The following is a 56667-nucleotide window of genomic DNA, read 5'->3' as shown; positions in this document are numbered from 1 at the left end:
CTTCCCCTGCCAGGCACCCGGCCAGGCGGCGATGGCACCCTGACGGATCGACAGCTCGGGCTCGGGCACGAGGAGTTCCTCGCTCGTGTCGTGGAGGAGGCCGAGACCGTGACACGAAGGGCATGCGCCCGCCGCCGTGTTGGGGGAGAAGGCGTCGGAGTCGAGTCGCTCCGCGCCCTCCGGATAGCGGCCCGCCCGGGAGAACAGCATGCGGAGGGAGTTGGAGAGGGTGGTGACCGTACCGACGGAGGAGCGGGCGTTCGGGGAGGACCGGCGCTGCTCCAGGGAGACCGCCGGCGGGAGCCCCGTGATCTCACCGACCGCGGGCGCCCCCACCTGATGGATCAGCCGCCGCGCGTACGGCGCCACCGACTCGAAGTAGCGCCGCTGGGCCTCCGCGTAGATCGTGCCGAAGGCCAGGGACGACTTGCCGGATCCGGAGACACCGGTGAAGACGACGAGCGCGTCGCGGGGGATGTCGACGTCGACTCCGGCGAGGTTGTGCTCACGGGCGCCGCGGACACGGACGTACGGATCATGGTGGCTTTCGGGCATAACGTGATTTTATCCCTGGGGCCGCTTCCGGCCTGGTCAGGGTGTCGGGCAGCAGCGCGGCGACGTCGGACGGAGCCGCCGCACGGAGCCGCCGCACGGAGCTGCCGGGCGGCGGCGCCCCACGGAGCTGCCCGGGCGGCGGCGCCCCGCGGAGGCGCCGCGAGCGCCGGGGACGTCAGACCGCGAGCGACCGCTGCGCCCCCGGGGCGAGGCCGACCGCCTTCGCGAGCCTCCGGTACGACTCGCTCAGCGCCGCCCTGTCGTACGTGCTCGTGGTGACCAGGACCTCCTGCGCCCCGGTCTCCTTCACCGCCGCCTCCAGCGCCTCGGCCACCTGCTCCTCCGTGCCGTGCACATGGCCACTCAGACCCGACTCGTAGAAACCGCGCTGCTTCTCCGTCATCGTGAGCGCCTCGATCGCCTCGGGCGCGACGAGCGGCGGGAACACGCCCCGCGTCCGGGAGTGGGCGAGCGACCAGGCCTCCGGCATCAGCAGCCGGCGGGCCTCCGCCTCCGTCCCCGCCACCGCGACCGTCCCGGCGACCACCACGTACGGCTCGGCGGACCACGAGGAGGGACGGAACGCGGAGCGGTACGTCTCGACGGCGGCGAGCAGCCGGTCCCGGCCCCGGAGGTCGCCGATGACCAGCGGCAGTCCGGCCGCGGCCGCGATCGACGCGCCCTCGCCGGTCGCCAGGACGAAGGGCGGCACCCGCAGCCCCTCGGCGGGCCGGGCGTGCACCTGCGGGTGGGCGGTCTGCTCGCCGGTGAACCAGCCGAGCAGCTCGCCGAGCTGCTCCCCGAAGCGGTCGGCGTCGTCCTTGTCCCGCCCGAGCGCTCGGCGGATGCCGTCGGTGAAGCCGACCGAGCGGCCGACACCCATGTCGATCCGGCCGGGGAAGAGGGCCTCCAGGACGCCGAACTGCTCGGCCACGACCAGGGGTTGGTGGTTGGGGAGCATCACCCCGCCCGTACCGACCCGGATGCCCGTCGTGGCGGCGGCCACGGCGGCCGCGAGGATCGTGGGCGCGGAACCGGCGACCCCGGGCACGCTGTGGTGCTCCGACACCCAGAAGCGGTGGTAGCCGAGGGCCTCCACCTCCCGGGCGAGGCGCACGGTGTCGCGCAGCGCCTGGGGGGCGTCCTCGCCCTCCCGGGTGCGGGAGCGGTCGAGGACGGAGAAGCGGATGTCGCCGGGAAAGGTGCTCACAAGGGGTTCAACGTTCGGGACGGGGAGGGATTCCCGTATCGCGCCCTTGATCCACAGCGGCGGGGTGCCGCCCGCGTCCACCTTCTAGGCTGGGCCGCGTGACAGCCGACAACCACCGGCCCCTGGCCGTCTTCGACCTGGACAACACGCTCGCCGCGACCGCCCACCGTCAGCGCTTCCTGGAGCGGCGCCCCAAGGACTGGGACGCCTTCTTCGCGGCGGCGCCCGACGATCCGCCGCTGGACGAGGGGATCGCGCTGTGCCGCGAGGCGGCCGAGGAGTGCGACGTCGTCTACCTGACCGGACGCCCGGAGCGCTGCCGCAGGGACACCCTGGCCTGGCTGGCCGCGCAGGGGCTCCCGGAGGGGCCGATCCACATGCGCCGCAACCGGGACTTCCGCCCGGCCCGGGTGACCAAGGTGGAGATCCTGCGGCGGCTGGGCGCCGGCCGCACGATCAGGATGCTCGTCGACGACGACATGCTGGTCTGCGACGCGGCCGAGGAGGCCGGCTTCCCCGTCGTACGCGCCCGGTGGGCGACCCCGTCGGAGGAACTGAGGGACGCACAGGAGAAGGAGGGCCGGACCTGATGGGCGCGGAGCGGTTCACCGCGGCACCGGCGGTGGCGCGGCTGGAGGCCTACGACCGGTCCGAGATCCTCGGGGACGCCGCTGACCCGTTCGGGGTGGATGCGTGGGGTCTGGTCTGGCTGCCCAAGGAGCACCACTTCGGGATCAGGGCGGACGGCCGGCTCCTCGCCCACGCGGGGCTCCTCGTGCTGCCCCTGTCGGTCGGCGGGAGCCGGATGGACGTGGTGGGCCTCGGCGGGGTCGCCGTCGCCCCGGACCAGCGGGGCCGCGGGCTCGCCGCGCAGGTGGTGGGCGGAGCCCTTGAGCATGCGCGAACGCTGGGGCCCGAGTTCGCGCTGCTGTTCTGCCGACCGGACGTCTCCGGCCTCTACGTGCGGCTCGGCTGGAACGAGGTGGCCGGCGAGGTGGAGGTGGAGCAGCCCGACGGCCCGGCGACGATGCCCCTGCGGACGATGTGGTTCCCGCTCCGGAAGGGAAGCCGGTGGCCCGAGGGGCCGGTCCGGCTGCATTCCCGGCCGATGTGACGCGGATGTGACGCCGCTGCGACGCGGGAGCGTGGTCCGGCTCGACTCGCGGCCGTCTCCGGTTCCGTGCAGTGTGGATGGAGTCGGAACGCGAAGGAGAGGCCGCCATGGGAGATCACGTCTACCGCGTCACGGAGATCGTCGGGTCGTCCTCGGAGGGCGTCGACACCGCCATCCGGAACGGGATCACCCGCGCCTGCGAAACGCTGCGCTCGGTCGACTGGTTCGAGGTCACCGAGATCCGCGGTCACGTCGAGGACGGGCAGGTCGCCCACTTCCAGGTGGGCATGAAGGTCGGCTTCCGCCTGGACGAGCCCACCTAGGGCCTGCCCTTCGCCGCGGTCGAACCCCCGGTCCGAAGCTCCCGACGATGCCTCAGTGGCGTCGCTCGGGGGCTTTGTCGTGCTTCTTCTCCGGCGCACAGCGGATCAAAGGCCACTGATGGGGAGTTACCTGAGGTAACGGAACGCATGGTGCGCTCGCGGTGCGGAACGGGATGGTCAAGGACTTGACCATCCCGTTGGTCCAGACCAGAATCCAGGCCACATACCCGCGCGAACACCCCGTTCGGTCCCCCCATGTCGGGTCAGCCCCCCATGCCGCACGACCCTGTGCTGAACCGCAGAAGGTGACCTACGTGAAGAACCGCCATTTGGCCTGCCCCCTGGCAGCCGCCACAGCGCTCGCCCTCGCCGGCTGCGGGATGCTCCCGGGCGGCGGCGGGACGAAGACCGTCAACATCTGGCTCATGCGGGAAAGCGTCAGCGAGGACTTCCTCAACCGCTTCACCGAGGCGTACGAGGAGGAGCACGACGGCGTCGAACTCCAGGTCACCATCCAGGACTGGACCGGCATCGGGAAGAAGGTCACCGAGGCCATCCAAGGCCCCGGCGGACCCGACGTCATCGAGGTCGGCAACACCCAGGTCGCCCAGTACGCCGACACCGAGAAGCTCTTCGACCTCACCCTGGAGTCGGTCCGCGACCTCGGCAGCGAGGACTGGCTGCCCGGTCTCGCCGAGCCCGGCAGCATCGGCGGATCCCAGTACGGCATCCCCTGGTACGCGGCGAACCGCATCGTCATCTACAACAAGGACCTGTTCGCCGACGCCGGCATCGACAAGCCGCCGGCCAACCGCGCCCAGTGGCTCGCCGACACCGAGAAGCTCAACAGCAAGGGCTCCCAGGGCATCTACCTCGCCGGCCAGGACTGGTACACCCTCGCCGGATTCATCTGGGACGAGGGCGGCGAACTCGCCACCGACAGGGGCGGCGAGTGGACCGGCGCCCTCGAGAGCGCGGCGGCCCGGCGCGGCATGGCCTACTACAAGGAACTCCAGTCCCTCGGCTCCGGCCCCAAGGACGCGGACGAGCAGAACCCGCCGCAGGCCGACGTCTTCGCCAAGGGGGACGTGGCCCAGCTCATCGCCGCGCCCAGCGCCGTCGCCGCGATCCTCAAGGCCAACCCGGCCCTCAAGGACAAGCTCGGCTACTTCCCGATACCCGGCGCCAAGGAGGGCCAGCCCTGCGCGGTCTTCACCGGCGGATCCGACCTCATCATCCCGGAGAACGCACCCCAGCGCGGCGCCGCCCTCGACGTCGTCAAGGCGCTCGCCGGCGAGAAGTGGCAGACCGACCTCGCCCGCACCATGGGCTACGTGCCCAACAAGAAGGGCCTCGCCTCCGTCGTCGCCGGCCAGGAGGCCACCGCCGTCATGGCCAGGGGCGCCGCGCGCGGCCGCGCCACCCCCAACTCCGCGCAGTGGGCCAACGTCGAGGCCGACAACCCCATCAAGCCCTACATGACGGCCGTCCTCCAGGGCGAGGACCCGCTGAAGGCCGCCAAGCTGGCCTCGGCCGAGATCACGGACACCCTCGCCGAATAGCATTCAGCGCCTCCACACCCGCGGGCCTCCGGACGGTCATGTCGAATCCAGCCGGTCACGGAAGAAGTAAGGAGCCGGGCCACCGCTCACACGGTCCGGCGCCGCCCCTTCCCCTTCCGTACGCCGGAGGAGCCCGACATGGCCGCACCGACCCCCACGCTCGCCGTCCCCGCCCAGCCGCTCGGCGTCCCCGCCCAGCCCCAGCCGCTCGTCGGGCAGCCCGAACCCCGGGCCCTCGTCGAGCAGGCGGCGCCGCCGACCCCGGCCGAGGAGCCCACCCCCCGCTACCTCGTCGGACTCGCCCGCGACCAGGAGGACGTCCGCGCCGCCCAGCGGCTGCGCCACCAGGTCTTCGCCGGCGAACTCGGCGCCCAGCTCGACGGGCCGGAGCCCGGCCTCGACATCGACGCCTTCGACGCGTACTGCGACCACCTCCTCGTACGGGAGGAGACCACCGGCGAGATCGTCGGCACCTACCGCATCCTGCCGCCCGACCGGGCCGCCGTCGCCGGGCGCCTCTACTCCGAGAGCGAGTTCGACCTCACCCGGCTCGCCCCGATCCGGCACGACCTGGTCGAGGTCGGGCGCTCCTGCGTCCACCCCGCCCACCGCAACGGCGCCGTCATCGCCCTCATCTGGGCCGGGCTCGCCCGCTACATGACGAACACCGGCCACAACTGGCTCGCCGGCTGCTGCTCCCTCCCCCTCGCCGACGGCGGCACCCTCGCCGCCGCCACCTGGGACACGGTCAAGGCCAAGCACCTCGCCCAGGAGGAGTACTGGGTCACCCCGCACAAGCTCTGGAGCCCCGAGGGCATCACCCGACCCGAGGGCCGCACCGAGCTGCCGCCGCTGCTCCGGGGCTACCTCCGGCTCGGCGCCTGGGTCTGCGGCGCCCCCGCGCACGACCCCGACTTCGGCGTCGCCGACCTCTACGTCCTGCTCTCGCTGCGCCGGACCAACCCGCGCTACCTCAACCACTTCCTCTCGCTCGCCCCGGCACGGTGAACGGGACCACGGCCCTCTCGCCGTGGCTCCCCACGGCGCCCTGCACCCCGGGCCACTGCGCCGCCCATCCCGAGTCCGCCCACCGTCGGAGCGGCGCCGACGCGGACCCGGCCGGGGTCGTCCGGGCCGTGGTCCGGCTGATCGCCGGACTCGGCACCGTCCTCCTCGGCCTCCTCCTCGCCCCGCCGGCCGGCCTCCTGCCGGCCGCCACCCGGCTCGCCCTCGTGCGGTACTGGATGCGGGTGGTGGTCCGCGCCTTCGGCGTCCACGTCCGGTACGAGGGACCGGCCGCCCCGGCCGGCGGCCCGCTCCTCGTCGTCGCCAACCACGTCTCCTGGCTCGACATACCGCTGATCGCCGCCGTCCTGCCCGGCCGCACGGTCGCCAAGTCGGAGGTGCGACGCTGGCCCGTCCTCGGCACGCTCGCCGCGCTCGGCGGCACCCTCTTCATCGACCGGGAAGGGATCATGGCCCTGCCCGGCACGGTACGGACCATGTCCGGCGTGCTCGCGGGCGGCGGCCGTGTGGTCGTCTTCCCCGAGGGCTCGACCTGGTGCGGACGGGAACGCGGCCGGTTCCGCCCGGCCGCGTTCCAGGCCGCCCTCGACGCCGGTTGCGCCGTGCAGCCGATACGGCTCGACTACCGGCCCACGGACGCCGCCGCGTACGTCGGGGCCGACCCGCTCGGCTCCTCACTGTGGCGGGTCGTCTCCGCACGCCGGCTCACCGCCGTCGTCCGGCTCCGGGAGCCCCTCCCCGGAGCCCTGTACCCGGACCGCCGTGCCCTGGCGGCCGCCGCTCAGCGGGCCGTCGCCAGCGACAGCGCGAACCTGCCCTCGCTGTCGGTCCACCAGCGGTCGAGCTCGAGGTCCGCCTCCGCGAGCTCGGCCCGGACGCCCGCCTGACGGAACTTCGCGGACACCTCCGTCCGCATCTCCTCGCCCGCCGCGAACGGCACCACGAGATCCAGTTCCGGGATCTTCACGGTCAGCGCGCGGCGGGCCCGCAGCCGCATCTCGATCCACTCCCGCTCGTGGTCCCACACCGCCACGTGGTCGAAGGCGTCCGGGTCGAAGTCCGCGCTCAGCTCCCGGTCGATCACCACGAGCACGTTCTTGTTGAAGGCGGCCGTCACCCCGGCCGAGTCGTCGTACGCGGCGACGAGCGTCGACTCGTCCTTCACCAGGTCCGTGCCGAGCAGCAGCGCGTCGCCCGGCGTGAGCATCGCCCGTACGGAGCGGAGGAAGGTCCGCCGCTCGCCGGGCAGCAGATTGCCGATGGTGCCGCCGAGGAAGGCCACCAGGCGCGGCCCCGGCGTCCCGGGCAGCGCGAGCCCCCGGGTGAAGTCGGCGACCAGGGCGTGCACGTGCAGCCCCGGCCGCTCGGCGAGCAGCGATTCCGCGGCCCCGGTCAGCGCCGACTCGCTCACGTCCACCGGCACATAGCCGTCCAGGCCGGGCAGCAGCGCGTCGATCAGGAACCGGGTCTTCTCCGAGGAGCCGGAGCCCAGCTCCACCAGGGTCCTGGCCCCGGTCGCGGCGGCGATCTCCGGCGCCCGCGCCTTCAGGATCTCCCGCTCGGCCCGGGTCGGGTAGTACTCGGGCAGCCGGGTGATCTCCTCGAAGAGCTCGCTGCCCCGGGCGTCGTAGAACCACTTGGGCGGCAGCTCCTTGGGGGAGCGGTTGAGCCCGTGGAGGACGTCGGCGCGCAGATCGGCGCCGGCGGCGTCCGGGGCGAGGGTACGGGTCAGCTGGAACGGGCTCACGCGGAGGGCTCCTTGAGCGGGGTGAGGGTGACGTCGGCGCGGGTGGCGGTCACGAGCGTGTGCCCGGGGACCTCCCGCCAGCGCGGATCGTCGTCGTACGGTTCGGAGGCCACGACCACCCGGTCGGGACCCGTCAGATAGCAGAGGCTGTTCTCCCAGGCGGTCGCGGCGATCAGCGACCCGTCGGTGAGCAGCAGGGTGAGACCGGAGCCGGGGGCCGCCTCGGCGACCTCCCGCACCGTGTCGGCCAGGGCGGGGCCCGGCGCGTCGCCGGACCGCAGCCGGTGCAGGACGAGTGCCCAGAGCAGCGCCGAGTCGGTCCGCGCCTCGAGCCCGAGCAGCTCGCCGGCCGGGAGGGTCGCGGCGAGCGGCGCGAGCGAGCCCGGCCAGCCCCGGACGGCGCCGTTGTGGCTGAACAGCCAGGGCCCGGCGGCGAACGGCGCCGCGGCGGCCTCCCCGTCGGCGCCCGGCAGGGTCGCCCCGCGGACCGCGGCGAGCAGCGCACGGGAGCGCACCACCCGGGCCAGGTCCGCGAAGGAGAGGTCGCCCCAGATGGGGCCGGAGCGCCGGTACCGGGCCGGCACCGGATCGCCTTCGGCGTACCAGCCCACCCCGAACCCGTCGGCGTTCACCACACCGCTGGTCTGTGTACGGGGCTCCCAGGACTGGCGCAGCAGGGCGTGTTCCGGCCGGACGAGCAGCTCTCCCAGCGCCACCGGCTCGCCCACGTAGGCGATGTGACGGCACATCAGTCGAGCTCCGCGCTGCGGGCCGTACGGAAGCCGGAGAAGATCTGGCGGCGCACCGGCAGGTCCCAGTTGCGGAAGGTGCCCCGGCAGGCGACCGGGTCGACGGCGAAGGAGCCGCCGCGCAGCACCTTGTGGTCGGGGCCGAAGAACACCTCCGAGTACTCCTTGTACGGGAACACGGTGAAGCCCGGGTACGGCAGGAAGTCGCTCGCCGTCCACTCCCACACGTCACCGATCAACTGCCGTACGCCGAGCGGCGACGCGCCCTCCGGATAGCTGCCCGCGGCGGCCGGCCGCAGGTGCCGCTGCCCGAGGTTGGCGTGCTCGGGACCCGGATCGGCGTCACCCCACGGATAGCGGCGCGAGCGCCCGGAGTCCGGGTCGTACCGGGCCGCCTTCTCCCACTCGGCCTCGGTCGGCAGTCGCCGGCCCGCCCAGCGCGCGTAGGCGTCCGCCTCGTACCAGCTCACGTGCAGGACCGGCTCGTCCTCCGGCACCGGCTCGGTCACCCCGAACCGGCGGCGCAGCCACTGGGCACCGTCCCGGCGCCAGAACAGCGGGGCCGCGATGCCGTGCTCCCTGATCTGCGCCCAGCCCTCGGGCCGCCACCAGCGCTGGTCCGTGTACCCGCCGTCGGCCATGAAGGCCAGATAGGCGCCGTTGGTGACCGGCACGGTGTCGATGTGGAAGGCGGGCACGACCCGGATGTGCGCCGGACGCTCGTTGTCCAGCGCCCACGGCTCCTCCGAGGTCCCCATGGTGAACGGACCACCGGGGACGAGGACTTCGGTGGGAAGCGGGCCGCTCCGCAGGGGCGGCGGCGGGGGAGCGGTCAGCGCCGCGGGGCCCTTCCGCAGCTGATGGGTGATCAGCATCGTCTCGTCGTGCTGCTGTTCGTGCTGGGCGACGAGACCGAAGGCGAAGGCGGCGCGGAGCAGCGGACGCTCGTCGAACTCGGCGCGCTCCAGCACGTCGAGGACGCGCAGCCGTACGTCCGCCGCGTAGCTCCGGGCCTCGCCCGGCGCGAGCAGCGGCAGCGAGGGGCGGGCGGACCTCGGGTGCTCGAAGGCGTCGTAGAGCGAGTCGATCTCGGGCCGCAGCGCCTCCTGCCCGCCGACGGCCCGCCACAGCCACAACTCCTCCTGGTTGCCGATGTGTGCCAGGTCCCAGACCAGCGGAGACATCAAGGGGGAGTGCTGGGCGGTGAGTTCACCGTCCTCGACACAGGAGGTGAGCAGCTCCGAACGGGCCCGCGCGGCGGTCAGGGCGTCCAGGGCGTGCCGGCGCAGGGCATCGGGGCCCAGCTCGGTCCGGGTCTCCGTCATGACGTCAGCACCTCCAGGTCGTCGGCCGGGCAGCTCCCGGGGATCACGTACCGCTCGTGGAAGGCGGCGACGGCCTGCCGCACCTCCTTGCTCGCCCCGATCCGGGGCAGCGCATCGAGGGCCGCGGCGAACACGGCGAGGGCGGTGGCGTGCAGCTCGGGGTCGGTCAGGCCGTCACGGGCCGCCGCCAGCCAGAGCGGGTTGCGCGGGGCGGGGGCGTAGCCGGCCCGCTCCGCGAGGGGCTTCACCGCCCGGTACACGGTCTCCGCCGCCGCCGGGTCGTCGAACACCGCCGTCGTCACGGCCACCGGCACCATCCACCCGTCCGGGCCCGGCTGCGCGTCGACCATCCGCAGCTCCAGATGGCCGCGCGGCCGCACCGGCGGGAAGAGCGTCGTCATGTGGTATCGCAGGTCGTCGGCGTCGGCCGGCCGGGGCAGGCCCGAGCGCAGCCAGTCGCGGAAGGTCATCCCCTCCGGCACGGCCCACGGCCCCTCGTCGGCCCGTACGCACATCACCGGGGTGTCCAGGACGTGGGCCGCGTACTCGGCGCGCGGCTCCCCGTCCGGCAGGGGGGCGAGGGTCCGCCGGGGGTCGAGGTCCGCCCACAGCGCCTGCCGCGTCGAGCGCCAGCCGGTGCGACGTCCCTCGTGCAGCGGGGAGTTGGCGAAGGCCGCCACCAGTACCGCACCGAGGAGATGGGCGAGCTGCCAGCGCCGGTGGTAGCCGAGCGGCCCCGGCTCCTCAAGGCCCGCGTCCAGGCAGATCTGCACCGACGCCGAGTCGCACATCATCGCCCGGCCGGCGGGGCCGGTGCGGTCCAGCGCGGCCTCCATGGCGTCGTACCGCGGCTCGTGGAGCACCCGGCCGCGCGGCGAGTGCCAGGGGTCCACCCCGTAGCCGCTGAGGGTGAGGCCGAGCGGTCCGAGCGCCGACCGTACCGCCCGGAGATCGGCGGCGAGGGAGTCGAGACATTCCATGAGCGAACCGGCCGGACGCGAGCTGAGCTCCAGCTGCCCGCCGGGTTCGAAGGTCAGGGACGACACCAGCGGCAGGGACCGTACGGTGTCGAGGGCCGCCGCGAGCCTCGGCGGGCGGACGGGGAGCCGGGGGTCACGCAGCTCGTGCACGAGCCATTCCAGCTCCACCCCCACGGTGCGGGGCGGGCCGGTCTTGAAGCAGATACATCGAAGCAGTTCCTCCGCCTCCGCCTCGGCGAGAGGGGGTTCGCCGCTCCGTATGCCGCTGGACGACATCCGTACACCTCCTGGTCGTCAGGCCGGTCGTCGGGACCGGCCCCGGGAAGTTCTGCTTCCACCTAAAGCCACCACCGAGCGGCGTGCAAGAGCGCCCCGAACCCGCCGAACGCGCCTCCTGCGCCCCCACCCGGCCGGAAACCGCCGGGGACAGGTCCTGTCGGGACCCGGCCGGATCCTGGGAAATTCCGTTGTCCCGGCCGGGACGAAACGATCATCCTGAGGCCATGAGTGCACGACTGCGCGCGATCGCGCGGCAGACCGAGGAGATCGTTGCCGCGGGCCACTACCAGGCCCCCGACGGCCGCACCGTCTCCGTCGCCGAGGACCTCGCCGCCGCCCTGGCCGGAACGCGACTCCACGGCCCCGAGCCCGTCACCGTCACCCCCGACACCGACCGGACGCCCACCCTCGACGTCACCGGCGAGAGCAGCCTGGCCGCCGCCCGGCGGATGACCGCCGCCGACGCGACCCGCCCCGTGGCCGTCCTGAACTTCGCCTCCGCCCGCAACCCCGGCGGCGGCTACCTCAACGGCGCCCAGGCCCAGGAGGAGGCGCTCTGCCGCTCCTCCGCCCTCCACGCCACCCTGCTCCGCGCCCCCGACTACTACGCTCACCATCGCGAGGACCGCGACGTCCTCTACACCGACCGGGTCATCCACTCGCCCCGCGTACCGGTCTTCCGCGACGACCGCGGCGCCCTCCTCGCCGAGCCCTTCACCGTCGGCTTCCTCACCTCGCCCGCGCCCAACGCCGGCGTCGTCCGCCGCCGCACCCCCGACCTCGTCGACCGCCTGCCGGGCGCCCTCGCGTCCCGCGCCGAGCGGGTCCTGGAGACGGCCGCCGCGGCCGGCTACCGGCGGCTCGTGCTCGGCGCCTGGGGCTGCGGCGTCTTCCAGAACGACCCCGAACAGGTCGCCGGCGCCTTCACGGCGCTGCTCACCGGGGGCGGCCGCTTCGCCGGCCACTTCGAGGAGATCGTCTTCGCCGTCCTGGACCGCGCCCCGGGCACACCGACCCTGGCCGCCTTCGCCCGGGTCGTCGGGGCCGCCGCCTGACATGCGGGGCCCGCACCCCCGTGCGAGGCTGAGGGGATACGGACCACCGTCCGACACCCGTCACGGGAGGCACGATCGTGGGCAAGAAACAGACCCGGACGAACCGGGGAGCCCGTACCGGCGGCCATGAGCACCGCACCGAGGCGACCACGAAGGAACAGACCTCGGCGGCTCCCAAGAGCGAGACGTCGATGCCCCTGGTGGAGCACGCCTCGCACCGCAAGGAACGGAAGTTCGGCCACAACTGAGGGTGGCCACCAGCGAGTTCGGCCCCGCATGAGTTCGGCCGCGACCGAGCCGAGCCGGTCGGGCCGAACGGGCCGAGCGAGCACGGAGCGAGGCGGGGAGCCGACGGGGGTACGAGGCCGGGGCCCGGCGCCGTCACGGCACCGGGCCCCGGCCCGTGTCCCTCCTGCCCGATGTCGGCTACTCCCCGTCGCCGACCCTGATCTCGACGCTCTCCTCCGGCGCCCGCGGCGCCGGAGCCACTCCCACGCCCAGCCGTTCCTGGGCGGCCGGGTTCATCGTGGAGAGCAGCTGCCGGGCCAGACCCAGACCGGTCCCGCCCATGGTCAGCGCCTTGGCGAACACGTCCGCCATGCCGTCGGCGCCGTTGAGCAGCACCATCTGGTCCACGTTCCCGAACGCCGAGGCGCCCGCGGAGACGATCTCCGGCCACTTCTCGGCCAGCTGCTGCGCGACCACGGCCTCCTGGTTCTCCGCGAGCGCCGCCGCACGGGCCTTGATCGACTCGGCCTCCGCCAGGCCCTTCGCCCTGGTCGCCTCCGCGATCGCGAGCCCCTTGGCGTGCTGCGCCGCCGCCTCCGCCTCACCGGTGAGCCGGGTCGCCGTCGCCTTGGCCGCGCTCGCCAGCTCGGTCTCCTTCGCATCGGCCTCGGCCGCCGAGATCCGGGCGTCACGCTCGGCCGCGGCCAGCGTCCGGGTCTCGTACGCCATCGCGTCGGCCGGCTTGCGGACCTCCGCCTGGAGCTGCTGCTCCTTACGGTGTCCCTCCAGCTCCGCGACCCGGGTCTCCTGGACGACGACCTCCTGGCGCGAGGCCGCCTCCGCCAGCGGACCGGCCTGCCGGGCCGTCGCGGACGCCTGGTCCCGCTCGGCCTGGTAGCCCGCCTGGAGGATCTCGCTGTCGCGGGTCGCCTCCGACATCCGTGCCGCGGCCTGCTGCTCGGCCTCGGTCGCCCGCCGGTTGGCCTCCGCCTGCGCGATCCGCGCGTCCCGCTGGACGGCGGCCGCGTGTGGGGCGGCCAGGTTCTTGATGTATCCGGTCGGGTCCTCGATCTCGTGGATCTGCAGGGAGTCGACGATCAGACCGAGCTTCTCCATCTCCGTGCCACAGGCCGAACGCGCCTGCCCGGTCAGCTTCTCCCGGTCACGGATCATGTCCTCCACGGTCAACCCGCCGACGATGGCGCGGAGATGACCGGCGAAGACGATGTGCACCCGCTCGCTCATCAGCTTCTGCTGGTCGAGGAAGCGGCGTGCGGCGTTGGCGATCGACACGAAGTCGTCACCGACCTTGAAGATCACCACACCCTGGACCTTCAGCGGAATGCCCTGGTGGGTGACGCACTCGACGGACAGCTGGGTCTCGTTGAGGTCGAGCGAGAGCTTGCGCACCGCCTGCACACCCGGCAGGACGAGCGTGCCGCGCCCGGTGACGATGCGGAACCCCATACCCGCGCCGAGGCCCTCGTTCTTGTGGTTGGAACCGGAGATGATCAGCGCCTCGTTGGGTTCCGCGACGCGCCACATCATCTTGAAGACGATGACGAGAACGGCGAAGGCGCCGACGACGGCGCCCGCGAGAATGCCGATGCCCATGGACATGGTCCCCCTTCACCGGAGCCGGTGCGGATCCGGTGAAGGGAGTGTGCGCCTGTGACCGGCGCCGCTCAACGGTTGCGTCAACTGTCGTACGCGGCTGTGACATAGACGGTGCGTGGAGGGAGATGTTCCATGACCATCACCACCGTTCCGACGTCGATCCGTTCCTTCGGGGAGGCCGGATGGGCGAGGAAGTGCTCGGCACCGCCCCGGATCCGGACGATCACCTCACCGACGAGACCGGGCCCGACGGTGCCGGTCACCCGGCCGAGCAGTCCCACCATCGAGGAGTCCATCGACGCGTCGTCCATGGCTGAACGGTACGTCAGATCCAGTCGTCCAGCGCGGACATGAACCCGTCGAAGTCGTCCCGGTGGATCGTGTGACCCGCCTTCTCCACCGTACGGACGGTGAATCCCCGGTCCGTCAGCATCCGGGCGTGCTCCGGCCGCACCAACGCGCTCGGATCGGCGAGGGTGACGAGGGAGGGCACCACGGGCCGGACCGGCCACATGTCGGCGCCCACGAACGCCGTGAGGCCGTGCGCCGTCCGCTCGTCCCAGTCCCGCACCGACGCCATCTCCACGTCGACGTCCTCGTCCGGCCAGTGCGGGTTGAACCCCTTGATCTGCTCCCGGGTCATCGACCTGCCCCGGACGAAGAGCTCGGCCCGGTAGCCGCAGGGGCCGGCCGCCAGGTGCCAGGCCGGGTCGGAGTACACCGCCCGGGCCGGCGCCAGGCGCTCCACCGCCCGGCCGAGCACGAGCCCGCCGAGCGAGTGGCCGATCGCCAACTCCGCCCCGGAGGGCAGGGATTCGACCAGGTCGTCGGCGTGGTCCACCGGACGGTACGCCTCCGGGCCCGCGGCCCGCCCGCTCGCCCCGTGCCCCCGCAGGTCCACCGCGATCACCCGGTAGCCGCGCTCCGCGAGCGCCGGGCCGACCCGCCGCCAGGTCCGGTGGTCGGCCATGAGGCCATGGACGAGCAGGGCGATCCGGTCGCCCGAACCCCAAGTGGTGGTGTGCAGACGCACGGTGCGGCCTCTCTGACGGTGCCGGGCGGGCGCCGACCGGGGTCAGCGCACGCTGCGGATGGGGCGCACGGCGAGCGCGCCGAGTACCGACAGTACGGCGGCGATCAAGAACAGCGCCGTGTACCCGCCACTGAGCGAGACGACGAGCGAGGCCACGAAGGGGGCGACGATCTGCGGCCCCGCGTTGGCGACGTTGAGGACACCCATGTCACGGGCGGCGTCCTCGGCCTTCGGCAGCACCATGGTCACCAGTGCGGTGTCGACGGCCATGTAGCAGCCGAAGCCGAGGCCGTTGACCGCGGAGAACGCCAGCATGGCGGTCCAGCTCGTCGAGACGGCCGGGATGAGCAGGGCGACGGCGGCCAGCGCGGCGGAGGCGCCCACGAAGAGCTTGCGCCGGTCGAAGCGGTCCGACAGCCAGCCGCCCAGCACGGTGGAGACCACCATCGCGACCGCGTTGAGCGGCATGAGGATCGCCACCGCCTCCTCGGGGCTCAGCCCGGCGGGCAGCTCGGTGTGGTCCTTGAGGATGTACAGCTGGAACCCGGCCACCGCGAAATAGCCCAGGACCAGCAGGGCGCGGCCGATGAAGGCCCAGCGGAAGTCATGGTCCTTGAGCGCGCTGCCGAAGGCCGCGAGCTGCTCCTTCACCGGCAGCGGGGCCTTCGCGGGCATGCGCTGCTCCCGCGCGCAGCTCGTGAACAGCACGGAGGTGGCCGCGACGATCGCCCCGAAGACGAGATAGCCGGTGCGGTAGTCCTCGGAGAAGGCGGCGCCGACCAGGGCGCCGATCGTCGAGCCGACGGGGAGGCCGAGGCCGACGGCCGCCGAGGCCTTGCCCCGGGCGGCCATGGGGATCCGGTCGGGCACCACGGAGGTCAGGGCCGCCTGGTAGATGTTCATGACGGCCTGGCCGAGACACCAGGCGATGGTCACGAGCAGGATCGTGTGGACGCTGCCGAGGAGCAGCATCACGGGCAGCACGAGCAGACCGCCGGCGAGGATCCACGGGTTGCGGCGGCCCGAGCGGTCCGACAGCGCGCCCGCCACCGGATTGAAGACGGTGGCGAAGATCGCGGATATGCCGGAGACGAGACCGAAGTTGGCCACCTTGTCGGCCGGGTCGATCTCCTCGATCTGGAGCGCGAGGAGCAGCCCGGGGACGCCGATGTACAGGGCGTACATCGCGGTGTTCCCGGCGAGGAGCAGGGTCAGCAGCCCGCGGGTCGGCCGGCCGGCCGCGGCGGAGCCGGGACCCGGATCGCCGGTGCCCGAGGTGGTGGAGCCGGGGGAGGAAAGGGCCACGGTGCCCTCCTGGGGAGATCGCCCGACGAGGGGCGAGAAGCGGATCGAACGAGTTAGTTACACGTGTCAGTGACACGTGTGAGCATTGTGTAGCACCCGTTTCCGGCCATCCGCCAGACCCTGGGCCGGATTGTTCTGGAAAGATGCCGAAGCGATGAGTCAGCCAACCGAACACACCCCCGAACGCCCCACCGGGCGCGCGGTCCCGACCAGCGCCGATGTCGCCCGTCTCGCGGGCGTCTCCCGGGCCACCGTCTCGTACGTCCTGAACAACACCTCCGCGGTCCGCATCAGCGAGCCCACCCGCCGCCGGGTGCGCGAAGCGGCCGAGGAACTGGGGTACGTGCCGCACGCGGCCGCCCGCAGCCTGCGGGCCGGCCACAGCCGGATGGTGCTGCTGCCGACCTCCCACGTGCCGGTCGGACCGCTGTACAGCCAGTTCTTCAACGAGTTCCAGTGGGCCCTGCGGCGCCTCGACTACACGGTGGTCCAGTACGGCAGCGTCGGCCTGGAGGCCGAGGAGGCCGCCCGCGCCTGGGCCGAGCTCCGGCCGGTGGCCGTGGTCTCGCTCGGCGAGGTCCAGCTGACCGGGCAGGGCGTCGAGATCCTCAAGAGGTCCGGGGCACGGGCCGTGATCACCCTCGGCACCCAGGGCGTCGAGGGCACCCACGCCCTCGTCATGGACCAGGGACGGGTGGGCGAGGTGGCCACCGCCCACCTCGTGGAGAGCGGCCGCCGCCGGATCGGCGTCGTCATCCCCGAGGAGCCGGGCCTCGCCATGTTCTCGGGCCCCCGCCTCGACGGCGCGCGGCGCGCGGTCCACGGCACCGACGCCACCGTCGTACCCCTGCCGCTGCGGTACGACGAGGAGTCGGCGAACGAGCTCGCGGCGCGCTGGCGGGAGCTCGGCCTCGACGCCGTCTTCGCCTACAACGACGAGTACGCGATGCTCCTGATGCGGGCGCTCCAGGACGCCGGCCTGGCCGTGCCGGAGGAGGTAGCCGTCGTCGGCGCGGACGATCTGCTGCTCGGCCGGCTCCTGCGGCCCCGGCTCAGCACCGTGCGGATCGACATGGTGCTCGGACGCGAACTCGCGGAGCTGGTCGACCGGGCCGTCCGGGAACCGAAGGTCCCGCCCCGCACCCGCGCGCTCCTCGCCTCACAGGTCGTCCGGCGCGAGTCCAGCTGACCGGCCGCCCGGCGGGCGGGCGGCCGAGCGCTTAGCGTCGATTCATGAGCACAGTTCCGCAGCGTTTCGAGATCCTGCTGGTGCCCGCGCACGTCGAGGACCGGGGTGGCGCCGCCGTGACGGACAGCGCCGTGCGCACCGCCGTCGTGGAGGCCACCGGGCGGCACGGCGAGTCGGGTTATCCGATCTACGAGGGCCATGGCATCAGGGCCGACATCGACCCCGAGACGCGCACCGTGGAGGCGCTGCTCGTCGACGGACGCGAGCTCGACTACGGCCTCACGGCCCTCGCCCGCCCGGCGGGACGCGACTGACCTGGGGCGTCCTGTCCCGAAGGGGCCCGTTGACAGGGCGCCCCGACGGGCAGAGACTCTGCGCGCGCCACGACGTGAGTGTTCAGGGCGAAAGTCCTGTCACCAGGCGAACAGAGTCGTTCCGAAGGTCACGTGGGAGAGAACCGATGAGCATCCGCGACGTCTACATCGTCGACGCCGTCCGCACCCCGATCGGGAAGTTCGGGGGCGCCCTCGCCCCGGTACGTCCCGACGACCTCGCCGGGCATGTCGTCCGGGCCCTTGTGGACCGTACTCCCGCGCTCGACCCGGCGCGCGTCGACGACGTCTACTTCGGCGACGCGAACGGCGCCGGCGAGGACAACCGCGACGTCGCGCGGATGGCCGTGCTGCTCGCCGGGCTGCCCGTCTCCGTGCCCGGCGTCACCGTCAACCGCCTCTGCGGCTCCGGTCTCGAGGCCGTCATCCAGGCGGCCCGCGCCATCGCCCTCGGCGACGCCTCCGTGGCGATCGCCGGCGGTGTCGAGTCGATGTCCCGCGCCCCCTGGGTCCTGCAGAAGCCCGAGCGGGCCTTCCCGGCGGGCCACCAGCAGCTGCACTCCACCACCCTCGGCTGGCGCATGACGAACCCGCGCATGCCCGCCGAGTGGACGGTCCCGCTCGGCGAGGGCGCGGAGCTGATCGCCGACAAGCACGGCATCACGCGCGAGCAGCAGGACGCCTTCGCGCTCGCCAGCCACCGCAAGGCGGCCGAGGCCTGGGCGAAGGGTCTGTACGACGACGAGGTGGTCCCCTACCCGGGGGTGGAGCTCGCCCGCGACGAGTGCATCCGCGACTCCACGTCCATGGCGGCCCTCGCCAAGCTGAAGCCCTCCTTCCGCCCCGAGGGGGGCACGGTCACGGCGGGCAACTCCTCCCCGCTCAACGACGGCGCCGCCGCGCTGCTGCTCGTCGACGAGGACGGGCTGCGCGAGACCGGCCGGGAGCCGCTCGCCCGGATCCGTACGTCCGCGGTCACCGGCATCGAGCCCCAGCTCTTCGGTCTCGGCCCGGTCGAGGCGGTCCGGCGGGCCCTGGAGAAGTCGGGTCGATCCTTCTCCGACCTGCGGACCTTCGAGCTGAACGAGGCCTTCGCGGCCCAGTCGCTCGGCTGCCTCGCGGAATGGCCGGAACTCGACCCCGAGATCGTGAACCCTCGCGGTGGAGCCGTCGCCATCGGTCACCCGCTGGGTGCCTCGGGCGCCCGCCTCGCCGGATCGGTCGCCCACCAGCTGGCGGCGGCCGGCTCGGGCACCGGCCTCGCCGCCCTCTGCATCGGCGTCGGCCAGGGCCTCGCCCTGGTCCTGGAGCGCTGAGCGCCCGGACAGCACGCGAGAGGGGTACGGGAGCGACTCCCGTACCCCCCTCGCGGTGGATCACTTCTGCTTGGCGTCCTCGACGGACTTGCGGACCTCGTCCATGTCCAGCTTCCGTGCCTGGCCGATGACGTCCTCGAGCGCGGCTTCCGGCAGGGCACCGGGCTGCGCGAAGATCGCCACGTTGTCGCGGACGATCATCAGCGTCGGGATCGAGCGGATCTCGAACGCCGCCGCCAGCTCCGGCTGCGCCTCGGTGTCCACCTTGGCGAACACCAGGTCCTCGTGGCGCTTGGAGGCCGCGTCGTAGACCGGGGCGAACTGACGGCAGGGACCGCACCAGGAAGCCCAGAAGTCGATCAGGACGAAATCGTTCCCACTCACGACCTCGTCGAAGTTGTCCTTGGTGAGCTCCACGGTGCTCATTGTTCCTACCTTTCGGGGATCTCCTGGCGGTGTCCTCACGGTCCCCTGGGGACTCGCCCGGCACAACGGCGTATCGAGCCGCGCTATTCCGCGCCGCTGAGCCAGACTGTCAGCCATGACACGAACGGTGGACAGCGAGCACGAGCACGAGTACGACGTGGTGGTCCTGGGGGCCGGCCCCGTGGGCGAGAACGTCGTCGACCGGGTGCGGGCCGCCGGCCTCAGTGCCGCGATCGTCGAGAGCGAGCTGATCGGCGGCGAGTGCTCGTACTGGGCCTGTATGCCCAGCAAGGCCCTCCTGCGTCCGGTGATCGCCCGCTCCGACGCCCGGAAGGTGGCGGGCCTGCGCGAGTCGGTCTACGGCCCGCTCGACGCCCTTGAGGTCTTCGCCCACCGGGACGAGGTCGTCGGCGACTGGACGGACGACGGCCAGGTGGACTGGCTCGACTCGATCGGCGTACGGATCTTCCGGGGCCACGGCCGTCTCCTCGGGCCCCGCCGGGTCGAGGTCGCGGGCCCCGAGGGCGAGCGTCACGTCCTCACCGCCCGCCACGCGGTCGCCGTCTGCACCGGCAGCCGCGCCGTCCTCCCCGATCTGCCCGGCCTGTCCGGGGCGCGCCCCTGGACCAGCCGCGAGGCGACCAGCTCCGACCGGGTGCCGGGACGGCTCATCGTGGTCGGCGGGGGAGTCGTCGGCGTTGAGATGGCGACCGCCTGGCACGCCTTCGGGTCGAAGGTGACGATGCTCGTACGGGGCGGGGGACTGCTGCCCAGGATGGAGCCCTTCGTCGGCGAGCACGTGGCCGCGGCCCTCACCGCGCGCGGCGCGGACATCCGTACCGGCGTCTCGGTCACCGCGGTCGTACGCGACGGCGGCACGGGACCGGTCACCGTGGTCCTGGAGGGCGGCGACCACGTCGAGGGCGACCAGGTGCTGTTCGCGACCGGCCGGGCCCCGCGCACCGAGCACATCGGCCTGGAGCACGTCGGCCTGAAGCCGGGCTCCTGGCTCGACGTCGACGACAGCCTCAAGGTCACCGGCACCGACTGGCTGTACGCCGTCGGGGACGTCAACCACCGCGCGCTCCTGACCCACCAGGGCAAGTACCAGGCCCGGATCGCCGGCGCCGCGATCGCAGCCCGCGCGAAGGGCACGGAAGCCCTGGACGAGTCGAGTTGGGGCGCGCACGCGGCCACCGCCGACCACGCCGCCGTACCGCAGGTGGTGTTCAGCGACCCCGAGGCGGCCGCCGTCGGGCTCTCGCTCGCCGAGGCGGAGCGGGCCGGCCACCGGGTCCGGGCCGTGGACCTCGACATGAGCCACGTCGCCGGGGCCGGGCTCTACGCCCAGGGCTACCAGGGGCACGCCCGGATGGTCGTCGACCTCGACCGCGAGGTGATCCTCGGCGCGTCCTTCGTCGGCCCGGGCATCGGCGAGCTCGTCCACTCGGCGACGGTCGCGGTCGTCGGCGAGGTCCCGATCGCCCGCCTGTGGCACGCCGTACCGTCGTACCCGACGCTGAGCGAGGCGTGGCTGCGCCTCCTTGAGGCCTACCGGGGCTGACGAGCCGTCAAGACGTGGCACCGCCCGGGACGTTGCCGGTGACGTTCGGTTCGCTGTCGGTACCGTCCGGGACGTCGCCGGTGCCGGAGGGATACGGGGTGATCAGCGCGCGTACCGCCGACCGGGCCACCTCCAGGGCGGGCCGCGGATCACGGCCGGACTCCTGGCTCAGGACGACCCGGGTGCTCAACCCGTCGAGCAGGGCCAGGAGTTCGGAGGCGCGCGCCCCGGCGTCGAGCGGGGCGAAGCGACGCCGCGCGACGCCCGCCGCCAGGAGCGCCTCCAGGTCCTCGTGCCACCCCCGGTCCAGCTCTTCCTGGGCCTCGCCGAGCGCGCTGTTGCCGGGGGTGCGGGCCCACAGTTCGATCCACAGGGTCCAGCGCGGATCGCGCGGCCCGCGCGGCAGATAGAGCCGCAGGAACCGGTCGAGCTTGCGCTCGGCCGTGATCCGCCGGGAGAGCAGCGCGCGGCGCTCCTCGGCCAGCGCGGCCTCGCTCCATCGGAGGGCCGCGAGCAGCAGCAGGTCCTTGCTGCCGAAGTAGTACAGGATGTGGCCGCCGCTCGTGCCGAGCCGCTCCGCGAGCGCCGACATCGTGAGCGAGGAGAGGCCGTCCTCGGCGATCGCCGTCATGGCCTCCTCCAGCATCCGTTCCTGGGTGACGTGCCCGTCCCGCCGTCGTGCCGCCCCTGCCACCGCCGCTGTCCCCGTTCCGTCGATCCACCGGTGCCTCTGCTGGATCGACCTTAATCGCAACCTCGAAGGTCTTGACGCGGCCGGAACCCATCGCACATCTTGAATGCCATTCAATAACTTAGAACGTCATTCAAGGCAGCGTTCGAGACGGCGTTCAGTCAGCGTTCACGGCAGCGTCCAGGACGACGCTCAGGATCAGGAGGTGCGGTGTGCTCGGACACGAGACGGCGCCCGGAACCACGGCGACCACGGCCCGCGACGAGGTGTTCCAGGTCGAGGAGCACGGGATCGACCCCATCCCCGACGCCGAACGGCACGGCAGCGCCAAGGACGTCTTCTGGCTCTGGTTCGGCTCGAACCTCACCTTCACCTACGTCATCAACGGCGCCCTCGCCGTCGCCTTCGGGCTCTCCTTCTGGCAGGCCACCGCCGTCGTCGTGATCGGCGGCCTCTCCTTCCTCGCCATCGGCGCCGCCGGCCTCAGCGGCGTCCGCACCGGCACCGCCACCCTCGTCATCTCCCGCGCCGCCTTCGGCCTGCGCGGCAACTGGCCGGCCGGTCTGCTCAACTGGATCGTCAGCATCGGCTACACCATCGTGAACACCGTGGTGGGCACCCTCGCCCTCGAAGCCTTCTTCGCCGACCTCGGCTGGAGCGGCGGCTCCACCACCCGCGCCCTCGCCCTCGGCGTCACCCTCGCGCTGACCTTCGCCGTCGCCCTCTGGGGCCACGCCACCGTCCAGTTCGCCGAACGCTGGATGGCGTACGTCCTCGCCGTCGGGTTCGCCGCCCTGCTCGTCCTCGTCCTGCCGGGCGCCGACACCTCCGCCCCCTCCGCCGCACCCGGCGCCGCCGGCTGGAGCCTCGCCTTCGTCGTGATGCTCGCCGGCCCCTTCTCGTACCTCCCCATGCCCGCCGACTACACCCGCTACCTGCCCCGCACGACCTCCCTCAAGGCCGTGACCTGGAGCGGAGCCCTCGGCGGCTTCGTCTCCTCCGTCGCCCTGGGGGTGGCCGGGGTGGCCGCCGCGACCCAGGTGGACATGACCGACGCCGTCGCCGGGACCGAGAGCCTGCTTCCCGGCTGGTTCCAGCCGCTCTTCCTCGCCCTGGTCCTCGGCGGGTCCGTCACCAACTCGATCATCACGCTCTACTCGTCGAGCCTGAACCTCCAGGTCCTCGGCATCCCCTGGACCCGGGCCCGCGCCATCGTCATCAGCGCCGCCGTGACGGCCGCCGGCTCCCTCGGCGCCCTCTTCCTCACCGACTTCACCACCTCGCTCCTCTCCTTCCTCTCCCTCCTGATCATCGTCTTCGCCCCCTGGGGCGGGGTCTTCCTCGCCGACATGGTGCTCCGCCGCTGCACGTACGACTCCGCCGGACTGCACGCGAGCACCGGCGGCGCCTACTGGTACCGCTCCGGCTGGCACCCGCCCGGCCTGATCGCGCTCCTCGCGGGCCTGCTCTTCTCGGCGCTGACCTGCGACTCCGAGCTGTGGACCGGCCCGCTCGTCGCCCCCCTCGGCGGCGCGAACCTCACGCTGCTCGGCGCGGGAGTCTCGGCGCTCGTGTACGTGCTCCTCGCGCGCCGGACGGTCGCACCGGTACATCCCTGAGCCCGGGCGCCCCGGAACCGACTGAACACCCCTCGTACGTACGTCACGGAGTCACCCCGCATGAACGGCACCACCACCCCGTCCTCCGCCCCCGCTCCGACCGCCGCCTCTTCCCCCGGCCTCTTCCCCGCCGACCTCCTCCTCACCGGCGCGCGGATCCACACCGTGGACCCCGCGCTCCCCGAGGCCGAGGCCCTCGCCGTCCGTGACGGCAGGATCGTCTGGATCGGCTCCGACGCGGAGGCCCGCGCCTGGGCCGGGCCCGGCACCCGGGTTCTCGACGCCGGCGGACGGCTCGTCCTGCCCGGCTTCGTCGACGCCCACAACCATGTCCGCCTCGGCTCCGACGACGCCTGCGTCCAGCTCGCCGGCGCCCGCACCCTCGACGCGATCCACGACCGCATCCGCGCCTGGCACGCCGCGCACCCCGGCGCAGAGTGGATCGAGGCCGAGGCCTTCGACTACTCCGCCGTCCCCGACGGGCGCATGCCCACCGCCGCCGACCTCGACCCGGCCACCGGCGACACCCCCGCCCTCGTCCTCAGCTACGACGTCCACACCGCCTGGCTCAACACCGCCGCCCTCCGCAGGCTCGGCGTCGACCGCGACCACACCGACCTCCCCTTCGGGCGGGCCGTCACCGACCCGGCGACCGGCGAACCCACCGGATTCGTCAAGGACTTCGCCGTCAAGGGGCTCTCCCGGGACGGTCACCGCGCCCTCCGCGAGCTCGGCGTCCCGTGGGCCGCGCCGGACCGGCAGTACGGCCGGCTCGCCAAGAGCCTCGACGACGCCATCGGCTTCGGCATCACCACCGTCGTCGAACCCCAGAACTCCCTCGACGACCTCGCCCTCTTCCAGCGTGCCCGCGCCGAGGGCCGCCTGCGCTCCCGGATCGTCGCCGCGCTCTTCCACCCGCGCGGCACGACCGACACCGACCTGGACGAGTTCCAGGCCGTGGCCGAGGAGTTCGCGGACGACCGGCTGCGGGTCGGACCGCTCAAGCTGTACATCGACGACGTCGTGGAACCCCGTACGGCCGCCCTCCTGGAGCCGTACGCGGGCTGCGCCCACCACCGCGGCGACACCTTCTACCCGCCCGAGGAGTTCGCCGAGCTCCTCACCCGGCTCGACGCGCGCGGCTTCCAGTGCTTCGTCCACGCCACCGGCGACCGGGGCATCCGGACCGTGCTCGACTCCGTCGAGCGGGCCCGCGCCGCCAACGGGCCACGCGACGCCCGTCACCAGATCGTCCACGTCGAGTGCCTCGACCCGGCCGACACCCCGCGCTTCGCCGAACTCGGCGTCGTCGCCTGCATGCAGCCCCGGCACGCCGCCCCGGACATCGCGGGACCGGGCCAGGACTGGGCCGAGAACGTCGGCCCCGACCGCTGGCACAAGGCCTGGCCGCTGCGCAGCCTGAGCGAGGCGGGCGCCGTCCTCGCCCTCTCCAGCGACTGGAACGTCGCCGAGATGGACCCCATGGTCGGCATCCACGCCGCCGTGACCCGCCGCCCGCCCGGTGGCGGGGAGGCGTGGACGGCGGGGGAGACGATCGACGTCGAGACCGCGGTCGAGGGCTACACGATGGGCTCGGCGTACGCCAACTTCCTGGAGCACGAGCGGGGTTCGCTGACCGTCGGCAAGCTCGCCGACTTCGTCGTGCTCTCCCGCGACATCCTGCGCATCGCCCCGGAGGAGATCCCGGGCACGGTGGCGGAGACGGTCGTGGTGGGCGGCGAGGTGGTCGTGGAGCGCTGAGCGGGGAGCGCGCCGGCCGGCACGACCCGGGCGGGCGGGGCCCGTCCCGGGTCGGGATCGCAGGGCGGTGGTGCCGGTCAGTGGCCGCCGCCCGCGGCCTTCACCGCCATCCGGCGCTCGAAGGTCCGGCCCGCGTCCCGTGACGCGTACACCCCGTCCCCGGTCGCGACGAACAGACGGCGGGCGTCCACGACCGTGAGCGCCTGCGGGGCCCCGCCCGGCACGGTGGAGACCCGGGTCCAGCCGGCGCCCCCGCCCGTACCGCGGAAGAGGACGCCGTCGGGATCGACGCCGAAGAGGGCGTCGGGGGCGCCCCACGAGAGGTACGCGAGGACCCGGCCCGCACCGGGCGCGAAGGTCCTGCCGCCGTCCGTACTGCGGGCCACCCCGGACTCGGTGGAGGCGAGGACCGTCGCCGGATCGGCGGGGGAGACGGCGATGTCGAGGGCGCGCAGCGCAGCGCGGTCGTCCCAGGTGACGCCGTCGGCGCTGACCCGGAGGAGCCCGTTCGCGCTGTCGTAGCCGTAGACGGTGGAGTCGCGCGCGGTGTCGAGGGCGTGGAAGTCGACCTTTCCGGCGAGCGACTTCTCCCGCCAGGTGCGCCCGGAGTCCGTCGAGGCGACGAGACCGAGGTCGGCGGGGCCGTCGGCACCCGGGGCCGGGTGACCGCTCGCGAGGAAGTCGCCGTCGGCCGTGACGGTGAAGCCCATGAAGTCGTCCCGGCGGTCGCCGACGGGGATCGGGGAGCCGTCGGCGTCGGGTGTGTAGACGCCCTGGTGGGTGGCGACGTAGAGGCTGTCGCCGCGCAGGCCGATCCCATGGATGTGGCTGAGGGCCGCGGCGGAGCCGGCACCGGGGGCCCTGCCGCCGGACGACTCGCCGTCTGACTCGCCGGACGTCGAACACGCGGCGAGGGCGAGGGCCAGGGACAGGGTGAGGGCGGCTGCGGTGGCCGCCGGGCGGGTGAAGTGCTTCGTCATCGTTCTTTCGCCTGGGAGCAGGGGTACGGCGGTGGGGCGGCCCGCCCCGAGGAGGGACGGGCCGCCCGTGGCGCGCGGACGTATCCGTGTGCCGTGTGCCGGGTGTACGGGAAGGGGGAGCCGGACCGGATCAGAGCCGGTCGAGGACCTTCTTCAGGGCGGCGACCTCGTCGGACTGGGTCCGTACGACGTCGTCGGCGAGCGCCTTGGCGGTGGGGTTCGCGCCGTTCTTCTGCTCGTCCTTCGCCATGGCGACGGCGCCGTCGTGGTGGGCGATCATGAGCTCGGCGAACTTGCGGTCGAAGGCCTTGCCCTTGACGGCGGAGAGGTCCTTCATGTCCTGCTCGGACATCATCCCGGCCATGCCGTGGCCGCCCCCGCCGCCGTGACCGGCGGACTCGGGCTTGCCCCAGCCCTTGAGCCAGGCCCGCATCTTCTGGATCTCGGGGTCCTGGGCCTGCTCGATCGCGGTGACCAGCTTCCTGACCTCGGGGTCCTCGGCGCGGCCCTCGGCGAGCTTCGCCATCTCCAGGGCCTGCTCGTGGTGGGGGATCATCATCTGGGCGAACATGACGTCCGCGTCGTTGAAGGCGCCGGGTGCGGCGGTCACGTCGGCGGAACCGGAACCGGAACCGGAACCGGAACCGGAGGCAGACGGGGTGGCCGGCGCGGAACCGGACGCGGAAGCGGAGGCGGACGCCGTGGCGGACGCTCCGCCGTGGTCCATTCCGCTCTTGCCGTCGTCCGTGCCGCAGGCGGTGAGCAGCAGCCCGGTCGCGGTGGCGGCGCCGACAAGGGCGAACGTCCTGGCGGTGCGATGGGTGAAGGAACGCATGGGTGATACCTCGTGTGCTGGTCGTACAGACGGACATGGGCAGGCCGAAGGCGTTCACGGGCAGCGCGAGGCGCCCGCGGTGGCGGTACGGCCTAGATCCGCAGGACGGACAGCTGGGCGAGGTCGGGAGGTAGGGGCGGGGGTGCGTGGGGCCCCAGCGCGGGCGTCAGCCGCGCGAGCAGCAGGGTGAGCCAGTCGGGGCGGCGGCCGAGCGCGGCCCTGACGAGCCCCGCGAACAGCCAGCCGGCGAGGACGGCCACGCACAGGGTGGTCATGTCCATCCCCGAACCCGGCTCGTGCCCCGCGTCGGTGTCGGTGTCGGCGCCCTCGTCACCGTGCGGGGCGACGGAGTGGTGGGCGGACGCCGAGCCGGTCCCCATGCCGCCGGCGGACCCCTCGGGGTGGCCGACGGCGTGCATCAGGAACACCCCGAGCGCGAGCACGACGACGAGCAGAAGGTGCGCCAGGGCACCTTCTGCTCGTCTGCGGCGTTCCGCTCGGTGTGTACGCATGGCCAGGACCTCCTGGCCGCCGAATATACCGGACGGGGGTATCAGGAGCGCGTCAGGCCGGCGGTGTCTCGCCCGCCATCGCGGCGGCCATCCGCAGGTGCGGCGCGGCCTCGTCTGCGCGCCCCAGGCGCTCCAGGGTGCGGCCCAGCATCAGTCGGGCGTAGTGCTCGACCGGGTCGCGCTCCAGGATCGCCCGCAGCTCGGTCTCGGCCCGGGAGAGCTGGGCGGAGTGGTAGTAGGCGCGGGCGAGAAGGAGCCGCTGGGCCGTCTGCTCCGGGTGCTCCGCGACCAGCCCGGTGAGGATGCGGACGGCCGTTCCGTACTCCTTCGCGTCGAAGAAGAGCCGGGCGCGGTCCCAGCGCTCGCCGGCCGTTCCGAACTCGTAGTACGTGTCGCTCACTTGCTCGCCCTTTCCCGAGGCCCGGATCTGCCACCCTGTGGGGTGGTCGACCACGTCAACACACCGAGATGGTTGAACATTCCACAATGGTTGCCGTCTCCGGACAGGAACAGGTTGAGCATGAGCAATCTTGATCGTCAGGCCGCGCTGACCGTGTGCGGCGGCCGCGGATTCGTCGTCGCCGAGCCGGTACGGGAACTCCTCAGCCCCCGTCACGTCCAGCTCGGTGAGTCGACCGAGGTCCGCCGACTGCTCCCGAACCTGGGCCGGCGGATGGTCGGGGCCTGGGCGTTCGTCGACCACTACGGCCCCGACGACATCGCCGACGAACCGGGCATGCAGGTCCCGCCGCACCCGCACATGGGACTCCAGACCGTCAGCTGGCTCCACGAGGGCGAGGTCCTGCACCGGGACTCCACCGGCGGCCTCCAGACCATCCGACCGCGCGAGCTGGGCCTGATGACCTCGGGCCGGGCCATCTCCCACTCCGAGGAGAGCCCGCGGCAGCACGCCCGCTTCCTCCACGGCGCGCAGCTCTGGGTGGCCCTCCCCGACGCCCACCGTCATGTGGAGCCGCACTTCCAGCACCACGCCGACCTCCCCCGGATCACGAGCCCGGGCCTCACGGCCACCGTGATCCTCGGCGAGCTCGACGGCGCCGCCTCGCCCGGCACGACGTACACCCCGATCATCGGCGCCGACCTCGCGCTCACCTCCGGCACGGAGACCCGCCTCCCCCTGGACCCCGACTTCGAGTACGCGGTCCTCGCCATGTCCGGCGAGGTCCACGTCGACGGCGTCCCGGTCCTGCCCGGCTCCATGCTCTACCTCGGCTGCGGCCGCACCGAGCTCCCCCTCCGCGCGGCCTCCGACGCCGGACTGATGCTCCTCGGCGGCGAACCGTTCGAGGAGGAGATCGTCATGTGGTGGAACTTCGTGGGCCGCACGGATGAGGAGATCCGCGAGGCGCGCGAGGACTGGACGACGGGCGCCCGCTTCGGCGACGTCAAGGGCTACGACGGCGACCCCCTGCCGGCCCCGGAGGTCCCGGCCGCTCACCTGAAGGCCCGGGGGCGCGTGCGCTGAGCCGGGTCTTCTCCCATCGGGTCGACGGGGGGCGAGGGGGCAGGTGGTGGGCTGGAGCGAGGCCGCTGAGCGCCTGCTCGACCTCCGGGCGGCGGACGCGCGGGGACGAACCGCCGCCGAGTTCCTCGCAGCCGCTCCGGAGGACGGCCGCCGGCTTCTCGCACGGGGGTCCCCGACCGTCCGGAGGGCCCCACCTGGGGGGTGTGGCGGGCGGACGGCGACCTCGCGGCGCTTGACGAGGCCGTCCTGGACGCCGTCTTCACCCAGTCCTCCGTCGGGCTGCACGTCCTCGACCCCGAGTTCCGCCTGGTCCGGGTCAACGCGTACGCGCTCGGCGTGCGCGGTCTCTTCGAGGACGACCTCGTCGGGCGGCCGGCGGCCGAGACCTACGGCCGGGCGGCATCCCCCTCCACGAGGACGTCCTCAGGGACGTGCTGCGCACCGGCAGGCCGGCGCTGGACGTGCTGAAACGCTCCCACCCACCGGCCGACCCCCTGCGCGAGCACATCTTCTCGGCCTCCGCCTACCGCCTCCACGACCGGACCGGGGAACCCTTGGGGCTTGTGGTGACCGCGACGGACGTCACCGAGCGGGAGCGGGCACGGAAGAGACTCGACCTGCTTCACACCGTGCGTGAACGGATCGGCACGAGCCTGGACCTGGGCCGGACAGCCACGGATCTGGTCGACGCGACCGTTCCGGCGTTCGCCGACCCGGCCCTGGTCGCACTCACCGACGCCCTCCTCGCGCGGCTCCACGACACCACGCTGCGGCTCACCCATGAGGCGAGCCCGAGGGCCGGAGTCGAGGACACCACGGCGAGCTGTACGTACGGGGTGCACGATCCGGTCAGCGGACGGATCGACGCGGCAGGCGCCGGCGCCTCCCTGTTCGCCGTCGTCCGGCCCGACGATTCGGTGGACATCGACCCGCTGGGCCGGACTCCGCTGCTGGGCGCCGAGGGGCCCCCGTTCGCCTACGCCACGCAGGTGATGCCGGAAGGGAGCATCCTGTGTCTCGTGTCGGCGGCCACGGCGGAGGGCCAGGGGCCGACGACGGAGCAGCTGGTGGCTGCTCTGGGCCACCCGGGTCGCGGACCGGAGAAGACGGCGGACGCCGTGGAGCAGTTGCTTGCCAGGGACCGCGTGCTCCTCGTCGCGAGGACGCTCCTCCTGCCCGAGAGCGATCTGGACGAATGGCCCGTCCTTCCGGACCCCTCGTCCGTCGGCACGTCGAGGAGTGCCTCACCCGGTGGGGCGTGGCCGTCGACGCCTTCGCGGTGTCGGTCGTCGTCAGTGAGCTCGTGACGAACGCCATCCGCTACGGAGCGGCACCGATCACCCTGCGACTGATCAGGGGCGAGCGCACACTGATCTGTGAGGTGACCGACGGCGCCCCGACCGCCCCTCATCTACGCCATGCCAAGGCCGTGGACGAAGGCGGGCGGGGCCTTCAGATCTGTGGCTCCCTGGCCGACAGCTGGGGTGTCAGATACGTCGGCGGGGGCAAGGCACTGTGGGCCGAGTTCGCCATCGAGGGGTGGGGACGGGCCTGGCAAGACACTTCCTAGGCGCTCCCTCCGCAGCCGGGCCACCTCGGCCGACCCCGCGTCCCGGGCGGGACCGAGACGCGCGCGGGGGTCGGTGAGCCACCTCCCCGGGAGGCGATGAGGTCCGCTCGGTTCTACACCTGCTCCGCCGTGGTGGCGGTGTCGTCGAGGAAGCCGCCCGACTGGTGCTGCCACAGCTTCGCGTAGGCACCCTCCGCGGCGAGCAGCTCGTGATGCGTGCCCTGCTCGACGATGCGTCCGCTGTCGAGGACGACGAGCCGGTCCATGGTGGCGACGGTGCTGAGCCGATGCGCCACCACGAGCGCCGTCCGCCCGTCCATGAGGCGCCAGAGCGCGTCCTGTACGAGGATCTCGCTCTCGGAGTCCAGGGCGCTGGTCGCCTCGTCGAGCAGCAGGATCGGCGCGTCGCGAAGAATCGCCCGCGCGAGGGCGACCCGCTGGCGCTGGCCGCCGGACAGCTTCACTCCGCGCTCTCCCACCATCGTGTCGAAGCCCTCGGGCAGCGTGTCGACGAACTCCGTGACGTGCGCCGCCTCGGCCGCACGGCGGATCTCGGCGTCCGTGGCATCCGGCCGGGCGAAGGCGATGTTCTCCCGCAGCGTGCGGTGGAACATCGCCGGGTCCTGCGGCACATAGGCGATCAGGCTGCGCAGCTCGGCCTGCCGCAGCCGGCTGATGTCCTGTCCGCCGATCGTGATCCGGCCGCCGTCGATGTCCGTCATCCGGAGCAGCAACCGGGTGAGCGTGGTCTTGCCTCCGCCGGACCGGCCGACGAAGCCCACCTTCGCACCGCTGGGTACGGCCAGTTCGAGGCCCTCGAAGAGCGGCTTCGCCCCCGCGTGGGCGAAGGTCACCTGCTCGAAGTGCACATCGGCGCCGTCGGAGAGGAGCGGTTCCGGCCTCTCCGGGTCCCGCACGGTCGGCGGGGTCAGCAGCAGTTCGGTGAACTGTGCGGCTTCCGTCATCGAGCTTTCCAGACGGCGGTAGATCTGGTTGAACTCGAACATGATGCGTGTGGCGTTGGAGTAGTAGGTGAAGGCGACGACGACGGCCTCCACTCCGTGTTCCCCCGCGCCGAGAGAGAGCGCGAGCACCAGGCCGAGGACGTTGGTCAGCACGGACATCGGTGCGATCAGCGTGTCGATGCGCAGGTTGCCGTAGTCCCACGAACGCAACGTGAGGCGGCGCGATTCGGCCACCCGGGAGCGGTGTTCGGCTGCCTCGCGTTCCTCTGCGGCGAACGACCGGACCGTGTCCATGTTCATCAGGCTGTCGGAGACGTGGCCCGACACCCGGGCGATCGCCTCCTCGCGTCGGTCGACGAGTGCCTGGCGGCGACGGATCAGGGGCCGTACGCACAGCGACGTGACCGCGATCATCGTCAGGAGACCGACCACGAGCAGGGGTTCGTACATCCACAGCACCACCGACGCGAACACCAGGGGCACGAACTTGCCCATCACCGAGAAGGTGAGCGTGTCGACGAACTCCTCGAACCGCGAGGCGAAGCTGAGGACCCGCTTGGTCAGCGAGCCGGCGAAGTTGTCGTGGAAGAAGGCGGCGTCCTTGGCGAACAGCGCGTCCATCCCGATCACGTACAGGTGCTCGATGCCGAGCGCGTCCAGCCGGTTCAGACAGTGCAGCCCGACGCGCCACAGCGCCTCGGCGAAGAGCAGCACACCGGCGAACCCGAGGACGTACGGCAGCATCGGGCCGATGCCATCCCCGATGCCACCTCCGGCGCCACCTCCGGAGTCCCCCGCGATGCGGCCGACGAGCTTGGCGACGATCAGCGGCACGATGTAGAAGATTCCGATGTTGCCCAGTGCCGGGAGCAGCATCGCGGGCACGGTCCACCACTTGAGGCGGGTCAGCTCCCGTGTGTAGAAGCGAAGCGCGAGGAGTACCGAGCCCCTGCCCGGCGAACTCTTGCGCGATTCGGGTGTTCCCATCCAATCCTGCCTTTCGGATCAAAGTGGACAGGATGGGCAGTTTTCCGTGTGGGGACGTATGCCGTCCAAGGGTTTTCTCGGCGTGCCTCCGGCAGAACCCCCTCGCGCCCCAGAGGTGTAACCGGCAGGAATTCCCCGACCGTTTGACAGGTCATCATGTGAGAAGCGAATGATCCCGGGCGCAGCGCCGACTCGCGCATCGACGCAGGCGTGGTCAGGCGGGGTGATGTGGTGCTCCACCGGGCGGAGGAACGCAACGCTTCCACCCGCCTGGCCCGACGGGCCTGCGCCGACGACGGTCAGGGGCTGACGTCCGGAGGCCATCGGCTGCTCATCGGGAGATGAGCCGCTCAGGAGGCCCGGCGCTCAGGAGCTGCTTCGCTCGGTGGAGCCGGCCCTCAGGAGCTGCTTCGCTTCATGTCGTCGCGCGCCTTCTGCGCGCTCTCGTGCACCCGCTCGATCGCCGCTCGGGCCTCGGCCGCCATCTGGTCGGCCTTGCCCTCCGCCTCCAGGCGCTCGTTTCCGGTGGCCCTCCCCGCCGCCTCCTTGACGGTTCCCTTGCCCTTCTGCACGGTGCTCTTGCGCATGATCGGGTTCCTTCCGTCGATTCCCGCGCCGGGTCCGCTTCCCTTCCAAGGGCCACTGCCCTTGATGCCGGGGTTCATGCGGCGTGCCCCGTGCGTGGCTGTGGGCGTCGACGGCTCGGCGGGGTCGCGTTCCGGCCCGCGCCGAGCGCGTTCAGTCCGCTCTCCGCCGCGCCGCCGCGCTCCTTCGGCGGGCCACCGCCCCCAGCAGCAGCCGCATCAGGCACACCGCGGTGACCACCCACACCGCGGCGAAGAGCCACAGCGGGGCGGACGACGAGGACGCGGCCGCGAGGAGGAACAGGGCCACGCACGCGATGCCGAGGACGGCGGTGAACCAGCCGAGGCGATGTCGCAGGACCCCGCCCCGGGTGCCTCCCGTGCCTGCCGTACCCGCGACGGTGTGTCCGAGCGAACGCAGCCTGCGATCGAGGGAGGCGTCGCCGCGAAGGCCCGCTTCGATCCCCTCGAGGATCTTCCGTTCCTGATCGGTGAGCCTGGGAAGCCTGGGATTGGGATCGTGCATGACGAACTCCCGTCGAGCGTCGAGCGCGGTCACGTCCAGGTGGTGCGCAGACGGTCCTGGTGCGCCGCGAGCCATGTGCCGAAGTCCTGGAGGGCGGGGTCGAGGCCCCGGACGGCGTCGATGTCCCGGGCCTCCGTGAAGTGCTGCTCGCAGTCCGTGTAGTACTGGAACATGTTCCCCGACTCGTCCGCGCCCGGGAATCCCTGCGCACGCCATTCGTCCGGAGTGAGGGGGCGGTAGCGCACCGGTTCGCCGAGGGCCTCGGTCAGGGCCGCGGCCATGTCGGCGACCTTGAGATGTTCGCCGGCGATGCTGACCGTCGCCGCGATGAGATCCGTACCGCGTGCGAAGACGGCCAGTGCCGTCCTGCCGACGTCGTCCACGGCCATCCCGGAGAGCCTGGCGTCGCCCATCGGGTACGTCAGCCACAGGGCACCGTCCGCGCCGCGCTGCGGGGCGAAGGAACCGAACAGGTTCTCCCAGAAGAAGGTGGTGCGGAGGAACGTCGTCGGCACGCCCGCGTCGAGGAAGTAGTGGTCCGCCTCCGCCTTGCCGTCGAAATGCGGCACCTTGTAGTGCTCCTGGAGCGTCGGCATCCGCTCGTCGTCGAGCGGCACGCACTCACGGGTGTCCTCGAGCGTCGACCAGACCGCGTGCTGCACCCCCGCGTGCGAGGCGGCCCCGGCCAGGGCTTCGGCCTGGGCCTTCTCCCGCTCGGCGGACATGTGCTCCCAGAAGTTCGTCATCAGAAAGGCGCCGTACGCGTGCTCGAAAGCGGGGCCGAGGCTCGACGGGTCGTCCATGTCGCCCCGTACGACCTCGGCGCCCAGCCGCTTCAGCTCGGCGGCGGGTTCTCCGTCGGGGTGCCTCGTGACGGCGCGGACCGCGAAGGCTCCGTCCCGGTCCGCCAGAACCGCCCGCGCGAGGCCCCCGCCCTGCTGTCCGGTCGCGCCGAACACCGTGATGATCTTCTTGGCGGTCATGACTGGAATCGCCTCACAGCTGCGTGCGGAACCCGTGGAGCCCGAAGGCTCCCTCCTGGGCGTGTTCCCGGGAACGGCGCCCGCATGCGAGGGCCGCGCGGACACCTCAGTCCCGCCGACGAGGACTCGGTCTCGGACCCGGTCTCAGTCTCGGATTCGGTCTACGGCCGTCGAGCATGGGGCTCATCGGCAGCTGCCCCAGCGGCGGCCGGGCCTTCCCCGCCGCCGCACAGTACTCGCCGCCGCCCCTACGTACCCGCGAGCGGAGCCGGTGACTCCTTCGGTGCGCGTCCCAGTGCGCGGATCGCGGGTATGGAGAGCATGACCCCGATGAGTGCGATGCCCATGACCGAGGAGAACAGCAGCACCCGGTCCGCGCCGTACGCGTCCGCCGCCGGGCCGGCCAGGGCCCGGCCCAGGGGGATGACCATGATGGAGCCGGCCACGTCGTAGGCCGAGACGCGGCTCAGAACGGCGAGCGGGATGTGGGACTGCACGCTCGTCGCCCACATGACGCCCCAGAACGCGAACCCGCAGCCGGCCACGACGCCGGTGAGCGCCGTCACCGTGAAGGACCAACCCAGGGCCGGGGCCAGGGGGTTGAGGGTGAAGAAGAACATCGCGCAGGCCCCCGCGACGAGCGGGCGCGTCGGGCGGACCCGCATGCCGAGCAGGCCGCCGACGATCGTGCCGGCGCCGTCGGCCGAGGCGATCCAGCCGTAGCCGCTCGCACCGTGCTGTTCGGTGAGCAGTGCCGCGCCGAGCGGCAGCGCCGGGCCGAAGACGAACAGGCCGTACACCGCCCACACCGCGATGACCCCCCACAGCCACGAGCGCGACCTGAACTCGTGCCAGCCCGTGGCCAGTCGGTGCCACATCGGGTCGTCGCTCTCGTCCTTGGCGGTGCTGAGCCTGCGCAGCGGCGCCAGGCCGAGCGCGCTCATCGCGTACGCCGCCGCGATGACCACGAACGAACCCGCCACGTTCCAGTAGGCCACGAGAAGGCCTGCCACGCCCGGCCCGAGCAGGGTGCAGATCGCCTCGGAGATCCGCAGCAGCGCGTTGGCCCGCTGGATGTCCTCGGCGACCTGGGGGACCAGACTCGCCAGACCCGGCTGGAACATCGCGGTCGCGGCGCCGCTGAGCGCGAGGAGCGCCATGATGTGCCACAGCTGTACGTCCGAGCCGATCAGCAGCACCGCGAGAGCCAGCATGGCGACCATGCGCACCACGTCCGCGCCGACCATCATCACCTGCGGAGTGAACCGGTCGGCGAGCACGCCGCCGAACAGCACGAGCAGCACGATCGGCGCCATCCACGCGGCCAGCGCGTATCCCACGCCGCCCGCCCCGTACCCCGCGCCGAGCACGGCGGTCGTGAGCGACACCATCAGCATGCCGTCGGCGAGCAGCGAGGTGCTGCGCGCGGTGAAGAACAGCCGGAAGCGACTCGATCGCCACGGGCTGGGAGGGGAGCCCTGCTCCCGCTGCGCGGTTGCCTCATCCATCGTCATGTCACATCCCGGTCCCGGCCGGTTCCTTCCCTGAGAATCTGCTGCCGGAGCCAGGCGCTGGTCCGGTCCGCCTCCGCCGGCGGGTCGTCGACGATCACGTACCGGCGGGGGGCCAGTACTCCGGGGCGGCCGGGGAGCGCGTCCATCAGCGCGGTGTGGGCCTGCACCGGTGTCAGTCGGGTGTCGCCGGCGGCGATGTACGCCGTCAGGGCCCCGTCCTGTGGCGTGCTGCCGTCGGCCGTGGCGTCAGGTGTCGTCCCGTCCGGACCCATGCCATCCGGCGTGCTGCCGTCCGGGGCCGCGGCATCCACGGTCACGTGTACGTCCAGGCCTGCCAGGGCCTCGCTCAGCGCCTGTGCCACGAGCGGCGGCGACGTCCAGGACCCGTCGACCCGGCACCACCGCGGCCCGCGCTCGACCGGACGGACACCCGTCACCTCGGTCAGTGACGCGAGCGGTACGTCGTCCGTGGCGGCCGCCTCCAGGAGCCGTACGAGACCGGTCAGGAAGGCCTCGGCCTCGTCCCGCTTGAACAGCGCGGGATCCACCCAGGTGCTCAGGTGGAGCAGCGGTTCCGTCGCGTGGACGAAGGTCAGGACGCGGGTCGGCAGCACCTGGTCCGGGCCCCAACTCAACTCCAGGTCAAGGCCGGTGGCTGCGTCCGCCGTCGCGGCCGCAGCATCCTCCCCGGTCGCGGACGTGACCGTCGCGACCGTCGAGGGCAGCGTGCTGACGTCGTTGAAGACGACATCGCGCGCGAACCGGCTGCCCCGTTCGTGGGTCGTCCTCCCGATCATCTCCCAGAGGGCCACCGCGTCGAACTGACTGTGCCGGTACGCGTTGAGCGCCGCCCCCCAGGCCTTCTTCAGCAGCGCGTCGAAGGTCGGTACCCGGACGTCGAGGGAGAGCAGCGCGTCCTGGGACAGCGTGTTCACCGAGCGGGCGAGCCGGGGGTGGTAGCGGTTGGAGGTCGGGACGGCGGCCACGCACGCGTGCTGGTCCGTGCGGTGGGCGACGAGCGCGCACCACGCCGTCAGCAGCACCGTGGACGGCATGCCTCCGGTGCGCTCGGCCACGAGCGCCAGGGCCCGCGCGGCCCGCCGCGACCGGAGGGTGAGCTGCGGCGTCCGTACCTCGGTCCCCTCGGCGCCCGGCTCGGCGAACATGGCCTGGGGTCCGGTGCGGATGATCCGCTCCCAGTACCGCAGCGAGGCCTCGGACTTGCGGAGACCGGCCGGACTCGCCTCCTCGACGGCGAGGCCGAGCGGAGTGAGGGAGGCCGGCGGCGGGAGGGTCTCACCGGCGAGGAGGCTCAGCCACTCCTCCTTGAGAACCGCGAGGGCGCTGACGTCGGTCACGGCATGGCTCGCCGCCATGGCCACGAAGACGGGTGCGCCGGACCGGGCGACGAGGGAGACACGGAGGGGGAAGTCCCGGTCCAGACGGAAGCGTTCGGCGCGGGCCAGGCGCGCCAACGACTCGGCGTACCCGGCGGGGTCGTCGGGCAGGTCCTCGTGATCGAGGACGGTGACCGCGAACGTCCCCTCGGCAGACACCACTTGCTCGCGGGGTGCGCTCCCGGAGGCGTGCGGAAACGTCGTACGCAGTGCCTCGTGCCGTATCGCGAGCGACCGGAGGGCCTCGATCGCGGACTCCGTCCGGGTCCCCTCGGGAACGGGCCACACATCGTGGATGTTGATGTGCTCCGGCTCGTCCCGCAGCATGCAGCGGATCATGTTGGCCTGTCCCATGGTGACGGGGCCCCGGCGCTCCTCGCCCCCGGTGTACGCCACCGTGAGGGTGTGGGCGCTCCTCGGGGGGACCGCCCGGCTCGCGTGGTTCAGGGCCTCCCATGCGTCGGTCAGCAGGGCGAACTCCTCCATGTCCTGCCGTGCCTCGTCGAGGAGCTGCTCGTGAAGAGGGGCCAGGACGTCGGCGGCGGTGGCGTAGCGGCCGCCCAGGGCGCGGTAGGAGCGGTCGAGGACATCGAGCCGTTCGGCGTTCTCCGACCGGTCCACTCGGGTGCTGTCCCTGACGAACCCGGCGACCACGGAGGCCCGGACGTGGCCCTCGGCGTCGAGCAGTGCGACACCGGCCTCCTTCATCGCGGTGTACACCGATGCGAAGTGCGGCGTGGAGAGGAGGTACTTGGCGAACCGGCGTTGGTAGGCGAGGAATCCGTCATCCGAACGACGTTCGTTCGTATGGAAGTTGATGATGTGTCGGTTGTGCAGGACACCCGGCAGGCGGGCGTCCTGGACGAGGTGGATGAGGAAGTAGTCGCTGCCGATGGTGTCGGTGGCGGGCGGTAGCGGCACCCGGCCGTACACCTCGCGGTCGAAGGCGATGTTGCACATGTCCACGCGCGTCGGGCTGACGCTCATGAGCGTCGTCAGGTCGCCGGTGTACGCGGCCGTTCCGGCGCCCCGGAACGACTCCGCGATCAGGTTCCTGCGCCAGATCTCCGGGTAGCCGGAGGGGATCGACAGGCCGATGACGTCCTCGTAGATCCCCGGGTCGAGCCGGCGGATCTCCTCGACGTCCACGGACATCTCACCGACGAAGGAGCCGCCGACCATCGCCACCGGCCGGTCCGCGCAGGCGGGGTCGAGCCTGCTCCGGGAGACCAGGCCGGCCACGTCGGCGGCCCGCTGCCCCAGGGCCATGAGCTCGTGGTGGAGCGGGAAGACCGGTTCGCCGTCCAGGTACTGGTAGCGGCTGTCCGAGTCGCGGCGGTGGACCGACGTGCAGCCCAGGGCCTCCGCGAGGAGGAAGGCGCGGTTGGTGCAGGCGCCGTAGGAGACGCGGTCCGGCAGCATCAGGCCGAGCACGCGGTCCGGTGCGGGGACGTCGGAGCGGGCGATCACCTCCCGCAGGAAGGTCCGCTGCTCGTCCTCGTCGAGGTGGTGCACGACCACCCCGGGGGTCGTGGGCAGCGAGGCGATCACCTCGCGGTGCTCGGCGACGGTCGCCGCGTCGGAGGAGTCCAGGACCAGCAGCCGTACCTCGACGCCGAACGCACGGGCGCCGTACGCGGCCTCCTCGGCCACGGCCCGGATGGTCGCGGCACAGGCCCGGTCGGTGGGCAGGGTCAGACAGACACGGCGCACGCCGGCTCCCCGCCCTGGTCGGGGACGGAGGCGGCGCCCTTGTGCGCGGCCGGGGCCGGGCTCGGGGCCGGGGTCGCACCGGTGTCGATGCTGGTGCCGCTGCCTTCACCCGCGCCCGCGCCCGTACCCTCGTTCCCGTCGGCCGTCGAGGCTTCCCCCGCGTCCTTCCACGAGGTGAGTCCCAGCAGACGGCTGCCGAGGTCGTTCAGGGTGGCCGTCGGGTACCGCCGGGACTCGTGGAGTACGGGGTCGCCGACGAGGGTCCGGTTCCAGCGCGGGGTCCGCAGGTGTCGCCAGGAGTCGACGCGGGACCGCCTGAGCCGCTCGTGCTCTTCGAGCGCCGGCATCATCGACAGGTACTGGACCGCCCGTACCTGGTCCTCGGACACGTTGCGCGCCACACCGTGGGCGAGCAGGCCGTTCCAGATCAGCAGGTCGCCCGGGTGCAGATCGGGGCGTACGACGGGGTACTCCGTCCGGTCCACGGCGGGTCGCAGCGGGTCGCGGTCGGCCGGCTGGGCGACCTTCCACTCCTCGAACCGCCGGAACAGCTCCGGGTTGCACTGGAAGCCGCCCGACTCCGGCCGGGTCTCGTTGAGCGCGATGATCCCCTGCACCCGCTGCGGAGGGACCCCGAGCGTGGTGTCGATGTCCCAGTGCAGCTCGATGTCGAAGCCGCGGTCCGTGGGCTCGATGAGGGCGCGGTCGCGGTTCCCGATGTTGGGCGGGTTGAGGTTGAGCCGGTCCTGGGTGACCCACAGCTCCTCGCAGTCCCAGACGTCCACGAAGGCGTCGTAGACGCGCTGGGCCTGGCGGTTGTCCCAGAGGAGCTGGTGGTGGTAAGCCTCCACGAAGCCGTAGACGTGCAGCTGCTGGTCCAGCTCGGAGCGGAACGGCCGGTCCTCGTACCAGCTCTCCGGCCGGTCGGGGTCGAGGCCCTGGAAGTCCCAGGTGAAGTCGAGCAGGCGCTTCGCCGCCTCCGCCGGGATCGCCTCGCGGACGATGACGTAGCCGTACGTCTGCCAGTGCGCGAAGTCCTCCTCGGAGAGCACGCGCAGCGGGCGTGCCTTCTTCAGCTCCCGCAGCGTGGTCTGGGCGAGGTAGGACTCGCCGTCCGCGCTGAAGTACGGCAGGTCCGAGGCCGCCCGGTGGAGGTGGGGGCGGCGGCGGGGGCGATCGGGTGCGGGCGTCGTCATCTGGTCCCTCCAGGGCGGGAGTCGGGGCACGCGTTCCCCGGCCGGTGGACAGCACGGAGAAACCCTCGGCGCGGAGCCGGGGGCGAGTGGCATGGACGGACGGAAGGGCGGACGTCGGGGTGGACGGAACGGACGCACGGCGGCGCCCGGCGCGGGGTGTGGAGGTCACGCCGTTCAGAACAATTGGTTTAGACCATACCCGTTGTCAAGTGACGTCTCAATATGCGGAGTTGCATGTGACAGCCTATCGGCTTTGGTCTAGACAACCTGCGCGAGGCTGACCTAGTGTCCCCTTGCGCGGTCCGGTCCCGCAGGGATGTCAGCCGGCTTCATCGCTGCTGCGCTGCGCGGTCGACGGCGACCACATCCATGGGCGTTCACCCGCATCTCGGTTCGCCCACGCCCAGAGGGAGCGGTTTCCATGAGCACACCCAGCGCCACGGCCCTGCCGGACGGCGGCCTGAAGAGCCCGGGCGCGGGCCTGATCACGCTGGACCCGGTCCGGACCGCGCTCCTGCACGGACTCGACGAACTGCTCACCGGCCTCGCCGCACGGCTCTCGGCGCCCGAGGTCGTCGGCCCGCCGCTGCTCTCCGTGGAGGGCCTGACGCGCCTCGACTTCTTCCGCAACTTCCCCCATCTCGGCGTCTCCGCGGGGCGCTTCGCCCCGGACGCGCTCGACGGACTCGCGGCCGGTGAGACGCCTGGGGAGCTGCCCCTGCGGCCGACCGGCTATCTGCTGCCGTCCGCGACCTGCTACGGCCTGCTGCTCTCCCTGGAGGGCCGGGACGTCGGCGAGGAAGGCCTCCGCCTCTCCGCCGCGGGCCGCTGCTTCCGCAACGAGACCCACTACGACGGCCTGCGCCGCCTGTGGGGCTTCCACATGCGCGAGGTCCTGTACCTCGGCACCAAGCAGGGCTCCGTCGAACACCTGGAGAGGGGAGCCGAGTTCATCCTCGAAGCGGCCGCCCTCCTCGGCCTGGAACTGAACAGGGCCGTGGCCGACGACCCCTTCTACGACAAGGGCGGCTCCCGGGCCAGACTGATGGCGCTCGACCCGGTCAAGCACGAGTTCTGCGCCCCCGACGGCACGGCCATCGCCTCCGTGAACCGGCACCGCAACTTCTTCGGCGAACGGCTGGACATCCGCGCGGGCTCGGAGGGCCCGGCGTACAGCGCCTGCGTCGCCTTCGGAATCGAGCGCTGGATCCACGCGATGATCCTCGCCCACGGCACCCCCGAGCAGGCCCTGGACCGGCTCCGCGACGCCCGCGTCTGAAGCGAGGCCGCGGCGCCTCGGTGCGCCGGGCGCCCGACGCATCCCGCAATTCGCATCCCTCTCCCGTTTCCCCCCGACAGCTGTAAGCAAGGAGCGACCTCTCCCCATGGAACGCATCGCCGAGTGGCTTCACGAGAAGAACCCCGGCCTCGACGGCCCCATAGCCCACGACGAGGACCTCATCGAGGCGCGTCTCATCGACTCGATGGACTTCCTGGAGTTCATCGACCTCCTGGAGGAGCTCTCCGGGAACACCATCGACCTCCAGGAAGTCACCATCGACGACTTCCGCACCCTCGGCCGCGTCCGGGAGCGCTTCCTGAGCGCCGCCGCCGGCTGAGCGTCTCCGATGACGGGCGGTCCGGAGCCGGACCGGGCCACGGCGCTGGCCATCGTGGCGACGACCCCGGAGGTGCTGGCCCGCCCTGATCTGGACGAGGGCCTGCTGGCCCCGTGGGAACGGCGTCGCCTCGCAGGGATACGGCTGCCGGGCCGCCGGGACGACGTACTCGCGGCGCGCCTCCTCGTGCGGCTGTGCGTCGCCCGTGTCACCGGCCTTCCGCCGGACACGCCGGCCCTCGCCCAGCTGTGCCCAGGGTGCGGCGGGCAGGGCCACGGGCGCCCGTACCTGCGCGGCCGCCCCGGGCTGGGCGTCAGCCTCAGTCACGCCGACGGGCTTGTCGCCGCCGCCGTGGGCCCGGGCGCGATCGGCATCGACGTGGAGCCCTCGACGCGCCGCCCCGGCCCCGTACACGTACTCCGCCGTCTCCTCCCCGACGCGGACTTCGCGGAGGCCGCGGCCCAACCGGATTCGGGCCCGGCGCTGCTGCGCCTGTGGGTCCGGGCGGAAGCCCGACTGAAGGCCGGCCGGACGGGCCCGACCGGTCACTCCGACCAAGGCGACATCCGGCTCCTCGAATGGACGGACCGACCGCGCGCGGCCGTCGCCGCTGTGGCCTCCTGCGCGACACGGATCACGATCGCCTCCGCCTGACGATCCGCCCCGCCCCTACCCCACGGCGTCCCTCCGTGTCCCTCCGGAAGGTTCCGGGTGCTCCGGCGCGTGTCCTCGTCGCTACCTTCCAAGCGGCCAGGAACCACGTTCGTCACGCACCCCAGCAGGAGGTCACGTTGACCGCGCAGCGCCCCACCCGCAGAAGCATCCTGAAGTCCGCCGGCGGGCTCACGGCCGCGATGGCCCTGGGCGCCGGAGGCGTCCTCGCGGGGGCGTCGTCGGCCTCGGCGGCCGGTGACGGCTTCGGCCTGCGCATCGTCGACCGCAACGAGAGCGACCACCGGATGTGGTACTACCGCTTCGCGACCGACGCGATCGGCTGGAACCCCGGCGTGAACGTACTGCTGCCCGACGACTACCACTGGAGCGGCCGCACCTACCCCGTCCTCTACCTGTTCCACGGCGGCGGTACGGACCAGGACTTCATCACCTTCGACCGCGAAGGCATCCGCGCCTGGACCGCAGGCAAGCCGATCATCGTGGTCATGCCCGACGGCGGCCACGCGGGCTGGTACTCCAACCCCGTCAGCTCCAACGCCGGCCCCAGGAACTGGGAGCACTTCCACATCGCCCAGCTGCTCCCCTGGGTGGAGGCGAACTTCCGTACCTTCGCGGAGTACGACGGCCGCGCGGTGTCCGGATTCTCCATGGGAGGCTTCGGCGCGCTGAAGTACGCCGCCAAGTACTACGGTCACTTCGCCTCGGTCAGCGCCCACTCCGGCCCGGCCAGCCTGCGCCGGGACGGCGGCCTCGTGGGCCACTGGGCCAACGCCTCGGCCGCGGCCCTCGACCTCAACGGCGGAACGATCTACGGCGCCCCGCTCTGGGATGAGGCCCGGGTCAGCGCCGACAACCCCGTGCAGCGGATCGAGAGCTACCGCCACAAGCGCGTGTTCCTCGTGGCCGGCACCAGCCCGGACCCGATCAATTGGTTCGACACCGCGAACGAGACCCAAGTCCTGGCCGGGCAGCGCGAGTTCCGATCCCTCCTCGGCAACGCGGGGATTCCCCACGAGTGGTACGAACTGCCCGGCGGCCACTTCATCCGCCACGACATGATGCAGCGCGACATCGACGGCATCATCGGCCGGCTCCGCAAGGCCTGACCAAGGAGCCCCCCGGCGCGCGGGCCTCATGGGCCCCCGCGCCCGGGGGCCCTCGGCCCGCGGCCCTCTCGCGCCGTCTCATCAGCCGCCGCCACGACCGATCCACCCATGCACCCACCCACCCCGAGCCGACCAGGGGAGGAGCGTCCAGTGCTTCCCGGATTGCCCCCAACGTCTCCACCGCCCCGACTGTCCCCACTCTCCCGTCGCGCGCTGACCTGTGTGCTCGCGCTGATCGCCACGCTGCTGCCGGGACTGATGACCGCGAACCCGGCAGCCGCCCGGGCCGCCACCTCCGCGGCCGCGTGCCCGACCACCGGTGACGTCACGCAGCCCTACCACAGCGGTCACAACGGTGTGGATATCGGCGATGTCATCGGCACGCCGATCTACGCCGTGGGCGACGGTGAGGTGACCATCTCCGGCTACTCCGGCGACTACGGTCAGTGGATCCGCATCCAGCACGCCGACGGGCGGATCTCCGAGTACGGGCACATGTACCAGCGGGACGTCTCCGTCGGCGAACGCGTCGTGGCCGGCCAGCGGATCGCCCTGATGGGCTCCGAGGGCAACTCGTCCGGCTCCCATCTGCACCTGCGGATCTGGGGGGACCCGTCCGCCTCGTACGGCATCGACCCCGAGCTCTACCTCGCCGAGGGCGGCATCACCCTGCCCTGCACCCCGGGCGGCGGAGGTCAGCCGCCCAGGCCTCCGCTCGTCCACCCGGCCGAGTCGGGGCGGGTGGTGTCGGCGCGGTCGGCGGACGGGCGTCTGGAGGTGTTCGCGGCGGCCGCCGACGGGGTGCACCATGCCTGGCAGATGCAGGCGAACGGTGAGTGGTCGGCCTGGGAGTCCTTGGGCGGTCCGGGCGACGCGGAGCTTGCCATCGCGCCGAACGTGGACGGTCGGCTGGAGATGTTCGCGATCAACGGGAGCACTTTCCAGCATCGCTATCAGCTGTCTCCGTCGGGTGGTTGGTCGAACTGGGAGACGTTCGGGGGCGGCGGTCGCGACATCGCGGCGGGTGTGAACGCGGACGGCCGGATCGAGGTCTACGCATCGGGGCCTGTGGGGCTCTTCCACCGCTATCAAGCGGCACCGAACGGTGGTTGGTCGGAGTGGGAGGCCACGGGCGGCGGTCCGGCCGACAGTCGGGTGGAGATGGAGAAGGCCCCGGACGGGCGCCTTGAGGTCTTCGCCATGAACGGCACCAGCTTCCAGCACCAGTACCAGACCGCGCCGAATGGTGGCTGGTCGCAGTGGGAGACCTTCGGCGGTGGTGGTCGTGACCTGACGGTCGACCACAACGCCGACGGTCGGCTTGAGGTCTTCGCCTCGGGACCCGTCGGGGTGTTCCACAAGTACCAGACCGGTCCCACGAGTTGGTCGGAGTGGGAGCCGACTGGCGGTCCCACCAACGCGCAGCTCAGTAGTGAGCGCGCACCCGACGGGCGCGTCGAGGTGTTCGCGATGAACGGCGAGACCGCCATGCACGCCTGGCAGACCGGGGTCAACGCGCCCTACAGCGAGTGGGTCACCTTCGGCACCGGCGGCTCCGAGGTGACCGCGACGACGAACGCGGACGGCCGGATCGAGGTCTTCGGCACCAGCCACGCCGGCACCTACCACCGGTGGCAGACCGGGCCCTCGACCTGGTCCGAATGGGCCTGGGTCAGCACCACCGCGGGCCCCGTCCTCAACTGACCCACCACGACATCCGAAGGAGGCAGTGGGTGACCAGCGTCCAGAGCTCCTCGCCACCGAGACCACCGGGACCACCGCGACCCACGTCCGCCCGGCGCGGTGTTCCGCACCGGATCGTCCTGTCGCTGCTGACGTCGCTGCTCGTCGCCGGAGGTGTCCTCGTCGGAGCCTCGCCGGCACAGGCCGCACCCAGTGACCTCTGCGCCCAGACCGGCTACGCCGCCGGCTTCCGGGGCGACGGCCTGGTGACCGCCGTCGCCGTCGCCCTCGCGGAGTCCAGCTGCAACCCGTCGGCGACCAACGTCCAGAACAACACGCCTCCCTCCAGGGACCGCGGCCTGTGGCAGATCAACGACTACTGGCATCCCGAGGTGGACGACGCCTGCGCGTACGACGCCCAGTGCAACGCGAACGCCGCCTTCGAGATCTCCAACGGCGGTACGTACTGGCAGCCCTGGTCCACCTACAACCAGGGCCACCACTGGCGGCACATGGACGAGGCGCAGGCCGCCGTGGACCGTCTCGGGCACCACGAACCGGGGCCCGGCCCGCTGGTGTACCCGGCCGAGTCGGGGCGGGTGGTGTCGGCGCGGGGCGCGGACGGCCGTCTCGAGGTGTTCGCGGCCGGTGCGGACGGCGTGCACCACGCCTGGCAGCTCCAGCCGAACGGTGAGTGGTCGGCCTGGGAGTCCTTGGGCGGTCCGGGCGACGCGGAGCTCGCCATCGCGCCCAACGTGGACGGTCGGCTGGAGATGTTCGCGATCAACGGCGGCACTTTCCAGCATCGCTATCAGCTGTCTCCGTCGGGTGGTTGGTCGAACTGGGAGACGTTCGGCGGCGGCGGTCGCGACATCGCGGCGGGTGTGAACGCCGACGGGCGGATCGAGGTCTACGCCTCCGGTCCGGTCGGACTGTTCCACCGCTATCAGGCAGTCCCGAACGGTGGTTGGTCGGAGTGGGAGGCCACCGGTGGTGGTCCGGCCGACAGCCGGGTGGAGATGGAGAAGGCCCCGGACGGGCGCCTTGAGGTCTTCGCCATGAACGGCACCAGCTTCCAGCACCAGTACCAGACCGCGCCGAATGGTGGCTGGTCGCAGTGGGAGACCTTCGGCGGTGGTGGTCGTGACCTGACGGTCGACCACAACGCCGACGGTCGGCTTGAGGTCTTCGGCTCGGGACCCGTCGGGGTGTTCCACAAGTACCAGACCGGTCCCGCGAGTTGGTCGGAGTGGGAGCCGACCGGCGGTCCCACCAACGCCCAGCTCAGTAGTGAGCGCACGCCCGACGGGCGCGTCGAGGTGTTCGCGATGAACGGCGAGACCGCCATGCACGCCTGGCAGACCGGGGTCAACGCGCCCTACAGCGAGTGGGTCACCTTCGGCACCGGCGGCTCCGAGGTGACCGCGACGACGAACGCGGACGGCCGGATCGAGGTCTTCGGCACCAGCCACGCCGGCACCTACCACCGGTGGCAGACCGGATTCACCACCTGGTCCGAATGGGGCTGGGTGAACAACACCGCAGGTCCCGTACTGAACTGATCCACCGTCCGACCGCCGCCCCATCCCCGACCCGTGGTCGGCCGTGCCCCCGCGGCACGGCCGGCCTCGCGGTCCTCAGGAGAGACGAGCATGCTTCCGATCAGCCGACGGAACCTGTTGCGCGGCGCCGCCGCAGCGGGCACGCTCCCGCTCCTGCTCCCCGGCCGCGCCGCGAGCGCCGCGATCGGCCCCACCGGCGCCCCTGGGTCCGCCTCGACCCCGACCGCTGGCGTCCCGCCCGCTTCATGGCTCGGCCTCGCCGCGCCCTTCACCCACGTCCACGACCCGTCCACCCCCACCCGAGCGCGCTATCTCAACGACCACACCGTCATCAAGGCCCGGGGCCGCTGGCACCTGTTCAGCATCGTCGGGGACAGCGCGGCGCCAGGTGAATCCCCGGACAGCGCGCGGGAGATCTCCTTCACCCATGCCTCCGCGCCGACTCCGTACGGGCCGTGGACCAGCCATGCCGACGCGCTCACCGTCGACCCCTCCTACTTCGGCGAGGAGCACCTCTGGGCGCCACACGTCGTCGAGGCCGACGGCACCTTCTGGATGTTCTACGCCGCCGGTGGCGCGAGCGGTGCCGCCGTCAACCTCGCCACCTCCACCGACCTGTTCACCTGGACCCGTGAGCCGTCCGGCCCCCTCTTCCGGGGACTCGCCGCCCGCGACCCGATGGTGGTGCGGATCGGTGGCGAGTGGGTCATGTACTACACCGAGCTGTCCGGCCCGGGCGGCCACCACGTCGTGGCCCACCGGCGCTCCGCCGACCTGGTCCACTGGAGCGCGCCGGGCGTCGCGTTCACCGACGCGAGCACGGACGCGACCGTCTCGGTCACCGAGTCGCCGTTCGTCGTCGAACGGGACGGCTGGTACTACCTGTTCATCGGGCCCCGGAACGGCTACGAGGGCACCGACGTACTGGCGTCGCGCGACCCCTTCCACTTCGATCCGACCGGCTACGCGGGCCACGTCGCCGGCCACGCCGTCGAGGTCTTCGCCGACGGGGAGGACTGGTACGCGAGCGCCGCCGGATGGTTCCGGCAGGGGCTGTACGTGGCTCCGCTGGCCTGGCGGGACACGCCGCCGCCGTGGCAGAGCCCGGACAATCCCGTCGCCGGTCTCGACGCCGACGGGCGACTGACCGTCTTCGCGCTCGATGCCGGGGACCACTCCATGCTGCGGCGCGTCCAGCTCGACCCGAGCACCGACACCTGGTCGGAGTGGGAGACGTTCGGCGGCCCGGCCGGGGCCGTCCCCACGCTCGGCCGTGACGCCGACGGCCGTCTCGAGGTCTTCTCGCTCGCTCCGGGCGGGGCCGGCCTGCACCACCGGGCGCAGCGGCCGGACGGCGACTGGCACGACTGGGAGGAGTTCGGCGGTCCTGCGGGCGCGGCCCCCGCCGTCGCCCGTCACGCCGACGGCCGCCTGGAGGTGTTCGCCCTGAGCCCTGGGGGCGCCTCCGTCGCACGGCGGGCTCAGTCGTCCCCGGGGTCGCGGCTCTGGGGGCCGTGGGACGCCGGGTTCGGCGGCCCGGCCGGTGCTCCGCCGGTCGTCGCCGCCAACGACGACGGCCGCCTGGAGGTGTTCGTCCTCGCGCCGGGCGGGGCGGCGCTCCACCACCGGTGGCAGACGTCGGCCAACGGCGCCTGGGCCGAGTGGAACCTTTTCGGCACCGCGGCGGGCGCCGCGCCCCGGGTGGCCCGAGACGGCAGCGGAAGGCTCGCCGTCGTCGCGATCGGCCCGTCGGGCCTGGGGGCCTTCCACCGGCGCCAGTCCGTGCCCAGCGGCGGCTGGGACGCCTGGCAGTCGTTGTTCGGCTGGACGGAGGCGGCCCCGATGCTCGCGCCGAGTGCCGACGGGCGCCTCGAGGCCTTCGCGCTGTCCCCCGGAGGTGCGCGCATCGGCCACCGATGGCACCGGACGCCCGGTGGAGCCTGGGATCCCGGTGACGAGTTCGGCGAGCCCGGCGTCCTGCTCGCCGGTACGCCGACGGCCGCGGCCGACGCCACCGGACGGCTGCACGTCTTCGCCGTCACGGCGGACGGCCGGATCCGTACCCGCGTACAGGACCGGCCCAGCGGCGGCTGGCGTCCGTGGACCGCGTTCGGCGACGACCGACGGGTCGCCCCGCTCCGGCCGATCCGCGCACACTCGCGGACACCCGTGTCACCCTCTCCACGGGCGACCGCGGCCTGATCGAGGGCGCCCACCATTCTCCCGCTTGCGCACGGTTCGGCCCGGTCACGGAAGTGGCCGATGCCATACGGTGAAGAGCCGCGCACTACCGGTAGCGTTCTGCGTGCAGGACAGCTGTCGACGCGCGGGACGGGGGATCGGTGAGCGGCATAGTCGTCCATCTGCCGCAGGGGAGCGGCGGCGTCGTCGACGGAGAGCCGTACGGCGAGGCGGTGACCCTCAGGCTCGGACCGGGGGAGCGGGCGCGCTTCGGGCGGGGCTCGTCGAGGACACCCGTCGAGCTCCGCCTCGCCGACGAGGCCATCTCCCGCCTCGCCGGCGAGATCCGCGTCACGGACGACCACTGGCAGTTGAGCAACCACAGCGCGACCCACAGCTATCTCGTGGAGAACCCGGAAGGCGCGGGCGAGTACCTGAGGGTCCCGCCCCGTCGGGTCGGCGCGCCCATCCCCTTCGAGTTCTCCCGGGTGGTGCTCCCCACTCGCCGTGACACCACGGTCTCCTTCCAGGTGTTCGCGCCCGACCACGTCTATCTGGACCCGCACGGCATGGGCGGCTCCTGGGAGAGCCGTACGGTCACGGCGTACTCGCTCGACGAGACGGCCACGTACTTCCTGGTGCTCGCCGCGCTCTGCGAACCCTGGTTACGGGACCAGTCCCCGGTGGCGGTGCCGACGACCCCGCAGGTCGTCGAGCGGCTCAGGGGACACCCCGGCTGCGCCAAGCTGACGCCCCGTGCGGTGAGTTCGCACATCGACTATCTCGCCGAGGAGAAGCTGAGGGTCGGCGGCGGGCCGGTCTCCGACCCGGGCGGCGCGGGCCGCGCGGACCGCCGGCACGGCAAACGCGAGGCCGTGGTCGGTGTCGCGCTGAGGTTCGGGATCGTACGGGAGGAGCATCTCGCGCTGTTGCCGCCCCGGGCCGAACCGGCCGCACGGGGACGGTAGAGGGCGTGACGCAGGTGCGGAGCCGCGGTATGTCATGGGGGAGCGGCCTCACCGAACTCCTGCCTCCCGGACACCGGTTGGGTACGTGGGAGGTCGTCGAGCCGATCGGGGCCGGCGGCTGGGCGACCGTCTACGCGGGCCGCCCGGCGGCGGACGGGGAAGGCCCTCCCGGGCGGTCCGAGGTCGCCCTCAAAGTGATGCCGACCGCCGGACTCGCACCGCGCCAGGCCGCCCGTGTGGCCGAAGCCGCCCGGCGTGAGGTCGAACTCGGACGCGGGGCAGGGCATCCGAGGCTCGTCCGGCTCCTCGACTCCCTCGTCCTCGCCTCACCCGGACATCCGACCCTGGACGGCGCGATCGTCCTGGTCATGGAGCGCGCGCGGTGCAGTCTGCGGGACCTCATCGACGCCGGGACGACCGAAGGCGGGACGACCGAGGCCGAGGGCGGGCGTCTGATCGCCGGCGTCTGCGAGGGCCTCGCCCACCTCCACGAGGCGGGCTGGGTCCACGCCGACCTCAAACCGGAGAACGTCCTCATCGGCGAGGACGGTTCGGTGAAGCTCTCGGACTTCGGCCTCGCCACCGAACTCACCGGAACGCACGGGTACGCGCCGCCGATGGGCACCCTGGACTACCTCCCGCCCGAGCGGTGGAAGGCCCCGCTGGGGGAGCTCGGTGTGGAGGTCCGGCCCAGCGCCGACATCTGGGCCCTGGGCATCGTGATCCACGAGGTCTTCGCCTCGGGCGCAGCACCGTTCACCGGCGCCACGCCGATGGCGCGGGGTGCCGCCGTACAGGAGTACGCGGAGGGGCGTGCGCCGCTGCGGATGGACCAGGCGGTACCGGAGTTCTGGCGGTCCCTGGCCGCCGACTGCCTCGCCCCCACCCACGCCGAGCGGGCCGCGCACACGGCCGAGAGCCTGAGCCGGCGGATCGCCGCCCACGAGGCCGGAAGATCCGCCGTGCCCGTGCCCGTGCCCGTGCCCGAGCCCGTGCCCCGTACCGTTCGTCGAGGGCGCCGGGCCCGGGCGGCCGCGTTCCTCGCCGTCACGGTGTGCGGGGCACTGGGCGCGGCGATCTGGACGTACGCGGGCCGGGACGGCGGGCCGGGACCGGGGCGCCCGGAGGTGTCTCCGGCCCCTGTCCGGGTGTTCAACGCCGAGCGCGGCTGCCAGGACCGCGTCGACCGGGACCCCCGGTGCAGTCTGGGCCTGGCGATCGACCCCCGGCGGCCGTACACCGCAGAGAACGTCGTCCCGACCCGGGTCTGGCACGGCGACGTCCTCGAAGCCGACTGCGAGCTCCCCGACGGCGAGCTGATCATCGACGAGGAGGACCGGGAGTCGACCCGCTGGTTCCGTGTCCACCTGCCGCGTGGGGTTGCACGAGAGGCCTGGCTGCCCGCCGTACGCACGAAGGACCACCCGGCGCTGCCGCGCTGCCCGCACGCTGCGTCGTGAGGTCAGGCGCTCGCCCGGCGCCGCACGCTCGCGCCGTCGCGGTGAGTCGGCGCGCGCCCGTTGTGACCTCGCCGCACCGCCGATCGGCGGAGTTCCCGGCGCCCGGCCTGTGATCCTGACGACAGGAGGCCGTCGCGGGTGGTAGGTCGGTGGGATGCAGCCAGGCACATCACCGACGGTCACGGTCAGCCCCTTCCTCCGTACGGCCGCCGCGTACGCGTGGCGGCTGCTCGTCGTCGGCGTGCTCGTCTACAGCCTGTTCGCGGTGCTCGGACGCTTCCACGAGATCGGCGTGGCCCTCTTCCTCGGGCTCGTGATCACCGCCCTCCTCCGTCCCCTCGCCGATGTGGTCGCCCGGGGGCTGCCCCGGCCCTTCGCCGTGGCGCTCACCCTCCTCGGCAGCATCGCGCTCGTCCTGGGCGTGCTCGCGCTGGTCGGGGAGGCGGTGGCGGGGGAGCGGACGACCCTCGTGCGCGAGTTCCGGGTGGGGGTCGGCCGGATCGAGGACTGGCTGGAACGGCCGCCGTTCCGGCTGAACCCGGGGGCGTTGAGCGACCTCCAGGCCAAGATCGGGGATTACCTCTCCAGCCATCGCTCGACCCTGGTCAGTACGGCGTTGAGCGGTGCCCATCATGTGGTGGCCGTGCTGACGACGCTGGCCCTCGCGGTGTTCTCCGCGGTGTTCTTCATCCACTCCGGCGACCGCCAGTGGGCCTGGTTCCAGAAGCAGCTGCCCGGGTCGGTCCGGGAGCGGGTGGCGGTCGGCGGGCGCGCCGCCTGGCGGACCTTCACCGGCTACACCCACGGGATCGTTCTCGTGGCGGCGGTGAACGCGGTGCTCGTCGGGATCGCCCTGTGGCTCCTCGGCGTCCCCCTCGCGGTGCCGCTGGCCCTCCTGGAGTTCGTCGCCGCGTTCGTGCCGCTGATCGGCTCGCCCATCGCCCTGGCGATCGCCGCCGTCGTGGCGCTGGCCTCGCAGGGTCCCCTGGTGGCCGCGATCGTGATCGGTCTGATCGTGGTGATCGGCCAGATCGAGGGCCACGTCCTGCATCCGCTCGTCATGAGCTGGGCCGTACGGCTCCACCCGCTGGTGGTCGCGATCTCGGTCATCGCGGGTTCGATCGCCGCGGGCATCGTGGGCGCCGTGGTGGCCGTCCCTCTGGTCTCGGTGGTCTGGTCGGTGCACACGGCGCTACGGGATGCCCGCGCGGCGACGACGGAGGCTGGGGCGACACCGACGGAGGGTGGCGCGGAGACGGCGGAGGACTGAAGTCCGGTGCTCGGTCGGTGTCCGAAACAGCGTGCCTGATAATCGACTCCGCGGCAGCGGGGGATGACGCACGGCTGTGCGGCACCCGACACGGGGTCGGACCGCTGCCGCGTCGAGGCGTGGGGGCCGCATGGGATCGCTGGTTGCGTCGGAGGCCGTCGGGGCACGTGAGGACAGGTTCGCCTGGTTCTGCCAGACGGTGTCCACCGAGGTCATGCCCGTCATGCTCAGCACCCGGCATGCGGCCGACTTCCGGGCGAGCGTCACGGACCTGGACCTCGGTGCGGTACGGCTGTCCGCCCTGGCCTGCTCACCGGTGGTCTCGCGACGCACGCCGGTTCATGTCCGTCGCGGCGATCCCGAGCACCTTCAACTGGCCCTCGTCACACGGGGTGCGGTCAGGATCTCCCAGCGGGGCAATGACTCGGTGATCGCGGGGGGCCTCGTCCTCACGGACACCTCGCGGCCGAGTGAGGGGGCGTGCCTGGGCGAGCAGGTCGAGTCGGTGGTCCTGCAGATTCCGCGGCAGGCACTGGCGTTGCGCGCGGACCGGGTGGACCGGCTCCTCGCGCGGGACCTGGCCGCGGATGCGGGGTCCGGGGCGGTCTTCGCCGACTTCCTGAGGACGCTGATCGGACGCGGCCCGCTCTGCAGCCCGGAGGAGCTGCGCGGAATGGGGGCCGTCGCCCTCGACCTGGCTGTCGTGTTTCTCGCGCGGCAGCTCGGTGACGCCCGTGAGGCGCCCGCCGAGGCCCGCGCGCGGGAGACGGTGCGGCGGATCGACCGCTTCATCGAGAACAATCTCGGCGACCCCGGCCTGACGCCCCGGATGATCGCCGATCGGCACAACATGTCCCTGCGGCGGCTCTACACCCTCTTCGACGACCAGCCCCTGACCGTCTCGGCGCGCATCCGCCAGAGCCGGCTGGCGCGCGCCCACGCCGACCTCGCCTGCGGGGCCACGAGAGGTCTCTCCGTTCAGGCGATCGCGGGGCGCTGGGGCTTCTCCAGCGCCAGCGGTTTCAGCCGGGCGTTCCGCGAGGCCTACGGGATCACTCCGACCGAACATCGTGTGTCGTCCCAGGTCACCCCGCGGCACGGATAGCACAGGAACCCTGCACGTCACGCACACCATCGCGGGCTGCCCGGGCATAAGTTCACCGCTGGAGACACCACCCCGGCGTGAACGGAGTCACGGAACATGAACGTACGCACCAAGGTCGCCACCGTCGCAGCGGCCGCCGCCCTGACCTTCGCCGGAGTGCTGGGCTCCGCCGGGCAGTCGTTCGCCGCGTCGAACGGACAGCAGATCCACTTCCACGACAGCAGTGGCCTCGTCTACTCCATCCGCGTCCAGGGCTACAACCAGAACGGTGATGCGGCCTCCGGCTGCTTCAGCACCCCGGGCAAGGACACCTGGGTCGGGGGATGGTGGTGGAAGGGCGAGGTCGATGTCACCTTCTACAAGGGGAGTTCCTGCTCGTTCGCCACGTACTTCGGGGAGACGAACGCGTGGGTGCCCACCTCGCAGAGCGGCGACTGGACGACCGTCTCCTCCTGACCCGGGAGGGCTTCAGGCCTGCCCGTGACGCCGGGTCGACCGGAAGTCCCGCACCGAGGAGTTCACGTTCCGGTTGTGGTGCGGGGTCTTGCGCGGGACTTCCGGCCTCTCTACTCTCCGGGCCAATGGTTAGGAATATTTCCTAACCATTGGCCATGGAGGGAAAGGGAGTTGTCATGCGTCGACGAAGCGTCTCGCTTCTCGGGCTCGCGGGTCTGCTGGCGTTGCCCCTGACGGTGCTGCCGCAGGCACAGGCCGCCGACAGCCTGGTGTCCACCGGAAAGGCGGTGACGGCCTCGTCCGTCGAGACCTCGGCCTTCGGGCCCGGTCTCGCGGTGGACGGCAGCGCGGCCACTCGCTGGGCGAGCCTCGAAGGGGTCGATCCGCAGTGGATCCGCATCGACCTCGGGGCCGGTCACACGATCTCCCGCGTCAAGCTCAACTGGGAGGACGCGTACGGGAAGACGTACAAGATCCAGACCTCGGCCGACGGCTCGACCTGGTCCGACGTCTACTCCACCACCGCCGGTGACGGCGCGACCGACGACCTGACGGTCTCCGGCAGCGGCCGCTACGTCCGCATGTACGGGACCGGCCGCGGCACCGCGTACGGCTACTCCCTCTGGGAGTTCGAGGTGTACGGCGCGCCCACCGGCACCGGGGGCGGCGGCGGCACGGCCGTCCCCTTCGGCAGCCACCTCAAGCCCTACGCCGCCGGCACGCTGAAGCCCTCCGGCTCCCAGGCCACCCTCGACCAGAAGGTCGTCGACTACTACAACAGGTGGAAGTCCGCCTTCGTCCGGCAGAACTGCGGCAACGGCTGGTACCAGATCATCTCGCCCGACGCCGACCACCCGTACGTCGCCGAGGCGCAGGGCTACGGCATGGTCGTCGCCGCGACCATGGCCGGCGCCGACCCCGACGCGAAGAAGATCTTCGACGGCCTCGTCAAGTGGAAGATCGACCACCCGTCCGCCGTCAACCCGAACCTGCTCGCCGCCGAACAGGACGTCGACTGTCGCAGCGTCAACGGCGGTGACGGCGCCACCGACGGCGACATGGACGTGGCCTACGGTCTGCTCCTCGCCGACAAGCAGTGGGGCAGCACCGGCACGTACAACTACAAGGACCTCGCCCTCAAGCACATCGCCGCGATCAAGAAGGACGAGCTCAACCCGACGACCAAGCTCCTGAAGCTCGGCGACTGGAGCAGCTCCGGCGACCAGTACTACTACATATCCCGTACCTCCGACTGGATGGTCGACCACTTCCGCGCCTTCCGTACGGCCTCCGGCGACACGACCTGGGACGCCGTGCGCACCGCGCACCAGACCCAGATCTCCCGTCTCCAGTCGACCTACGCCTCCGGCACCGGACTCCTCCCCGACTTCGTCGTCGACACCAACACCACCCCCAGGCCCGCCCCGGGCCAGGTCCTCGAGGACCCCAACGACGGCGCGTACTGGTGGAACGCCTGCCGTACCCCGTGGCGCATCGCGGACGACGCGGTGACCAGCGGCGACGCCACGTCGCTCGCGGCCGCGCGGAAGGTCAACAGCTGGATCAAGACGAAGACCGGCGGCGACCCGAACAAGATCGCCATCGGCTACAAGCTCAACGGCACCCAGATCTCGGCGGGCAGCGAGGCCGCCTTCTTCGCCCCGTTCGCGGTGGCGGCGATGACCGACTCCGGCAGCCAGGCCTGGCTGGACGCCCTGTGGAACAAGATGCTGGCCACCCCGATCGACACCAGCAGCTACTTCTCCGCGAGCATCCAGCTCCAGGTCATGATCACGGCCTCAGGCAACCACTGGGTCCCGTAGCGGTACGGACAGCGCCTTGAGGCAGTCCGTCAGGGCCGCCGTGGTGGCACCGAGCGGGAACCGCGCGGCGAGCTGCCCGTCCGGGCGCACGACGAAGCCGGTGTCGCCGTCGGGGAGGTAGATCCGCGCGAACTCCCCGGCGGCGTCCCGGTATGCCGGAGCGCCGAGGGCGGGGGAGGCGTCCGGATCGGCTTCCCGGGGGAGCAGGGCGACGACGTCGAGCGGCAGCCGCTCGGCGGCGGCGGCCCTCGCCGCCGCCACCGCCCGCGCCAGCCCGGTGACATCGGCCCCGTACAGCACGGCCACGTGTCCCGGGCGGTCGCGCAGGACGTCGAGCAGTCGCAGCGGGTAGACGGCGACCGGTGTGTTCAGACCGCCGCAGTCCGGGGCCAGATCGCCGGGCTGCGGCGCGCCGACCGGCCCGTACGGGGCGCCGGCGAGCGGGCCGTCCCGGTAGCCGACGAGCAGTTGGGCCTCGCGGAGCAGCAGGGTCGTCAGGTCGTCC

55 protein-coding genes (2 of these 55 running past the window's edge) are annotated in these 56667 nt (G+C 72.4%); 31 read left to right on the top strand and 24 right to left on the bottom strand.

Annotated elements, in window-relative coordinates; translation table 11 throughout:
- Nucleotides 1-555 carry the beginning of an excinuclease ABC subunit UvrA gene (locus E0F75_RS05180; RefSeq protein WP_187621268.1) on the bottom strand. Its footprint begins 1806 nt before the window's first position, so 555 of the gene's 2361 nt are visible here — the first part of the coding sequence; its start codon is at nucleotides 553-555; the stop codon falls past the left edge of the window.
- A 175-nt stretch (nucleotides 556-730) separates the two neighbouring features.
- Nucleotides 731-1765: an LLM class flavin-dependent oxidoreductase gene (locus E0F75_RS05175; RefSeq protein ID WP_187621267.1), complete on the bottom strand. Its 1035-nt coding sequence runs from the start codon at nucleotides 1763-1765 to the stop codon at nucleotides 731-733.
- Nucleotides 1766-1863: 98 nt separating this feature from the next.
- Between E0F75_RS05175 and E0F75_RS05170 the strand changes: the two genes are divergently transcribed.
- The 6 genes from E0F75_RS05170 to E0F75_RS05145 all read left to right on the top strand — a co-directional run bounded on the left by E0F75_RS05170 (nucleotide 1864) and on the right by E0F75_RS05145 (nucleotide 6677).
- The gene (locus E0F75_RS05170) at nucleotides 1864-2355 is read left to right on the top strand and encodes a hypothetical protein (protein ID WP_187621266.1); all 492 of its coding nucleotides are present in this window, start codon (nucleotides 1864-1866) and stop codon (nucleotides 2353-2355) included.
- Entirely contained in the window at nucleotides 2355-2879 is a 525-nt protein-coding gene (locus tag E0F75_RS05165; RefSeq protein ID WP_187621265.1) for a GNAT family N-acetyltransferase, read from the top strand. The genes E0F75_RS05170 and E0F75_RS05165 overlap by 1 nt, the downstream gene beginning before the upstream one ends.
- Before the next feature lie 107 nt (nucleotides 2880-2986).
- On the top strand, nucleotides 2987-3202 hold the full coding sequence (locus tag E0F75_RS05160; protein ID WP_187621264.1) for a dodecin: 216 nt from the start codon (nucleotides 2987-2989) through the stop codon (nucleotides 3200-3202).
- 314 nt (nucleotides 3203-3516) lie between these two features.
- Entirely contained in the window at nucleotides 3517-4764 is a 1248-nt protein-coding gene (locus E0F75_RS05155) for an extracellular solute-binding protein (RefSeq protein ID WP_187621263.1), read from the top strand.
- A gap of 138 nt (nucleotides 4765-4902) precedes the next feature.
- Nucleotides 4903-5772: a GNAT family N-acetyltransferase gene (locus tag E0F75_RS05150; RefSeq protein ID WP_187621262.1), complete on the top strand. Its 870-nt coding sequence runs from the start codon at nucleotides 4903-4905 to the stop codon at nucleotides 5770-5772.
- Entirely contained in the window at nucleotides 5769-6677 is a 909-nt protein-coding gene (locus E0F75_RS05145; protein ID WP_187621261.1) for a 1-acyl-sn-glycerol-3-phosphate acyltransferase, read from the top strand. Before E0F75_RS05150 ends, E0F75_RS05145 begins: the two co-directional genes overlap by 4 nt.
- Here the strand turns inward: E0F75_RS05145 and egtD are convergent.
- The 4 genes from egtD to egtA are packed head-to-tail and all read right to left on the bottom strand — an operon-like array spanning nucleotide 6572 to nucleotide 10867.
- A complete protein-coding gene (gene egtD, locus E0F75_RS05140; protein ID WP_187621260.1) occupies nucleotides 6572-7537 on the bottom strand; it encodes an L-histidine N(alpha)-methyltransferase in 966 nt (321 codons plus the stop codon). The genes E0F75_RS05145 and egtD overlap by 106 nt on opposite strands.
- Entirely contained in the window at nucleotides 7534-8286 is a 753-nt protein-coding gene (egtC, locus tag E0F75_RS05135) for an ergothioneine biosynthesis protein EgtC (protein ID WP_187621259.1), read from the bottom strand. The genes egtD and egtC overlap by 4 nt, the downstream gene beginning before the upstream one ends.
- A complete protein-coding gene (gene egtB / locus E0F75_RS05130; RefSeq protein ID WP_187621258.1) occupies nucleotides 8286-9611 on the bottom strand; it encodes an ergothioneine biosynthesis protein EgtB in 1326 nt (441 codons plus the stop codon). The genes egtC and egtB overlap by 1 nt, the downstream gene beginning before the upstream one ends.
- Complete coding sequence (gene egtA, locus E0F75_RS05125) at nucleotides 9608-10867, bottom strand: ergothioneine biosynthesis glutamate--cysteine ligase EgtA (RefSeq protein ID WP_187621257.1); 1260 nt, start codon at nucleotides 10865-10867, stop codon at nucleotides 9608-9610. The genes egtB and egtA overlap by 4 nt, the downstream gene beginning before the upstream one ends.
- Before the next feature lie 227 nt (nucleotides 10868-11094).
- Here egtA and E0F75_RS05120 point away from each other — a divergent pair, with 227 nt between their 5' ends.
- Nucleotides 11095-11925 (top strand): TIGR02452 family protein, encoded by an 831-nt coding sequence (locus tag E0F75_RS05120; RefSeq protein WP_187621256.1) that lies wholly within the window; start codon nucleotides 11095-11097, stop codon nucleotides 11923-11925.
- A gap of 77 nt (nucleotides 11926-12002) precedes the next feature.
- Entirely contained in the window at nucleotides 12003-12173 is a 171-nt protein-coding gene (locus E0F75_RS05115) for a hypothetical protein (protein WP_167346832.1), read from the top strand.
- 178 nt (nucleotides 12174-12351) lie between these two features.
- On the opposite strand, the gene E0F75_RS05110 is transcribed toward E0F75_RS05115, so the two are convergent.
- The 4 genes from E0F75_RS05110 to E0F75_RS05095 all read right to left on the bottom strand — a co-directional run bounded on the left by E0F75_RS05110 (nucleotide 12352) and on the right by E0F75_RS05095 (nucleotide 16108).
- The gene (locus E0F75_RS05110; RefSeq protein WP_187621255.1) at nucleotides 12352-13767 is read right to left on the bottom strand and encodes a flotillin family protein; all 1416 of its coding nucleotides are present in this window, start codon (nucleotides 13765-13767) and stop codon (nucleotides 12352-12354) included.
- Nucleotides 13768-13850: 83 nt separating this feature from the next.
- Nucleotides 13851-14081: a hypothetical protein gene (locus tag E0F75_RS05105; protein WP_030313172.1), complete on the bottom strand. Its 231-nt coding sequence runs from the start codon at nucleotides 14079-14081 to the stop codon at nucleotides 13851-13853.
- Nucleotides 14082-14095: 14 nt separating this feature from the next.
- Entirely contained in the window at nucleotides 14096-14803 is a 708-nt protein-coding gene (locus tag E0F75_RS05100; protein ID WP_187621254.1) for an alpha/beta fold hydrolase, read from the bottom strand.
- A 42-nt stretch (nucleotides 14804-14845) separates the two neighbouring features.
- Entirely contained in the window at nucleotides 14846-16108 is a 1263-nt protein-coding gene (locus E0F75_RS05095; protein WP_187621253.1) for an MFS transporter, read from the bottom strand.
- A 154-nt stretch (nucleotides 16109-16262) separates the two neighbouring features.
- On the opposite strand from E0F75_RS05095, the gene E0F75_RS05090 reads away from it, so the two are divergent.
- The 3 genes from E0F75_RS05090 (at nucleotide 16263) to E0F75_RS05080 (ending at nucleotide 18945) form a co-directional block, all read left to right on the top strand.
- On the top strand, nucleotides 16263-17297 hold the full coding sequence (locus E0F75_RS05090; protein ID WP_187621252.1) for a LacI family DNA-binding transcriptional regulator: 1035 nt from the start codon (nucleotides 16263-16265) through the stop codon (nucleotides 17295-17297).
- Nucleotides 17298-17341: 44 nt separating this feature from the next.
- Nucleotides 17342-17611 (top strand): hypothetical protein, encoded by a 270-nt coding sequence (locus E0F75_RS05085; RefSeq protein WP_187621251.1) that lies wholly within the window; start codon nucleotides 17342-17344, stop codon nucleotides 17609-17611.
- A gap of 146 nt (nucleotides 17612-17757) precedes the next feature.
- A complete protein-coding gene (locus tag E0F75_RS05080; RefSeq protein ID WP_187621250.1) occupies nucleotides 17758-18945 on the top strand; it encodes a thiolase family protein in 1188 nt (395 codons plus the stop codon).
- A 60-nt stretch (nucleotides 18946-19005) separates the two neighbouring features.
- Here E0F75_RS05080 and trxA read toward each other — a convergent pair whose 3' ends face one another.
- On the bottom strand, nucleotides 19006-19371 hold the full coding sequence (gene trxA / locus E0F75_RS05075; protein WP_055598530.1) for a thioredoxin: 366 nt from the start codon (nucleotides 19369-19371) through the stop codon (nucleotides 19006-19008).
- 115 nt (nucleotides 19372-19486) lie between these two features.
- Here trxA and E0F75_RS05070 point away from each other — a divergent pair, with 115 nt between their 5' ends.
- Entirely contained in the window at nucleotides 19487-20935 is a 1449-nt protein-coding gene (locus tag E0F75_RS05070; protein ID WP_187621249.1) for an NAD(P)/FAD-dependent oxidoreductase, read from the top strand.
- Nucleotides 20936-20942: 7 nt separating this feature from the next.
- Here the strand turns inward: E0F75_RS05070 and E0F75_RS05065 are convergent, their stop codons facing one another.
- Nucleotides 20943-21629 (bottom strand): TetR/AcrR family transcriptional regulator, encoded by a 687-nt coding sequence (locus E0F75_RS05065; protein WP_229312510.1) that lies wholly within the window; start codon nucleotides 21627-21629, stop codon nucleotides 20943-20945.
- 209 nt (nucleotides 21630-21838) lie between these two features.
- Here E0F75_RS05065 and E0F75_RS05060 point away from each other — a divergent pair, with 209 nt between their 5' ends.
- Together E0F75_RS05060 and E0F75_RS05055 are read left to right on the top strand one after the other, a co-directional pair.
- Nucleotides 21839-23245: a cytosine permease gene (locus E0F75_RS05060; protein ID WP_187621248.1), complete on the top strand. Its 1407-nt coding sequence runs from the start codon at nucleotides 21839-21841 to the stop codon at nucleotides 23243-23245.
- Nucleotides 23246-23305: 60 nt separating this feature from the next.
- Nucleotides 23306-25006 (top strand): amidohydrolase, encoded by a 1701-nt coding sequence (locus E0F75_RS05055; protein ID WP_229312509.1) that lies wholly within the window; start codon nucleotides 23306-23308, stop codon nucleotides 25004-25006.
- A 77-nt stretch (nucleotides 25007-25083) separates the two neighbouring features.
- On the opposite strand, the gene E0F75_RS05050 is transcribed toward E0F75_RS05055, so the two are convergent.
- From E0F75_RS05050 to E0F75_RS05035, 4 genes are all read right to left on the bottom strand, one after another.
- Nucleotides 25084-25986: a F510_1955 family glycosylhydrolase gene (locus E0F75_RS05050; RefSeq protein WP_187621247.1), complete on the bottom strand. Its 903-nt coding sequence runs from the start codon at nucleotides 25984-25986 to the stop codon at nucleotides 25084-25086.
- A gap of 130 nt (nucleotides 25987-26116) precedes the next feature.
- Nucleotides 26117-26821, bottom strand: a complete 705-nt coding sequence (locus E0F75_RS05045) for a DUF305 domain-containing protein (RefSeq protein WP_187621246.1) — start codon at nucleotides 26819-26821, stop codon at nucleotides 26117-26119.
- 92 nt (nucleotides 26822-26913) lie between these two features.
- Complete coding sequence (locus tag E0F75_RS05040; RefSeq protein WP_187621245.1) at nucleotides 26914-27333, bottom strand: DUF6153 family protein; 420 nt, start codon at nucleotides 27331-27333, stop codon at nucleotides 26914-26916.
- Between the two features lie 52 nt (nucleotides 27334-27385).
- Nucleotides 27386-27733 (bottom strand): tetratricopeptide repeat protein, encoded by a 348-nt coding sequence (locus tag E0F75_RS05035; protein WP_187621244.1) that lies wholly within the window; start codon nucleotides 27731-27733, stop codon nucleotides 27386-27388.
- 120 nt (nucleotides 27734-27853) lie between these two features.
- Here E0F75_RS05035 and E0F75_RS05030 point away from each other — a divergent pair, with 120 nt between their 5' ends.
- The 4 genes from E0F75_RS05030 to E0F75_RS05015 all read left to right on the top strand — a co-directional run bounded on the left by E0F75_RS05030 (nucleotide 27854) and on the right by E0F75_RS05015 (nucleotide 30389).
- A complete protein-coding gene (locus E0F75_RS05030) occupies nucleotides 27854-28819 on the top strand; it encodes a pirin family protein (RefSeq protein WP_187621243.1) in 966 nt (321 codons plus the stop codon).
- Nucleotides 28820-29020: 201 nt separating this feature from the next.
- Nucleotides 29021-29287 carry a hypothetical protein gene (locus tag E0F75_RS05025; protein WP_187621242.1) on the top strand — a complete coding sequence of 89 codons (267 nt, stop codon included), beginning with the start codon at nucleotides 29021-29023 and terminating at the stop codon, nucleotides 29285-29287.
- Entirely contained in the window at nucleotides 29221-30126 is a 906-nt protein-coding gene (locus E0F75_RS05020) for a SpoIIE family protein phosphatase (protein ID WP_229312558.1), read from the top strand. The genes E0F75_RS05025 and E0F75_RS05020 overlap by 67 nt, the downstream gene beginning before the upstream one ends.
- Nucleotides 30078-30389 carry an ATP-binding protein gene (locus E0F75_RS05015; protein ID WP_229312508.1) on the top strand — a complete coding sequence of 104 codons (312 nt, stop codon included), beginning with the start codon at nucleotides 30078-30080 and terminating at the stop codon, nucleotides 30387-30389. Before E0F75_RS05020 ends, E0F75_RS05015 begins: the two co-directional genes overlap by 49 nt.
- A gap of 113 nt (nucleotides 30390-30502) precedes the next feature.
- On the opposite strand, the gene E0F75_RS05010 is transcribed toward E0F75_RS05015, so the two are convergent.
- From E0F75_RS05010 to E0F75_RS04975, 7 genes are all read right to left on the bottom strand, one after another.
- Complete coding sequence (locus E0F75_RS05010) at nucleotides 30503-32341, bottom strand: ABC transporter ATP-binding protein (RefSeq protein WP_187621239.1); 1839 nt, start codon at nucleotides 32339-32341, stop codon at nucleotides 30503-30505.
- A 398-nt stretch (nucleotides 32342-32739) separates the two neighbouring features.
- Nucleotides 32740-32928, bottom strand: coding sequence for a CsbD family protein (locus E0F75_RS05005; RefSeq protein ID WP_187621238.1), 189 nt, complete (start codon nucleotides 32926-32928; stop codon nucleotides 32740-32742).
- A 151-nt stretch (nucleotides 32929-33079) separates the two neighbouring features.
- A complete protein-coding gene (locus E0F75_RS05000; protein WP_187621237.1) occupies nucleotides 33080-33451 on the bottom strand; it encodes a hypothetical protein in 372 nt (123 codons plus the stop codon).
- 29 nt (nucleotides 33452-33480) lie between these two features.
- Complete coding sequence (locus E0F75_RS04995) at nucleotides 33481-34434, bottom strand: NmrA/HSCARG family protein (protein ID WP_187621236.1); 954 nt, start codon at nucleotides 34432-34434, stop codon at nucleotides 33481-33483.
- A gap of 248 nt (nucleotides 34435-34682) precedes the next feature.
- Entirely contained in the window at nucleotides 34683-35948 is a 1266-nt protein-coding gene (locus E0F75_RS04990; RefSeq protein ID WP_187621235.1) for an MFS transporter, read from the bottom strand.
- A complete protein-coding gene (locus E0F75_RS40670) occupies nucleotides 35945-38998 on the bottom strand; it encodes a DUF6271 family protein (RefSeq protein ID WP_374115375.1) in 3054 nt (1017 codons plus the stop codon). The genes E0F75_RS04990 and E0F75_RS40670 overlap by 4 nt, the downstream gene beginning before the upstream one ends.
- A gap of 41 nt (nucleotides 38999-39039) precedes the next feature.
- The gene (locus E0F75_RS04975; RefSeq protein ID WP_229312507.1) at nucleotides 39040-40254 is read right to left on the bottom strand and encodes a phytanoyl-CoA dioxygenase family protein; all 1215 of its coding nucleotides are present in this window, start codon (nucleotides 40252-40254) and stop codon (nucleotides 39040-39042) included.
- Nucleotides 40255-40675: 421 nt separating this feature from the next.
- Between E0F75_RS04975 and E0F75_RS04970 the strand changes: the two genes are divergently transcribed.
- The 13 genes from E0F75_RS04970 to E0F75_RS04910 all read left to right on the top strand — a co-directional run bounded on the left by E0F75_RS04970 (nucleotide 40676) and on the right by E0F75_RS04910 (nucleotide 56162).
- The gene (locus E0F75_RS04970) at nucleotides 40676-41533 is read left to right on the top strand and encodes a hypothetical protein (protein WP_187621234.1); all 858 of its coding nucleotides are present in this window, start codon (nucleotides 40676-40678) and stop codon (nucleotides 41531-41533) included.
- 106 nt (nucleotides 41534-41639) lie between these two features.
- On the top strand, nucleotides 41640-41873 hold the full coding sequence (locus E0F75_RS04965; RefSeq protein WP_187621233.1) for an acyl carrier protein: 234 nt from the start codon (nucleotides 41640-41642) through the stop codon (nucleotides 41871-41873).
- Between the two features lie 9 nt (nucleotides 41874-41882).
- A complete protein-coding gene (locus E0F75_RS04960; RefSeq protein ID WP_187621232.1) occupies nucleotides 41883-42527 on the top strand; it encodes a 4'-phosphopantetheinyl transferase superfamily protein in 645 nt (214 codons plus the stop codon).
- A gap of 137 nt (nucleotides 42528-42664) precedes the next feature.
- Nucleotides 42665-43654, top strand: coding sequence for an alpha/beta hydrolase family protein (locus E0F75_RS04955; RefSeq protein ID WP_187621231.1), 990 nt, complete (start codon nucleotides 42665-42667; stop codon nucleotides 43652-43654).
- Between the two features lie 258 nt (nucleotides 43655-43912).
- The gene (locus E0F75_RS04950) at nucleotides 43913-45358 is read left to right on the top strand and encodes a peptidoglycan DD-metalloendopeptidase family protein (protein WP_229312556.1); all 1446 of its coding nucleotides are present in this window, start codon (nucleotides 43913-43915) and stop codon (nucleotides 45356-45358) included.
- Between the two features lie 29 nt (nucleotides 45359-45387).
- Entirely contained in the window at nucleotides 45388-46899 is a 1512-nt protein-coding gene (locus E0F75_RS04945; protein ID WP_229312506.1) for a hypothetical protein, read from the top strand.
- 90 nt (nucleotides 46900-46989) lie between these two features.
- On the top strand, nucleotides 46990-49101 hold the full coding sequence (locus E0F75_RS04940) for a family 43 glycosylhydrolase (protein ID WP_187621229.1): 2112 nt from the start codon (nucleotides 46990-46992) through the stop codon (nucleotides 49099-49101).
- A gap of 140 nt (nucleotides 49102-49241) precedes the next feature.
- Nucleotides 49242-50048 carry a serine/threonine protein kinase gene (locus E0F75_RS04935; RefSeq protein WP_187621228.1) on the top strand — a complete coding sequence of 269 codons (807 nt, stop codon included), beginning with the start codon at nucleotides 49242-49244 and terminating at the stop codon, nucleotides 50046-50048.
- Between the two features lie 29 nt (nucleotides 50049-50077).
- Nucleotides 50078-51508: a serine/threonine-protein kinase gene (locus tag E0F75_RS04930; RefSeq protein ID WP_187621227.1), complete on the top strand. Its 1431-nt coding sequence runs from the start codon at nucleotides 50078-50080 to the stop codon at nucleotides 51506-51508.
- Between the two features lie 154 nt (nucleotides 51509-51662).
- Nucleotides 51663-52778 (top strand): AI-2E family transporter, encoded by a 1116-nt coding sequence (locus tag E0F75_RS04925; protein ID WP_187621226.1) that lies wholly within the window; start codon nucleotides 51663-51665, stop codon nucleotides 52776-52778.
- Nucleotides 52779-52908: 130 nt separating this feature from the next.
- Nucleotides 52909-53883: a helix-turn-helix domain-containing protein gene (locus tag E0F75_RS04920; protein WP_187621225.1), complete on the top strand. Its 975-nt coding sequence runs from the start codon at nucleotides 52909-52911 to the stop codon at nucleotides 53881-53883.
- 96 nt (nucleotides 53884-53979) lie between these two features.
- Nucleotides 53980-54339, top strand: a complete 360-nt coding sequence (locus E0F75_RS04915) for a hypothetical protein (protein WP_187621224.1) — start codon at nucleotides 53980-53982, stop codon at nucleotides 54337-54339.
- A gap of 176 nt (nucleotides 54340-54515) precedes the next feature.
- Complete coding sequence (locus tag E0F75_RS04910) at nucleotides 54516-56162, top strand: glycosyl hydrolase family 8 (RefSeq protein ID WP_187621223.1); 1647 nt, start codon at nucleotides 54516-54518, stop codon at nucleotides 56160-56162.
- Here the strand turns inward: E0F75_RS04910 and E0F75_RS04905 are convergent.
- Nucleotides 56139-56667, bottom strand: the final stretch of a protein-coding gene (locus E0F75_RS04905; RefSeq protein ID WP_229312505.1) for an FAD-dependent monooxygenase. It continues 1175 nt past the right edge of the window; 529 of the gene's 1704 nt are visible here — the last part of the coding sequence; its start codon lies off the right edge, out of view — the gene reads right to left on this strand; the stop codon is at nucleotides 56139-56141. The two genes, E0F75_RS04910 and E0F75_RS04905, sit on opposite strands and share 24 nt — an antisense overlap.

It is taken from the genome of Streptomyces sp. CB02980 (genome assembly GCF_014451325.2).
In the GTDB taxonomy this organism is placed as follows: Bacteria; Actinomycetota; Actinomycetes; order Streptomycetales; family Streptomycetaceae; genus Streptomyces.
This window is presented reverse-complemented; position numbering and strand designations above follow the sequence as displayed.

Coding starts and splice junctions, on each gene's coding strand:
- E0F75_RS05085 (WP_187621251.1), top strand. CDS start 17,342: ATGAGCACAGTTCCGCAGCGTTTCGAGATCCTGCTGGTGCCCGCGCAC.
- E0F75_RS04910 (WP_187621223.1), top strand. CDS start 54,516: ATGCGTCGACGAAGCGTCTCGCTTCTCGGGCTCGCGGGTCTGCTGGCG.
- E0F75_RS04975 (WP_229312507.1), bottom strand. CDS start 40,254: ATGACGACGCCCGCACCCGATCGCCCCCGCCGCCGCCCCCACCTCCAC.
- E0F75_RS05150 (WP_187621262.1), top strand. CDS start 4,903: ATGGCCGCACCGACCCCCACGCTCGCCGTCCCCGCCCAGCCGCTCGGC.
- E0F75_RS05080 (WP_187621250.1), top strand. CDS start 17,758: ATGAGCATCCGCGACGTCTACATCGTCGACGCCGTCCGCACCCCGATC.
- E0F75_RS04940 (WP_187621229.1), top strand. CDS start 46,990: ATGCTTCCGATCAGCCGACGGAACCTGTTGCGCGGCGCCGCCGCAGCG.
- E0F75_RS05050 (WP_187621247.1), bottom strand. CDS start 25,986: ATGACGAAGCACTTCACCCGCCCGGCGGCCACCGCAGCCGCCCTCACC.
- E0F75_RS04995 (WP_187621236.1), bottom strand. CDS start 34,434: ATGACCGCCAAGAAGATCATCACGGTGTTCGGCGCGACCGGACAGCAG.
- E0F75_RS04990 (WP_187621235.1), bottom strand. CDS start 35,948: ATGACGATGGATGAGGCAACCGCGCAGCGGGAGCAGGGCTCCCCTCCC.
- E0F75_RS04915 (WP_187621224.1), top strand. CDS start 53,980: ATGAACGTACGCACCAAGGTCGCCACCGTCGCAGCGGCCGCCGCCCTG.
- E0F75_RS04950 (WP_229312556.1), top strand. CDS start 43,913: ATGACCGCGAACCCGGCAGCCGCCCGGGCCGCCACCTCCGCGGCCGCG.
- E0F75_RS05160 (WP_187621264.1), top strand. CDS start 2,987: ATGGGAGATCACGTCTACCGCGTCACGGAGATCGTCGGGTCGTCCTCG.
- E0F75_RS05055 (WP_229312509.1), top strand. CDS start 23,306: ATGAACGGCACCACCACCCCGTCCTCCGCCCCCGCTCCGACCGCCGCC.
- E0F75_RS05165 (WP_187621265.1), top strand. CDS start 2,355: ATGGGCGCGGAGCGGTTCACCGCGGCACCGGCGGTGGCGCGGCTGGAG.
- E0F75_RS04920 (WP_187621225.1), top strand. CDS start 52,909: ATGGGATCGCTGGTTGCGTCGGAGGCCGTCGGGGCACGTGAGGACAGG.
- E0F75_RS05090 (WP_187621252.1), top strand. CDS start 16,263: ATGAGTCAGCCAACCGAACACACCCCCGAACGCCCCACCGGGCGCGCG.
- trxA (WP_055598530.1), bottom strand. CDS start 19,371: ATGAGCACCGTGGAGCTCACCAAGGACAACTTCGACGAGGTCGTGAGT.
- E0F75_RS05030 (WP_187621243.1), top strand. CDS start 27,854: ATGAGCAATCTTGATCGTCAGGCCGCGCTGACCGTGTGCGGCGGCCGC.
- E0F75_RS04965 (WP_187621233.1), top strand. CDS start 41,640: ATGGAACGCATCGCCGAGTGGCTTCACGAGAAGAACCCCGGCCTCGAC.
- E0F75_RS04930 (WP_187621227.1), top strand. CDS start 50,078: ATGTCATGGGGGAGCGGCCTCACCGAACTCCTGCCTCCCGGACACCGG.
- E0F75_RS05000 (WP_187621237.1), bottom strand. CDS start 33,451: ATGCACGATCCCAATCCCAGGCTTCCCAGGCTCACCGATCAGGAACGG.
- E0F75_RS05070 (WP_187621249.1), top strand. CDS start 19,487: ATGACACGAACGGTGGACAGCGAGCACGAGCACGAGTACGACGTGGTG.
- E0F75_RS04960 (WP_187621232.1), top strand. CDS start 41,883: ATGACGGGCGGTCCGGAGCCGGACCGGGCCACGGCGCTGGCCATCGTG.
- E0F75_RS05010 (WP_187621239.1), bottom strand. CDS start 32,341: ATGGGAACACCCGAATCGCGCAAGAGTTCGCCGGGCAGGGGCTCGGTA.
- E0F75_RS04970 (WP_187621234.1), top strand. CDS start 40,676: ATGAGCACACCCAGCGCCACGGCCCTGCCGGACGGCGGCCTGAAGAGC.
- E0F75_RS05005 (WP_187621238.1), bottom strand. CDS start 32,928: ATGCGCAAGAGCACCGTGCAGAAGGGCAAGGGAACCGTCAAGGAGGCG.
- E0F75_RS05120 (WP_187621256.1), top strand. CDS start 11,095: ATGAGTGCACGACTGCGCGCGATCGCGCGGCAGACCGAGGAGATCGTT.
- E0F75_RS05040 (WP_187621245.1), bottom strand. CDS start 27,333: ATGCGTACACACCGAGCGGAACGCCGCAGACGAGCAGAAGGTGCCCTG.
- egtC (WP_187621259.1), bottom strand. CDS start 8,286: ATGTGCCGTCACATCGCCTACGTGGGCGAGCCGGTGGCGCTGGGAGAG.
- E0F75_RS05105 (WP_030313172.1), bottom strand. CDS start 14,081: ATGGACGACGCGTCGATGGACTCCTCGATGGTGGGACTGCTCGGCCGG.
- E0F75_RS05045 (WP_187621246.1), bottom strand. CDS start 26,821: ATGCGTTCCTTCACCCATCGCACCGCCAGGACGTTCGCCCTTGTCGGC.
- egtA (WP_187621257.1), bottom strand. CDS start 10,867: ATGTCGTCCAGCGGCATACGGAGCGGCGAACCCCCTCTCGCCGAGGCG.
- E0F75_RS05110 (WP_187621255.1), bottom strand. CDS start 13,767: ATGGGCATCGGCATTCTCGCGGGCGCCGTCGTCGGCGCCTTCGCCGTT.
- egtB (WP_187621258.1), bottom strand. CDS start 9,611: ATGACGGAGACCCGGACCGAGCTGGGCCCCGATGCCCTGCGCCGGCAC.
- E0F75_RS04925 (WP_187621226.1), top strand. CDS start 51,663: ATGCAGCCAGGCACATCACCGACGGTCACGGTCAGCCCCTTCCTCCGT.